Below are 46,922 nucleotides of genomic sequence, written 5' to 3' on the forward strand. Positions count from 1 at the left end.
CCCCCGGGGCGGGTCTCGACGGGCGCGGGGACCACGTCGTCCAGGTGGCGGGCCGGGGCGGTCGGCGCGGCGACGGCCGGGGCGCCGGGCAGGGTGAACGGCAGTCCGAGTGCGGCTATGACCAGCAGCCGCGTCATGGTGTGTCGGCGACGCACGGGTACCTCCAGGCCTTCGTTACGATCGGTGGTCATCGATCAGACCCGCACGCTACCCGCGCCGCCCCTGGACTGTAAACCTTCCTTATCGTCCAGGCCGGTCGCCGCGGTACCCGGCCCTGCCCTGTCGCTGTCCTCACCCGGCAGGTCGGCGGGGAATGCCGGGATGGCCTGGGCGGTTCTCCGATGGGAAGATCAGGTTCACTCGATCGGATGGAAGTGCCATGCACGTGCGCTCAGACGCGGTAGTGCTGTTCGGCGTCACGGGAGACCTCGTCTCGAAGAAGCTCTTCCCGGCGCTGTACGAGCTGACCCGGCGCGACCGCCTCGACGTCCCGGTGATCGGCGTGGCCCGATCCCCCTGGGATGATCAGCAACTCGTCACCACCGCCCGCAAGTCGGTCGCCGAGGCGAACGACCAGATCGACGACGAGATTTTCGACGAGCTGGCGCGCAACCTCTCGATGATCTCCGGCGACTACGCGGATCCCGTGACGTACCAGCGGCTGGCGGAACGCCTGCGGGGCACCGAGCGACCGATCTTCTACCTGGCGATCCCCCCGGCGGTGTTCGGCGCCGTGGTCGAGGGCTTGGCGGCGGCCGGTCTGGCCGAGCGGGGCCGGGTGATCGTGGAGAAGCCGTTCGGTCGTGACGTGGAGTCCTCGCACGAGTTGGACCGCACGCTGCGCGCGGCGTTCGACCCGGAGCGCGTGTTCCGCATCGACCACTACCTCGGCAAGGAGGCCGTCGAGGGCCTCTACGCCTTCCGGTTCGCCAACCGGCTGTTCGAGCCGCTGTGGAACAGCGAGCACATCGACAACATCCAGGTGACGCTCGCCGAGGGCTTCGGCACCCAGGGCCGCGCCGGCTTCTACGACACCGTGGGCGCGACCCGCGACGTGCTCCAGAACCACATCCTTCAGGTCGTCGCGCTGATCGGCATGGAGCCGCCGGTCGCCGACACCACCGACGCGTTCCGCGCGGCGGAGGTCGCCGTGCTGCGGCAGATCGAGCCGCTGTCACCGGAATCCACCGTGCGGGGGCAGTACGTCGGCTACCGCGACGAGCCGGGCGTGCGGCCGGACTCGCACACGGAGACGTTCGTGGCGACCCGGTTGACAATCGACTCCCCCCGCTGGGCCGGTGTGCCCTTCTACCTGCGGACCGGCAAGTCCCTGCCGGGGACGGCGACCGAGGTCGTGGTCGAGTTCAAGCAGCCGCAGCGCTCGCTCGTACGGGCCGAGGGCGGGGCCGCCGCCACCGCGAACCTGCTGCGGTTCCGGCTCGGTCGCGGCGACGGCATCACGATGTCGATCCAGGCGAAGAGCCCCGGCGCCGAGGTGGCGAGCCGTCCGGTGGACCTGTCCGTCGACTTCGGCGCGGCCCTCGGTCACCGCCAGGAGGCGTACGAGCGTCTGCTCGACGACGCGATGGACGGGCAGCACCTGCGCTTCGCCCGCGAGGAGACGATCCAGCAGGAGTGGCGCATCGTCGAACCGATCCTGGACCTGGCGGCGCCGGTGCAGCCGTACGACAAGGGCACCTGGGGTCCGGCTGACGCCGACGCCCTCGCCGGCGGCTGGCACACCCCGCACCTGCGGTAGCGGGCAACCCGCCGGCTCGCCGGTCCGACGCGGACCGGGATCGTCGTCGCGGCCCACGCGGGCCCACCATCGGGAGGGCCCGCGTGCGCCGCTACCTCTGCCGGCTGTTCACGCCCGACGCAGTGCCGCTCGGCCCGCGAAGCGCGCCGAGTCGCCCAGCTCCTCCTCGATCCGGATCAGTTGGTTGTACTTCGCCGTGCGGTCGGAGCGGGACAGCGAGCCGGTCTTGATCTGACCGCAGCCGGTCGCCACCGCCAGATCCGCGATGGTGGTGTCCTCCGTCTCGCCCGATCGGTGCGACATGACCGCCGTCCAGCCCGCCTGGTGGGCCGTGGCCACCGCGGACAGCGCCTCGGTCAGGGTCCCGATCTGATTGACCTTGACCAGGACCGAGTTGCCGACGCCGGTGCGGATGCCCTCGCGCAGCAGCGTCTCGTTGGTGCAGAACACGTCGTCGCCGGTGAGCTGGCAGCGGTCCCCGACGCGGGCGGTCAGCTCGCGCCAGCCGTCCAGGTCGTTCTCCGCCATCGGGTCCTCGATGGAGACGACCGGGTAGGCGTCGATGAGCTTGGCGAGGTAGTCGGCCTGCTCCGAGGGGGTGCGGCGGACCCCCTCGCCCGCGTAGTCGTACACGCCGTCGCGGAAGAACTCCGACGACGCCGGGTCCATGACCAGGCCGATGTCCGTGCCGGGGCGGTAGCCGGTGCGCTCGATGGCGGCCAGCACGAAGTCCAGCGCCTCCTCGGCGGTCCGCAGCGCCGGCGCGAAGCCGCCCTCGTCGCCGACGCCCGTGGAGTGCCCGGCGGCCAGCAGGTCGCGGCGCAGGGTGTGGAAGACCTCGCTGCCCATGCGGACGGCTTCGGCGAAGGTGTCCGCGCCCACGGGCGCGATCATGAACTCCTGGAAGTCCAGCGGATTGTCGGCGTGGGCGCCGCCGTTGACGATGTTCATCATCGGCAGCGGCAGGAGGTGGGCGTCGGCGCCGCCGAGGTAGCGGTAGAGGGGCTGCCGGTGGGCCGCCGCCGCGGCCTTCGCGGCGGCGAGGGAGACGCCGAGGATCGCGTTGGCGCCGAGCCGGGACTTCGTGGCGGTGCCGTCGAGGGCGACCAGCGCGGCGTCGAGACCGGGCTGGTCCGCCGCGTCCCGGCCGCGTACGCACGCCGCGATCTCCCCGTTGACGTTGGCTACCGCGCGGTCGACGCCCTTGCCGTGCCAGCGCGCGGCGTCTCCGTCGCGCAGTTCAACCGCCTCGCGGGCACCGGTGGAGGCGCCGGAGGGGACAGCCGCGCGGCCCAGGGACCCGTCGGCCAGGACGACGTCGACCTCGACCGTGGGGTTGCCCCGGCTGTCGATGATCCGGCGGGCGGTGACGGTCTCGATGGCGGCGGTGACGCTTCCACCGTGCTGTGCGGACATGGGAGTTCCTCCCCGTTGTCGTGTGCCGGGCCCGGCTGCGACAACGCTGGCGCTGAGTCCGACACGGAAAACCTACAGCAATGCTGTTCAGTGTTGCTGTACAGGCCAGGTGTACAGCTCTGCTGACCATCGGGTACGGTGTCCCATGCCCACCTCGGAAGCCGCTGCCATTGCCGCTGAACTGCGCACCGCGATGGGCAAACTCACCCGACGCGTCCGACACGAGGACCGCATCCCGCTGGGCCAGGTCGCCGTGCTCGGCGCGCTCGACCGCGACGGCGCCATGACCACCAGCGACCTCGCCGCCGACCAGCGCGTACGCCCCCAGTCGATGGCCCGGGCGGTGGGGCTGCTCGTCGAACAGGACCTGGTCACGCGCCGGGCGCACCCCACCGACCGCCGCAAGTCGCTGGTCGAGCTGTCGGACGCGGGCCGGGCCGCGCTCGAAGCCGAGCGTGGCCGCCGGGCCGGTTGGCTCGCGCAGGCCATCGAGGCCGAGCTCACCGATGAGGAGCGGGCGTTGCTGGCACGCAGCGCCGCCCTGCTGGAGCGGCTCGCCACCCGCTAGGGCGACGCTCGCCCGCCGGGAGCACGCCCCGGCGGCCCTCCATCCGGACGTCCACGGTGCTGACTGACCGCTCAGCTCACCGGAGCGACCGTCCGGCGACGGTGAGGTTTGCTCCAGCCCTGCGGTGTGGGGAAGTGATGGGCAGGTTTCTCGTCCGCTTCGGAGAGGAAGCAGCTCATGCTTTCCGCGCTCGATCGTCGGCACACCGTCGCGCCACCCGGGTACAGCCGCTGGCTCATACCCCCCGCGGCGCTGGCCATCCACCTCTGCATCGGCCAGGTCTACGCGACCAGCGTGTACAAGAACTCGCTGATCGCCCACTTCGACACCAGCCAGACCGCGATCGGGGTGATCTTCAGCATCGCGATCGTGATGCTGGGTCTGTCCGCCGCGGTCGCCGGGACCTGGGTGGAGGCGAACGGGCCGCGTAAGGCGATGTTCGTCTCGGCCTGTTTCTGGGCGGCGGGCTTCCTGGTGGGTTCACTGGGCATCGCCACCAAGCAGCTGTGGCTGCTCTACCTGGGGTACGGGTTGCTCGGCGGCATCGGTCTGGGGATCGGGTACATCTCCCCGGTCTCCACGTTGATCAAATGGTTCCCGGACCGCCCCGGCCTGGCCACCGGCCTGGCGATCATGGGGTTCGGTGGTGGGGCGATGGTGGCCTCTCCCCTGTCGCGGCAGTTGCTGTCGTTCTACGACCCGGGCTACGACCCGGCCAACGCCGGATCGACGGCGTCGGGCAACGCGCTGGTCTGGCTGTTCGTGACGCTCGGCCTGGGCTACTTCGTGATCATGATGTTCGGGGTCGCGAACGTGCGGGTGCCGGCGGCGGACTGGCGCCCGGCCGGCTTCGACCCGGCGACGGTGGCCGCGAAGCCGCTGGTCACCACGGAGAACGTGTCGGCGGCCAACGCGGTCAAGACGCGGTCGTTCTGGCTGCTGTGGGTGGCGCTGTTCTGCAACGTGACGGCCGGCATCGGGATCCTGGAACAGGCCAGCCCGATGATCCAGGACTTCTTCCGGGAGAACGGCACGTCGGCGGTGTCGGTGGCGGCAGCCGGCGGGTTCGTGGGCCTGCTGTCACTGTTCAACATGGCCGGCCGTTTCGCCTGGTCGTCCACCTCGGACGTGATCGGCCGCAAGCCGATCTACATGGTCTACCTGGGCGTCGGAATGGTGCTGTACGCGCTGCTGGCCCTGATCGGGCAGACGGCCACGGGGCTGTTCGTGCTGCTGGCCTGCGTGATCCTGTCGTTCTACGGCGGCGGGTTCGCCACGGTGCCGGCGTACCTGCGGGACCTGTTCGGCACGTTCCAGGTGGGCGCGATCCACGGTCGGCTGCTGACCGCCTGGTCGGCGGCGGGGATCGCGGGCCCGTTGATCGTCAACGGGTTCCTCGACGCGCAGGGCGAACCGGGCACGCTGACCGCGGCGGCGTACCGGCCGGCGCTGTTCACGATGGTGGGCGTGCTGGCGGTGGGCTTCGTGGCGAATCTGCTGATCCGGCCGGTGCCGGCGCGGTTCCACGAGCCGCCGACCGCCGACGAGGACACGACGCCGGTGACGGCGGAGAGGAGTGGCACCCGATGAGCGAGAACGGACGGCAGGGGCAGCAGGCCCGGCTGTGGATCTCCTGGTTGGTGGTGGCGGCGCTGCTGGGCTACGGGGTGGCGCAGACGGCGATCACGGCGGCGAAGCTGTTCACCCACTGACATCCGGGGTGGGTGCCGCGCGCACCGCGGCACCCACCAACCGGGTCGGTCACAGACCGCCGGAAACGCGCAGCACCGTGCCGGTGGTGTACGAGGCGTCCGGGCCGAGCAGCCAGGTGATGGCCGCGGCGATCTCGTCGGGTTCGCCGGCACGACCCAGCGGGATGCGGCCGACGGCGGTGTCGGGGCGGTCCGGCACACCGGAGTCGGCGTGGATGTCGGTGCGCACGATGCCGGGAGCGACCGCGTTGACCCGGATGCCGCGCCCGGCGAGCTCCTTGGCCAGGCCGATGGTCAGGGTGTCGGTGGCGGCCTTGACGGCGGCGTAGTGCACGTACTCCCCCGGGCTGCCCAGGGTGGCGGCTGCGGACGACACGTTGACGATCGCGCCGCCGTCGGTCAACCGGCGGGCGGCCTGCTGGGCGCAGAGCACGTAGCCGACGAGGTTGACGTCGACGACCCGCCGCAGGTCGTCGACGCGTAGCTCGGTGAAGGGCCCGATGGGGCTGGTGACCCCGGCGTTGTTGACCAGGCCGGTGAGCGGGCCGAGCTGCGCGGCGGCGTCGAACAGGGCGTCGACCTGGTCCGGGTCGGTGGTGTCGGCGCGTACCGCGACGGCCTGCACACCGGTGGCCCGCAGATCGGCCAGGACCGCGTCGGCGGCGGCGTCGTCGCGGCGGTAACACAGGGCGATGTGGTGACCGGCTGCGGCGAGCCGGCGGGCGGTGGCGGCGCCGATGCCACGGCCACCACCGGTGATGACGGTGACAGGTGTCATGGTGCCTCCCGCTGGGTTCCTGGGGCCGCGTACCGGTCGCGCCGACGCTACCGTGACCGGCGCGGGTCGGTCGTCGAGAGGAGAGTCACATGCAGGAGCGGGCGTTGGTGCTCGGCGGTGGCGGGGTCACGGGCGTGGCCTGGGAGCTGGGGCTGCTGGCGGGGCTCGCCGTACGGGGTGTGCCAGTGGCCGACGCGGATCTGGTGGTGGGCACGTCGGCGGGCTCGGTCGTCGGGGCGCAGGTGTGTTCGGGTGTGCCGCTGGAGCAGCTGTACGAGGCGCAGCTGGCCCCGCCGTCGGGCGAGTTGGCCGCGCGGCTGGGCGTGGCGGTGCTGGCGCGGATGGTGTGGGCCGGCGCCCGGACCCGCGACCCGGTGCGGGCACGGGCGCGGATCGGCGCGATGGCGCTGGCGGCGCGTACCCCGTCGGAGGCGTCCCGACGCGCCGTCATCGAGGCCCGACTGCCGACGGCCCGGTGGCCGGAACGGCGGCTGCTGGTGACCGCGGTCGACGCGTCCTCGGGCGAGTTCGTGGTGTTCGACGGCGGCGACAGCGCGGTGTCCCTGGTGGACGCCGTGGGTGCCAGTTGCGCCGTGCCCGGGGTGTGGCCGCCGGTGACGATCGGCGCGCGCCGCTTCGTCGACGGCGGGATGCGCTCGGCGGTGAACGCCGACCTGGCCGCCGGCGCGCGACGGGTGCTGGTGATCGCGCCGACGTCGGGGGCGTTCGGGCCGATGCCACGGCTGGCGGCGCAGGTGGCCGGGTTGCGGGCGGCCGGGTCGCGGGTGGCGGTGGTGACGCCGGACGCGGCGGCGCGCAAGGCGATCGGCCGCAACGTGCTGGACCCGGCGCGCCGGGCGGGATCCGCGCGGGCCGGGCGGGCGCAGGCCGCGGTCGTGGCGGACGAGGTGGCGGCCCTCTGGGTGTGATCGCTTACGCTCACCGCCTGTCTGGTCCGACAACGGAGGTGCGCGGTGGCGGGTGTGGGTGTCGGCGACGTGGTGGAGGACTTCGAGCTGCCCGATGAGACGGGCACGCCACGGCGGCTGTCGGAGTTCCTGGCCTCGGGGCCGGTGGTGCTGTTCTTCTACCCGGCGGCGATGACCCGGGGCTGCACGGCGGAGAGCTGCCACTTTCGGGACCTGGCTGCGGAGTTCGCGGCGGTCGGCGCGTCGCGGGTGGGCATCAGCCGCGACAGCGTGGCCAGGCAGGCGGAGTTCGCCACGCTGCACGGCTTCGACTATCCCCTGCTGTCGGATGAGGACGGGACGGTGGCGCAGCGGTTCGGGGTGCGCCGGCGGCTGCCGTTGGGTCCGTTGAGCACCAGGCGGATGACGTTCGTGATCGGCGCGGACCGGCGGGTCATCGAGGTGATCCACAGCGAGGTCAGCATGAACGACCATGCCGACCGGGCGCTGCGGGCGTTGGGCGGCTGAGCGGCGTGAGCCCCCTGCGGCGGGTGTCGCAGCCGGCTGGTATCAAGACAGCAATCAAACAGGTGTACGGAAGAGGGTTGTGATGGATGCCGGCCAGGGTTTGTCCACTGACGAGGTGCAGAGCCTGCGGGATGCGTTGGCGGCGGGCCGCCGGCCCAGGGTGGTGTTCACCGCATCGGCGGGGCAGATCGCCGGTCAGGTCGGCCAGGTGGTCGAGCTGACCGATCCCGAGGTGTCCGACGAGTTCGTGGTGGTGCGCTTCGGTCGCGACGAGTTGCCGTTCTCCCCCGCTGATCTGGCGGTGGCGCCGAAGGGCGCCGGTCGTCGGGTCGCCGAGCCGAAGCCGGAGCCGCCGACGCAGGAGCAGCCGCCCGCGGTGGCGGAGCCGGAGTTCGTGTTGGACACGCCGCGGGTGCCGACGCCGCGGCGGGAGGAGCCGAAGGTGGAGCAGGTGGAGAAGGCGCCGGCACGGCGGGCGGCCAAGGCCGTGAAGCCGAAGGGGCCCGCGGGCCTGACGGTGACGCTGGCGTACGCCGAGGGTGAGTGGACGGTCGCCGCGCAGCAGGGCAGCAAGGCCCTGGCCAAGCCGTACGTGGTGAAGCCGGCCGAGGCGTTGAAGATGGTGGCGCTGGTCGACGTGCCGGGGGTGCAGGAGGCGGTGGAGCAGATCCTCGGCACCGAGCGGGCGGAGGCGGAGCAGCAGGCGGAGAAGCTGCGCGCGGAGCTGGCCGAGATCGAGGCGCGGCTGGCGGAGCTGCGCGAGGCCCGCTGACCGGTCGGGTCAGGTCCGGCTGTGGTGTTCCAGCAGCCGGGTCAGCAGCCGGGTGAGCTGGTCACGTTCGGCGGCGGTCAGCGGGGCGAGCAGGTCCTGCTGGACCCGCTCGACGGTTTCGGCCATCCGGCGTCCCTCGTCGGCGCCGGCCTCGGTGAGGCTGATGACGTTGCGGCGGCGATCGGCCGGGTCGGGGGCTCGCACGACGAGCCCCCGACCGGCCAGGTCGTTGATGGCCGCCACGACGTCGCTGCGATCGATGCCGCAGCGTCGGCCCAGGTCGGCCTGGCTGGCGGGGCCGCTCTCGGCGAGCGCGGCCAGCAGCCGGTAGTGGTAGCCGCGCAGCTCGTGGGCGGCGAAGCCCTCGCTGATCAGGCGGGCGGCGTGGCTGGCGGTCTGGTTGAGCAGCCAGCTCGGGGTGGTGCGCAGGCCGGCGGGTGACTGCGGGCCGGTGAACTCCATGGGCCGCAGCCTAGCAGTAATCGTTGGCCCGACCCACAATCCGTGTTACGTTGGCCTCACCAACGTTGGCCGGGCCAACGTTAAGAAGGAGGCGTCATGTCCACCGTTCCCACCCTCAACGGCCAGATCATCGGCCAGGCCCACTACGCCACCCGGGCCCTGCTGGAGCGGGCCGTCACCCCGCTCGGGATCAGCTTCGGCCACGCGCTCACCCTCAACGCCCTCGCCGCCGGCACCATCGAACGGACCGGGCTCGTGCACCGGATCACCAGCACCCTCAAGATCGACGAGTCGGCCGCGCACACACTGATCACCCAGCTCGTCGACGCCGGTCTCGCCCGGCCCGACGACCAGACCGACGCGCCGCGGGTGCGGCTCACCGACGCCGGCCACGCCGTGCAGGGCCGCGTCGCCGACGCCGTCGCGGGCCTCACCACCCGGCTGTATGGCGACCTGCCGGCCGACGAGACGAACGCCGCCGCCCGGGTCCTCGCCCTGGTCACCCAGCGCGCGAACGCGGAGCTGGCGGCGATCGCCGCCGACGCGGTGGCCGGTCAGAAGTAGTCGAGCAACTGCGCCGGGCCCCCGGCGCCCAGCAGGTCCAGGGCGTCCGGGTCCGCGCCGGCGGCGTGCAGCAGACCCGCCTCGGCGACCGACCGGGCTCGGGCGGCGCCGGCGTAGAGCAGCGCGAACCCGCGTACGTCCAGCCGCAGGTCGGCCTCGCCACCGGTCCGGGTCAGCTCCCCGACGCCGTCGGCGACGCTCAACCGCCAGCAGCCGGTGTTCCAGTCCGCCAGCTCGTCGCTGAGAGTGAAGTCGACGCTGCCCCGGGCGTACGCGGGCCAGCCGCGCTCGGCGACGGCCCGCACGACGTCCACCGGCCGGTGCATCCACAGGTCCCGCTTGTGTTCGCGGGCCGCCTCCAGCGGCAGGTGGGTGCTGACGGCGTCGCCGTCGAGCGGGTACAGCCGCAGGGTCGGCGCGACGCTGGCCCAGCTGCCGAGCACGCCGACGAGTTCCCGGGCCGCGTCGGCGGTGGTCGCCAGGGCCTCGTCGACGGTCAGCACGGAGTCGGCGCCGTAGCCGCGGCCGCGTTCCCAGCTGGCGTAGCCCACCAGGTCGCCGCCGTCCTCGACGAGCGTCAGCGCGTCACCGGGCAGCGCACCGTCGGCGGCGAAGAAGTCGAACAGCTCACCCCGACGGGTGAGCGCGCCGTTGCGGTGTCGGGTGACCCGCTCGTACAGGGCGGCGACGGCCGGCAGGTCGGCGGGCGTGCCGGCGCGGACGGTCAACCGGGGGTCCGGCCGAAGTCGGGGCAGGACGGCGGTGGTCAGGTCGACGGCGCGCAGCACGCCGGCCGCCTCCCAGCCGCAGGCACGGTAGGGCGCGGCGACGGTCGGGTACAGGGCGCTGACCGCCGCGCCGCGCTCGCGGGCGCCGCGCAGCAGGGCGGTGAGCATGCCGCGGGCCACGCCCCGGCCACGGGCCTCGGGGGCGACCGCCACCCCGGCGACGTCGGCCGCGGGCACCGCGCGGCCGGACCACCACTGGTCGTGGTGCAGGTCGACGGCCTTGCCGACGAGCCGGCCGGTGGCGTCGAACGCGCCGTAGCGGGTCAGGCCGGGCACCGCGGCGGTGGCCTGCGATGGGCGCTGCGGATCGGACCCGAAGGCGAACCGACCCAGTTCCCAGGCGTCGACCAGGTCGTCGGCGGCGAGTTCGCGGACGTGCACGGTGGCGGGCATCGGCACACCCTAGCGGGACGGATCTTCAAGGGCCGCCGAATTACGGCCGGGTGCGGGGCCGGCGTCGGCCCCGCACCCGGGCGGTCAGTGTTGCGGGATGTTGGCCACGCCGATCCGCTTGCGGAACACCCAGTAGGTCCAGCCCTGGTAGGCCAGCACGACCGGAGTGAAGATGACCGCCACCCAGGTCATGATCTTCAGGGTGTACGGGGTGGAGGCGGCGTTGGTGGCCGTCAAGGTGCCGGCGGCGTCCAGGGTGGACGGCAGCACGTTCGGGAACAGCGCCGCGAACAGGGTCGCCACCGCCAGCCCGATCGCCACGGCGGTGCCGGTGAACGCCCAGCCCTCGCGGCGTACCCGGGCGGCGGCGAGGCCACCGAGCAGGGCGAGGGCCGCGCCGACGGCGAGCACGACGGCCGCCGCGCTGGAGCGGATGCTCAGCGTCCAGGTCAGGAACCCGACCGCGAGCACGGCGGCGCCGACGCCCAGGCGCACCGCGAGGGCGCCCGCCCGCTCACGGATGTCGCCGGTGGTCTTCAGGGCGATGAACACCGCGCCGTGGGTGACGAACAGCGCGAGGGTGGTCGCGCCACCGAGCAGGGCGTACGGGTGCAGCAGGTCGAACAGGCCACCGACGTACTCGTGCTCGGCGTCCAGCGGCACACCGCGCAGGATGTTGGCGAAGGCCACGCCCCACAGGAACGCCGGCAGCAGCGAGCCGACCACGATCGCCGCGTCCCAGCGGCGCTTCCAGGACGCCTCGGGGCGCTTGTGCCGGTACTCGAAGGCCACCCCACGGCCGATCAGGGCCAGCAGGATCAGCAGCAGCGGCAGGTAGAAGCCGGAGAAGAGGGTGGCGTACCACTCGGGGAAGGCGGCGAACATGGCGCCGCCGGCGGTGATCAGCCACACCTCGTTGCCGTCCCACACCGGGCCGATCGTGTTGATCAGGACCCGTCGTTCGCGGTCGTCGCGGCCGAGCACGGGCAGCAGCATGCCCACACCGAAGTCGAAGCCCTCCAGGATGAAGTACCCGGTGAAGAGCACGGCGATGAGGAGAAACCAGATGGTGGTGAGGTCCACGGCAGGCTCCGGTGATCAGTAGGCGAAGGCGAGCGGACGCTCGGCGTCGTCGGTGTCGTCGGACGGGGGCGCCTCGCTGACGTCGGGTACGCCGGCGCGGGCGTAGCGCAGCAGCAGCTTGACCTCGATCACCGCGAGGGTGGCGTAGATCAGCGTGAAGGCGGTGAACGAGGTGAGCACCTCGGCCAGCGACACGCTGCGGGACACGCCGTTGCGGGTGAGCATCTCGCCGAAGACGATCCACGGCTGGCGACCCATCTCGGTGAAGATCCAGCCGAAGGAGTTGGCCAGCAGCGGCAGCACCGGCATGACCAGCCCCGCGCGCAGCAGCCATTTGCTGCTCGGCGTACGGCCCTTGCGCTGGCTCCAGAGCACCAGCAGGGCGATCGCCGCGGCGGCCATCCCGAACGCGATCATGAAGCGGAAGCTCCAGTAGGTGACCGGGATGATCGGGGTGTAGCTGCCGGCGCCGTACTGGGTGGCGTACTGGGCCTGGAGGTCGTTGATGCCGTGCACCGTGCCGTTGGGGTCGCCGGTGCCGAGGTACGACAGCAGGTACGGGATCTTGAGGGCGAACACCTCACGGCTGCCGTCGAGGCTGCCGACGGTGAGCACGGAGAACGAGGCGGGGCTCTCGGTGGTGTAGAGACCCTCGGCGGCGGCCATCTTCATCGGCTGCACCTCGGTCATGATCTTGCCCTGGATGTCGCCGGTGAACAGCACGGCGGCGGAGGCGACCAGGACCACCCAGGAGCCGAACTTCGCGGCGAAGCGGTAGGCGCCGGTGTCGGTGGAGTCGCGGTTACGGATCACGTGCCACAGGCCCACGGCGGCGACCAGCGACCCGGCGACCAGGAACGAGCCGGCCAGGGTGTGCGGGAAGGTGATCAGGGCGACCTTGTTGGTCAGCACCGCCGGAAAGTCGGTCAGCTCGGCGCGCCCGCTGTCCGGGTTGATCCGGTAGCCGACCGGGTTCTGCATGAACGAGTTCGCGGCGAGGATGAAGTACGCGCTGAGGTTCGTGCCGATCGCCGCGGCCCAGATGCTGGCCAGGTGCGCCCGCTTGGGCAGCCGGTCCCAGCCGAAGATCCACAGGCCGATGAAGGTGGATTCGAGGAAGAACGCGACCAGCGCCTCGATGGCCAGGGGCGCGCCGAAGATGTCGCCCACGAAGCGCGAGTAGTCGCTCCAGTTCATGCCGAACTGGAACTCCTGCACGATGCCGGTGACCACGCCCATCGCGAAGTTGATCAGGAACAGCTTGCCGTAGAACTTGGTGAGCTTGAGGTAGCGCTCGTTGCCGGTGCGGTGCCACATCGTCTGCAGGATGGCCACCAGCACGGACAGGCCGATGGTCAGCGGCACGAAGAGAAAGTGGTAGACGGTGGTGACACCGAACTGCCAGCGGGCGACGTCCAACGCGTCCACCTGGAACCCCCAGCCATTGCGTACTACGAGACGTAGTAAATACTACTGCTCGTCGTAGACGGATGGGCAGGGCCGAGCGGCCCGAACCGGCCCGGGACCAATGACCTTGATCACCCAGGCCGGTGGGTAACCCGTCGACCCGCCCTCGCGGCCCCGCCGCCCCGTGCGACGATGGCGCGCTGATGGACACCGCGCACTCCCCCTGGCAACCGCCGCTGATCTGGCGCGCCGCCCAACTGCTGGCCCGAGCCCTGGTCGGCCTGCTGGCCCGCCTCGAGGTCACCGGCGAGGTCCCCGCGCACCTGCGCCGCGGACCGCTGGTGCTGGCCGCCAACCACATCAGCCCGTTCGACCCCGTGGTGATGGCCGCCGCCTGCCAGGCCCGCGGCATCGCCCCCCGGATCATGGCGACGGCCGGGCTGTTCCGCGCCCCGGTGCTCGGCTCCCTCATGCGCCACGCCGGGCACATCCGCGTCGACCGGGGCACCGACGCGGTGCACCGGGCTCTGGAGGCCGCCACCGCCGCCGTCGCGGGCGGATCGGTGATCCTCATCTACCCGGAGGGGCGCATCAGTCTGGACCCCGGTATATGGCCCGAACGCGGCAAGACCGGCGCCGCCCGGCTCGCCCTGGCCTGCGCCGCTCCGGTCATCCCGGTCGCCCAGTGGGGCGCCCATGAGGTACTGCCCTACCGGGCGCCCCGGGGAATGCTGCGCGGCGTCGCCCGCGCGCTGTGGCGCCGTCCGGTGATTCGGGTGCACTTCGGCGCACCCATCGACCTGCAGGAGGCGGCCGCCAGCGGCCCCGGCGCCGCGCGCCGGGCCACCGACCAGATCATCGACGCGCTCACCGACAGCCTCGCCCCGCTGCGCCCCGACGAACCCGGCCGGCCCCGACACATCGACCCCAGCCGACCGAGCGACCCCAGCAGGACCCACCGCCGCCGGCTCGGATGACCTGACGGGTTAGACAACTTTCGGAAATCTGTTTAAGCTGTCTAACGTGAGCAGCATGGAGATGGAGCACGAAGACCCGAAGCGCGCCGCCGTCCTCGCGGCGGCCGTCGGGGTGTTCGGGCGCTACGGGTTCCAGAAGACGTCGATGGAGGCGGTCGCCAAGGCGGCCGGCATCTCCCGGCCCGGCCTGTACCTGATGTTCCCCAACAAGGAGCAGCTGTACCGCGCCACCATGCAGGGCGTCATGGAACGCGCCCAGCAGGCCATGCAGGCGCGCTTCGGCGACCAGGCGCTGAGTTTCGACGAGCGGATCGTGGCGGGGCTGGATGCGCTGATGGGCCCGTACATCGACACCCAGGTGGCCCGCGACCTCAACGAGCTGCTCGAGAACAGCGGGCCCCAGTTGGGCTCGATGTTCCACGACTACCAGGAGCGGGCCCGGGCGGCACTGCGCGCCCACGTCGACGCTCTCGCCCCGCCGGGCCTGCTCGACGGTGACCTGACGGCGGACGACGTGATGGACCTGCTCTTCTCCGCAGCGTTGACCTGGAAATCGACCTCGGCCACCAGGGACGAGTTCCGCGACCGGATCCGCCGGGCCCTGCGGCTGATCTGCCGCGCCGCGGGCTGAACCCCCACCGCCTACCCCTTCGCAGCCGCAGGCTGCATCTCTGCGTCCAAGGAGTTCCGAAATGTCACGAATCATCACCCCTTACTCCGCCCGGTCGACCGCCGCTGAAGTGATCGCCGGCGTCGACCTCAGCGGCCGGCGGGCCGTGGTCACCGGCGGCGCGTCCGGCATCGGCCTGGAGACCGTCCGGGCGCTGGCCACCGCCGGCGCCGAGGTGACGCTGGCCGTCCGCGACACCGCCGCCGGCGAGCGCGTCGCAGCCGACATCACGGCGGGAGGGGCGCGCGGCGCGGTCCGGGTCGCCCGGCTCGACCTGGCCGACCGCCCCTCCATCGACGCCTTCGTCAACACCTGGGCGGGCCCGCTGCACATCCTGGTCAACAACGCCGGCGTCATGGCCCTGCCGGAGCTGAACAGGACCACCGAGGGCTGGGAGGCCCAGTTCGCGATCAACCACCTCGGTCACGCCGCGCTGACCCTGGGCCTGCACGACGCGCTCGCCGCCGCGCAGGGCGCCCGGATCGTCGTCGTCAGCTCCTCGGCCCACCAGCAGTCCCCGGTCCTGTTCGACGACATCCACTTCACCGACCGGCCCTACGAGGCCTGGTCGGCGTACGGCCAGTCGAAGACCGCGACCATCCTGTTCACCGTCGCCCTGGCCAGGAAGTGGGCCACCGACGGCATCACGGCCAACGCCCTGCACCCCGGCGGCATCATGACCAACCTGCAACGACACCTCGACGACGCGCAACTGCGCTACGTCGGCGCGGTCGACGGGCAGGGCAACCGCCTGGAAGTGCCGCCGGGCTGGAAGACCCCGCAGCAGGGCGCGGCCACCTCGGTCCTGCTGGCCGCCTCCCCCGAGGTCGACGGCGTGACCGGCCGCTACTTCGAGGACGGCAACGAGGCCCTGGTCATCGCCGAGCCGGCCGACGGCATGAGCGGCGTGCTCCCGTACGCCCTCGACGACAAGAACGCCGAACTCCTCTGGGACGAGACGATCCGGCTCCTACGGCGCTGACCGGGTCGGCGGTGCCGCCCGGGCACACAGACCCGTGCGGGCGACTGGCACAGTGATCACATGTCGCGTCGTCGTCTCGTCCTCGTGGCGTTGGTACTGCTCGTCGTCAGCGGGACCGGCTACGCCGGGCTACGGACCGCGTACCACCACGCCAGGGACCAGCGGGACCTCGCCGATCTGACCCGATCGTCGCCGTGGCCCCAGGAGCAGCTGCTGATCCCCGACGGCGTGCCCCGGGCCGGCACCGTCGGCTGGCTCGAACGCGGCGGCCTCGACATCGCCTATCCGCTGCGCACCGCCGACGGCCGGGCCGTGCCCGTGCTCTGGCGGCTTCGCGTGCCGCAACCGGCGACCGGGCTGCCCGACGGCGTCGACTGCGATACGCCCCGGCTGCGCACCTGCACCGACCTCGGCGGCCGGGGCACGCTGGTCGTGACCCACCAGACCGACAACAGCGACCCGTCCACTGCCCTCTACCGCACCGACGGGGGAAGGGTACGGGCAATCGAGGTGCAGGGGCCGGACGCGGTCGAGGTCGACGAGCTGATCGCCGCGCTCACCCGCGTGCACCCGCCCAGCGACGCCGAACTGCTGGACCTGCTGCGCCACGACGGCTACCAGACCGACTGGAGCTGATCCGCCCCGCACGCAACGGCCACCGGACCGGGCGCCGAGCTGAGCATCACCGGTGCGGTCCGCACGAGAGGCGAGGGCGTCCGCCGGTCGACGAATGTCGCCGGCAGGTCACCCACGCTCCACGGGCGGCAGGCATACTGCGTCGCGTGCTGACCCGATTCGGCTACCTGGACGCGCCCGGGCCGCTGGCGTTCGCCCACCGCGGCGGCGCCGCCGAGGGCGACGAGAACACCACCGAGGCGTTCGCCCGCGCCATCGGACTGGGCTACCGGTACGTGGAGACCGACGTGCACGCCACCGCCGACGGGGTGGCGGTGATCTTCCACGACCCGACGCTGCGCAGGATCACCGGCGAACCGGGGCGCATCGCCGACCTGCGCTGGGCCGACCTCGCCTCGGTACGCGTCGGCGGGGCCGCCGTCGTACCCCGGCTCGACGAGGTGCTGGGCGCGTGGCCGCAGGTGCGGTTCAACATCGACGTGAAGGCCGACGGCGGCGTCGAGCCGACGGTCGCCACCGTCACCCGCGTCGGCGCCGCAGACCGGGTGCTGCTCGCCTCGTTCAGCGACGCCCGGCTGACCCGGCTGCGGGCGCTCACCGACGGGCGGGTCGCGACCAGCCTCGGCATGCGCGGGGTGGCCCGGCTGCGGCTGGCCTCGCTGCACGGCCGCCCGCTGCGGCTGCCCCCGTCGGTGGTCGCCGCGCAGGTGCCGCCGCGCTACGGGCGGGTGCCGGTGGTGGACCGCCGGTTCCTCGACTACTGCCACCGACTCGGCCTGCAGGTGCACGTCTGGACGATCGACGAACCGGCCCAGATGCACGAGTTACTGGATCGTGGCGTGGATGGCATCATGACCGATCACGTCGGCGTGCTGCGCGACGTCTACCGCAGCCGCGGCCACTGGGCCGCCTGACCGGCGAAGGACCCCGATGGCCGAGACCGTGACCCCCACGGTGGACGACACCCCGCCCCCGGCGAGCACCCGCCGCGAGCGCCGCGGCTGGTACATCTACGACTGGGCCAACTCCGCCTTCCAGACCACCGTCATCACGGTGTTCCTGGGCCCGTTCCTCACCACCGTCGCCGAGCTGGCCGCCGGCTGCGAACTGGGCGCGGACAGCTGCGACGGCTACGTGCACCCGCTGGGCATCCGGGTCGCCGCCGGCTCGTACTACCCGTACCTGATCTCGCTGTCGGTGTTCCTCACCGTGTTCGTGCTGCCGGTCATCGGGGCGATCGCCGACCGGTCGGCGCACAAGAAGCGGCTGCTCGGCGGCGCGGCGTTCACCGGCGCGGGCGCGACCATGGCGATGGCCTTCGTCACCGGCGACCGTTACCTGCTCGGCGGAGCGCTGTTCCTGGTCGCCAACATCTCCTTCGGCGCGGCCATCGTCGTGTACAACTCGTTCCTGCCGCAGCTCGGCGGCCCGGACGAACGCGACGGCATCTCCAGCCGCGGCTGGGCGCTGGGCTACCTCGGCGGCGGCCTGCTGCTGGCGTTCAACCTGGTCGCGGTCACGCTGTTCAGTCAGGACGACAACCCGCAGCGCACCCTGGACCTGGCCCGCTGGTCGATCGTGTCCGCCGGGGTCTGGTGGGCGGCGTTCACCCTGGTGCCGCTGCGCTGGCTACGCGAACGACCCACCGCGGCGGCGCTGGCCCGTGGCGGCAACGTGCTCACCGACGGGTTCCGGCAGCTCGGCCGCACCCTGCGTGAGGTCAAGGCGTACCCGCTGACGCTGTTCTTCCTGCTCGCGTTCCTGGTCTACAACGACGGCATCCAGACCGTCATCACCCTCGCCAGCCAGTACGGCACCGAGGAGCTGCGGCTGGAGCAGAGCACCCTGATCGTCACCATCCTGCTGGTGCAGTTCCTCGCCTTCGGTGGCGCGCTGAGCCTCGGCGCGCTGGCCCGGCGCATCGGCGCCTGGAAGACGGTGCTGCTCAGCCTGGTGCTCTGGACCGGTGTGATCATCGGCGCGTTCCGGCTGCCCGCCGAGGCGCCCGTGCCGTTCATGGTCCTCGGCGCGGCCATCGGCCTGGTCCTCGGCGGCAGCCAGGCGTTGAGCCGGTCGCTGTTCAGCCAGCTCATCCCGGCCGGCAAGGAGGGCGAGTACTACGGCTTCTACGAGATCAGCGACAAGGGCACCAGCTGGCTCGGCCCCCTCGCCTTCGGCCTGGTGTTCCAGCTCACCGCCTCCTACCGGGTGGGCCTGGTCTCCCTGCTGATCTTCTTCGTGGTCGGGTTCCTGCTCCTTTTGGCCGTGCCGATCCGCCGGGCCATCGTCGCCGCCGGAAACACCCCGCCCCGGGTGCTCTGAGCAGGCCGCACCGGGCGGATCGGCCCTGGTCGATCAGATAGGCTGCCCGACCGTGACCGACGACGCCGCTGCCGCCCCGACCTGCCTGGCCCACCCGTTCCCCGGCCAGCCGCACGCTCCGGCCGGGTGCGCGGCGGCGCGCGGGCTCGACGGGCGTCCGGTGCACGCCGCGGCGTTGAAGTTCTTCTGGGGACCGATGGACTGCGGCAAGTCCACCATGGCCCTGCAGATGAACTACAACCACGCCCGCCAGGGCCGCCGGGGACTGGTCACCACCCGCATCGACCGGTCGTTGGGCCCACAGGTCACCACCCGCATCGGGCTGGCGCACGAGGCGATCGAGGTCACCGACGACCTGGACCTGCGGGCCCTGGTCCGGGGCCGGTGGGCCGAGGGGGAACGCGTCGACTACCTGATCTGCGACGAGGCGTGCTTCTACACCGTCGAGCACGTCGAGCAGATGGCCGAGCTGGTCGACAGCTACGACGTGGACGTGTTCGCGTTCGGCCTCGCCACCGACTTCCGGTCCTGCCTCTTCCCCGCCACCCAGCGGCTGTTCGAGCTGGCCGACGAGGTGGCCCGCATCCAGGTCGAGGTGCTCTGCTGGTGCGGCCGGGAAGGGCTGCTCAACGCCCGGGTCGTCGACGGCCGGGTGGTCCGCGAGGGCGCGCAGGTCGTCATCGGCGACACCGTCGACACCGCCGAGGTGCGCTACCAGGTGCTGTGCCGGCGGCACTACCGCAGCGGCGACCTCGGCCCCCGCGACTGACCGGCGGCGGTCAGGCCGGGAGCGGCGCGGCGGCCGGGACCCGGAACTGGTCGGCCACGATGACCGCGACGGTCACCGCCGTTGCCAGCGCCGCGCACGCCACGACGGGCAGTGGCAGCAGGACACCGACCGGCACCAACGCCAGCAGCACCACGACCGCCGCGATCCGGCTGGTCGGCCAGACCCGCCACAGCACCGCCTTGTAGGCGCCGTGCCCGGCGAGGAACAGCGCCGGGCCGCCCAGGACGAACAGCGCGGTGACCGTGGTCGTGTCGGCGCCGGGCTCGCGCAGCAGCCGCTCGTCGCCCGCGGCGGTGACGATGATCCCGGCGACCATCACCGGGTGCAGGTAGTTGAACGCCAGCCGGCTCAACCCACCGGTGCGCGTACCGGCGCGAGCGATGACCTCCGTGGCGGCCGGCGCCGAGCGGGTGAAGTACACCCACCACAACGCCACCGACCCGGCGAACGCCAGCACGAACGCCCCGGAGGTCACCATGCTCAGCTGCTGCGCCAGGGTGCTCCCGGTGACCAGGATCGACTCGCCCAGGGCGATCAGGATGAACGCCTGGCACCGTTCGGCCAGGTGCCCGCCCTCCACCGCCCACCGCTCGGGGCGCGTGCGCCCCAAACCGGGCACCGGATATCCGGTCGACAGGCCGACCACGTCGAGCACGATCGCCGTCGCCCACAGCGCCTCCCGGACACCCCCGCCACCCAGTCCTCCGAGCACCAGGAGCGTTGACGTCCCGACGAACCACGGCAGCGTCTTCTGGAACCCGTCGACCAGCACCGGATGGCCCCGCACCGCCCACAGCGCGAACAGGCTGCGGCCCACCTGCACCGTCACGTAGACCAGGGCGAAGAGCAGGCCGGTACCGGCGAACGCGCCGGGGATCGCCGCCGACAGCAGCAGGCTGCCCAGCATCAGCCCGATCAGCAGCGCCCGCACCGGCGCCCGGTCCGGGTGCAGCCAGTTGGTCACCCAGGCGGTGTAGACCCACACGAACCAGACCAGCGCCAGCAGCAACGCGGTCCGTGCGGCGCCCCGCCAGTCCGCGTGTGCGATCAGGTATTCCGCCAGCTGGGTGATGGTGAAGATGAAGACCAGGTCGAAGAACAGTTCCGTCGAGGTGGTCGGCTCCACCCCCCGACGCTCGCGTAGCAGCCAGGGGCGCACCGGCCTCGCGACCGGCGGCTCAGAAGGGGTCACCGCAGACCCGCCAGTCGCCGCCCTCGCGGACCACCGGCAGGCGACGTTCCTCGCTGAGCCCGCCGTCGCGGGTCAACTTCACCGTCACCGTGCCGTGTGGCCGCCCACCGCGGGTCGCCACCGACACGTCGGTGATCTCGTAGTCGGTCACCATCGGGGGCGTACGCACCCAGCTGGTGAAGCCGATCGGGCTCCACCGGGTGCGCGCGTCCGCACAGAGCCGCTCGTACGCCCCGTCGCTGTCGCCGAGGGTCACCTCGCTGAGGAAATCGTCGGCGGTCTCCCGGATCGGGCCGGCGGCCTGCCGTACGGTCTGCAGGTTCCAGGCGCCCAGCCCGGCCACCCCGACGCAGCACAGCGCCACGCCGATCCCGGCGAAGGCCAACCCGGTGCGCATCGGGCGGTGCCGCCGGGCCGGTCGGCTGTACGGCTGGCCGGCACCCACGACTACCGACCGTAGAGAACGCCGTCGCTGTGGGCCACGACAAGTCGGAAACTGGGTGCGACCGCTGGATGGTTGTGCCCTGTTCCGAGCGGCCACGGATCGTTTACCGTCGTCGCACACCCCTACCGCAGTGCCCGGGAGCCGATCGATGAGCCGCTTCGTACAGCCGGTACCACCACCCGCCGACCCGTACGCCGGTGACGCCCTGCTGCGGTCCTGGCTGGAGCGTCACCTCGGCCCGGCTGGGCACGCCGCCGCGAAGGGGCGCCTCGCCGACCTGGCCGCCGACGTCACCGGGCCGCTGCGCGCGGCGCACGCCGACGCCGAGGCGCACCCGCCGACGCTGGTCCGCTACGACGCGTGGGGCGCCCGCGTCGACCGGATCGGCACCTCCGCCGGTTGGCAGGCGCAGCGCGCCGCCGCCGCGCGGCACGCCGTGGTCGCGCTGCCCTACCTGCCGGACGCCCGCGGCACCTGGGGCGCCGCCGCGCGGGTCGTGCAGCACGCCCTGCTGCACCTGTACGGTCCGGAGTCGGCGACGTTCTCCTGCCCGGTGGCGATGGCCGACGGGGCGGCGGCGCTGCTCAGCCTGCCCGATGTCGACGCCGGGGTCCGCGACGCGTGGCTGCCCCGACTGATCTCCACCGATCCGGGGACGGCGATCACCAGCGGGCAGTGGATGACCGAGTCGCAGGGCGGCTCGGACCTGGGGCGCTCCAGCACCGTGGGCCGGCCCGCCGCGGACGGTTCGTGGCGGTTGACCGGGGAGAAGTGGTTCTGTTCGGCGGCCGACGCGGCGATGGCGGTGGCGCTGGCCCGGCCGGAGGGCGCCGGCCGTGGCAGCCGCGTGCTCGCCCCGTTCCTGGTTCCCCGGTACGCGGCCGACTCGCCCCTGGCCGACGGCGCCGCGGCGGACGCGCCGGCGCCGGGCGTCACCGTGCACCGGCTCAAGGACAAGCTCGGCACCCGGGCGCTGCCCACCGCCGAGATCGGCCTGCACGACGCGTACGCCGTGCCGTTGGGCGACCCGACGGTGCCCGGCCTGGTCCGGGCGATGACCCTGGTGGTGGTGACCCGGGTGCACAACGCCGCCGCGGCGGCGGGCGGGATGCGGCGCGGGTTGGCGTACGCCCGGGCGTACGCCGACGCGCGGCACGTCGCCGGCGGCGCGTTGGCGTCCTCGCCGCTACACCGGGCCACCCTGGGCACCCTCGCGGTCGACGCGGCGGGCGCGTTCGCCCTGGCCGGGCACGCGTTCGCGCTGCTCGGCCGGGTCGAGGTCGGCGGCGACCCGGAGGCTGCGGCGGAGCTGCGCATCGTGGCGCCGCTGGCGAAGCTGGCCACCGGCCGGCTCGCCGTCGGATCCGCCAGTGAGTACGTGGAGAGCTTCGGCGGGGCCGGCTACGTGGAGGACACCGGCGTGCCCCGGCTGCTGCGTGACGCGCAGGTCCTGCCGATCTGGGAGGGCACCACCAACGTGCTCGCCCTGGACGTGCTGCGCGCCTTGACCCGGGAGGACGCCGGTACGCCACTGCTCAGTCGCCTCGCCGTCGCGGTCGACCTGGCCCGGCCACTGTCGCCGGCACTGGCGGACACCCTGGCCACGGCCGCCGCGCAGCTCCGCGACACCATCACCGCGGTGACCGCCGACCCGGGCGCCGAGGCGGTGCTCGCCGGTGCCCGCGGCCTGGCGCTGCGCCTGGCGTACGCGCTGACCACCGCGCTGCTCGTCGAGCACGCCGCGTGGGGCGACGAGCAGGCGGAGTTGGCGGCCCGGCTGTGGGCGCGGCGCTGGCTGCGACACGAGGAGATCGCCGAGGACGCCCACCACCACCTGGACCTGCTCTGCTGACCGGCCGGCGCGAGCGGGTGGGTGGGGACCGGTGCCGGCCCTGATCGAGCTGGACGACGCTCGGGGAGCGCCGCTGGACGACCGCGGACCGCCGGTGGCGCTGTCGCGGCGGTGGCGCTCGGTCCTGCTGGTGGTGGCGTGCGCGCTGCTCGGCGGGGCCGCGGCACCTGTACACCTGTTGGCTCGGGCGGGGCCGGTGCTGCCCGGCCGGGCGACCCTGCTCAGCGCGGGCCCCCTGCTGCTGGTCGTCGACCCGGGTGGCGGCGCGCCGACGCTGAGCGCCTACGACGCCGCGACGCCGCACCGCCCGGCACGGTGGCGGGTCACCGTGCCGCCGGCCACCGGGTGGTCCGCCGAGGCGGCCGGTGACCTGCTGCTGGTCGTCGAACGCGACCAGCTTCGCCGGCCGACGGCCACCACCGCCCGGTCGGTGCGCACCGGCGAACCGCTGTGGCGGCGACCCGAGCGGGTGTACGCGGCCGGCGACGCGACGGTGGCGGTGAGCGAGGTCCGTAGCGCCTCCGGACCGGGGCGGCGGGTCGAGGGCACGGTGCTCGGCATCGACCCGGCCACCGGCGTTTCCCGCTGGTCGGTGCCCGTGCCCTCCACCGCCGTGCTGGAGGTGCTGCCCGGCACGCCCGGGCGGGTGCTGCTGGTGCAGGACGACGGGCTGACCCGGCTGCTCGACGCCCGCGACGGCACGGTCCACGGGCAGGGGCGACTGCCGCCGGCCGACTACGGCCCCGACAACCCGCAGGTCATCGGCACGCACCTGGTGCTGCGCCACCCGACCGGCACCGGCGCGGCGCTGACCGGGTACGACCTGCCCGGGTTGGCGTGGCGTTGGCAGGTGCCGGTCCAGCCCGGCGAGGTGACCCTGCAGGCCTGCCAGGACCTGGTCTGCGGGCGGGACGGGCGTGGCCGGTGGGCGCGCGACGCCGCATCCGGTGCGGTCGGCTGGACGTGGCCGGACGGCAGGCGGTGGCGCACCGTCGCGGGCGCGCGGGCCGGCTCCGAGCCGCTGGTGCTGCTCGGTGTGGCGGCGGACGGCCGACGCGTCCTGGTCGCGACGGTGGGCCGGGACGGACCTCGGGTGCGCGGAGTGCTCCCGGCCGGGGTGCGGGACTGCCGGCGCGCCGGTGCCGGGCTGGTCTGCCGTGGCGATGCCGACCGGGTCACGGTCTGGGCGATCGACTCGCACTGACCGGGCGAGAAACGCCGGTGTACCTGACAGCGGTTGGCAGGTACCCGGGGCAGACTGCCCGCATGACGACAACCGCCGACCTCGCCATGGTCAACCTGGACAGCTCCGACCCGGCCGGGCACGCCGCGTTCTACCACCGGGCCCTGGGCTGGGAGATCACCCACAGCCAAGCCGAGTACGCCATGATCAATGGCGGCGGCGTCTCGATCGGCTTCGGGCTGGTCGAGGGTTACCGGCCGCCGACCTGGCCCGACCCGGCCGGGGGCAAGCGCTACCACCTCGACCTCTACGTGGACGACCTGGCCGCGGCGGAGAAGGAGTTCGTCGAGGCTGGCGCGTCGAAGCCGGAGTTCCAGCCCGGCGGTGACCGGTGGGTGGTGCTCATCGATCCGATCGGGCAGCCCTTCTGCATCTGCCCCCGCCCGCAGGGCTGAGGCTCCACGGGCCGCGCGGCGGTCAGCGCAGCGGGCCACGGGCGACGGCGGCCCGCATCGTCGGCGGGTCGCCGACCGGCACGTACTCCAGCCACCAGGTGGCGCCGGCCTCGGCGAGCGCGCCCAGGTAGGCCCGCTCGGCGCGCTCGTCCGGTCGGCGCTGCCGGCCGCCGATCGCCACGTCGAACGGCTGGCCGTCGGCGCGGGTGGGTGGCAGGGCGCTCACCAGCTCGCGTACCTCCTCGGGGGTGAAGTCGGACCACCCGTCGGTGTCGGTGAGCTTGTAGGGCACGATGCCGTCGGCGCGGGCCGCCCGCCGCCGCACGGCCCCGGCCTGCATGCTGCCGCCGACCCAGATCGGCACCCGGGGCGACTGCACCGGCGGCGGTCGCAGCGCCACCCCGTCGGCGCGGTAGTGGGCGCCCCGGTGGCGGACCGGCTCGCCGGTGAGCAGCCCGGTCAGCAGGTCGAGACCCTCGTCGAGCATGGCGGCCCGGACGGCCACCTCGGTCGGCTCGCCGAACGCGGCCAGGCCCCGATCGCCCGGGTCGCCCACGCCGACCGCGACGGTGGCCCGCCCCGCGCTGAGGTGGTCGAGGGTGAGCACCTCACGGGCCAGCTTCGCCGGGCGGCGTCGGGGCAGCGCCGTGACCGTGGTGCCCAGCCGCACCCGACCGGTGCGGCCGGCGATCGCCGTGAGCACCAGCCACGGGTCGTAGGTGGACGGGTCGTTCCCGGAGTAGTGGATCAGGTAATCCTCCAGGAACACCCCGTCCCACCCGGCGTGCTCGGCGAGCTCACCCAGCTCGACCAGCGTGGACACCGGGACGGACGCGCCGCCGCAGGGCAGCTCCAGACCGTGTCTCATCCACCGACCGTAGGGCGGAGGTACGACGCTCAGCCGCGGCGGCGGGACCGGGCCGCCCACACCACGTACGCCGGGTCGCGGTCGAGGTTGTGCCGGTCGCGGTCGTAGCGTCGGGTGGTACGCGGGTCGGCGTGCCCCATCGCGTCCTGCACGTCCTCCAGCGGGACGCCCTCCGAGCGGGCGGTGGTGGCGAAGGCGTGCCGCAGCGAGTGCGGCGAGAGCTTCGCCCAGGCCGGGATACCGGCGGCCCGGGCCAGCCGGCGGACCATCCGGAACACCGAGTGCCGGTCCAGTCGGGCGCCGCTGGCGGTGACCAGCAGCGGGCCGGTCAGCTGCGGCACCGGCACCCCGGTGGCGGCGGCCCGCTGGGCCAGGTAGGCGTCCACCGCGTACCCCGTGCCGGGGGTGAGGGCGCGGCGGCGTTGCTTGCCGCCCTTGCCGACGAACCGCACGCTGCGGTGCCCGCGTTCGCTGCCCAGGTCGGTGAGATCCAGTGAGATCAGCTCGCCGACGCGCAGGCCCAGGTCGGCCAGGAGCGCGATCGCGGCCCGGTTCCGGGCGGCCGTCGGGCCGCTGTCCGCGTCGGCGGCGCTGAGCAGCGCGTCCACCTCCTCCGGGGTGAGACCGACGGTGGCGGAGTGGTCCCGGTCGACGCGTGGCCGGTCGGCTCCGGCGACCGGGTTGGCCGGCACCGCGCCGAGTTTGACGAGGAAGTCGTACCAGCTGGACAGCGCGGAGAGCCGGCGCGCCACGGTCGCCGGGGTCAGCGGCCGGCCGCTTCGCGCACCGATGGTGGACTCCAGGGCGCGGGCGTACTCGTTGACGTGCAGGAAGTTGGCCCGCAGCGGGTCCAGGTCGCGGTCGGCGCACCAGGTGAGCCAGCCGGTGACGTCGCGCCGGTAGGCGTCGCGGGTGTGCTCGGACAACCGGCGGTTGCGCAGCCACGCCTCGGTGACGTCGACCGGCCCGCCGGGCAGGGCCGGTCGGGCCGTCGGGCGGGCGAGCACCGGAGCGTCGGAGGACACCATGTGAAAAACACTCTCAGCTCCGGGTGGGTTCGCCGCGCAGGCGCGCCGAGACCGCCGGACCCGGCCGGTGTCGGGCCACGGCGTGCCGGCTACCGTCGGGCGGTGCGTGCCAGTCGGCTGGTCTCCCTGCTGCTGCTCCTGCAGACGCGGGGGCGGATGACCGCCGTGGAGCTGTCCGAGGCCCTGGAGGTGTCGGTCCGGACGGTGTACCGGGACGTGGAGTCGTTGGGCGCCGCCGGGGTGCCGGTGTACGCCGAGCGCGGCCCGGCCGGCGGGTACCGGCTGCTCGACGGCTACCGCACACGGCTGACGGGGCTGACCGCCGGCGAGGCCGAGGCGCTGTTCCTGGCCGGTGTGCCGGGCCCGGCCGCCGAGCTGGGCCTGGGGTCGGTGCTGGCCACCGCGGAGCTGAAGTTGCGCGCCGCGCTGCCGGGCGACCTCGCCGACCGGGGCGGGCGGATCCGGCAGCGGTTCCACCTGGACGCGCCGAGCTGGTTCCGCGAGCCCGAGCCCACACCGCACCTGGCCGCCCTGGCCGGCGCGGTGTGGGAGGACCGCCGGATCCGGGTGCGCTACCGGCGGTGGCAGCAACCCCGGGACGTGACCCGCACCCTCGACCCGCTCGGCGTGGTGCTCAAGGCCGGCCGGTGGTACCTGGTCGCCGCGGCGGCCGGGCAGGTGCGCACCTACCGGGTGGGCGCCATTCTGGACCTGACCGTGCTGGACGAGCCCGCCGACCGACCGGCCGGGTTCGACCTGGCGGCCAGCTGGCAGGAGCACACCGAGCGCTACGAGAGTGGCGTCTACCGCGCGGAGGCGCGGGTGCGGATGACCGTGGCGGCGCTGGCGCGCACGGTGCACCTCTTTCCGCCGGCGATGAGTCGGGCGGCGCAAGACGCCGCTGGTGCGCCGGACGCGGACGGCTGGCTGGTCACCACCGTGCCGATCGAGTCGATCCGGCACGGTCACGTCGAGATGCTCAAGCTCGGCGCGCAGGTGGAGGTGCTCGCACCGGCCGAGTTGCGGGAGCTTCTCGCGGGCACCGCCCACGCGCTCGCCGCGCTCTACCCACCGGCCACCACCGGGGAAGACCCCGCGGTGGACGGGACGGCCGGTGATGCTCGGGGCGGGCCGGGTACGACGGTTGGCCCGCCCCCCGCATCGGTCAGGCGTTGATCTGCCGGCGTCCGTCGCCGTTGGCGCTGATGGTCACCCGGCGGGGCTTGGCGCGCTCGGCGACCGGGATGCGCAGCGTCAGCACCCCGTTGTCGTAGCCCGCCTCGAGCTTGTCGGTGTCCAGGGTGTCGCCCAGGAACAGCCGCCGGGTGAAGGTGCCCATGGGGCGTTCGGCGGCGACCAGTTCGACACCGTCGCCGGTCGGCCGGCGACGCTCGGCCCGCACGGTGAGCACGTTGCGCTCGACGGTGCAGTCGATGGAGTCCGGGTCGACGCCGGGCAGGTCGAACGCGGCGTAGAAGTGGTCCCCGTCGCGGTAGGCGTCCAGGTGCATCATCGCGGGACGGGCCGCCGTACCGAAGAACTGCTCGGCGAGCCGGTCGATCTCGCGGAACGGGTCGGTACGCATCAACATCGTCGTGCCTCCTCGGTTCTCCTGGCCGAAGGTGATGACTTGAGTCGGGGTGACTCAAGTTCCTCTTTGTATTTAGCGCACCTGACGGCGGCCGTCAAGTCCTCAGCACAGCCGCTTCTCGAACCAGTGTTCGGCGTACGGGCCCTGCGAATACGCGGAGATCTCGACGTAGCCGTGCCGGGCGTACAGGGCGCGGGCCTCGACCAGGTCGTTGCGGGTGTCCAGGCGGATCCGGTCCACTCCGGCCGCCCGTGCCCGCTGCTCCAGGGCGGCCAGCAGCGCCGCGCCCCCGCCGGCGCCGCGATGTGCGGGGCGGATGAACACCCGGGTCATCTCGGCCCAGTCCGGCCACCAGCGCAGCCCGGCGCAGCCGGCCAGGTCCGCGCCGTGGTGGGCGAGCAGCAGCACACCGGTCGGGTGCGCCAGGTCGTCGCTGGGCATCTCGGCCAGCGCCGCGTCGACCTCTCCCGGACGGGCCGGGCGGCGGTGGTAGCGGACCACCATCTCCGTCATGTACTCGCGCAGCAGCAGTGCCGCGTCGGGCTGGTCGGGATGGACGGCGGTGGTCACCCAGGTGGATCGGAGTGTGCTGGTCACCCGTTGATTGTCCGGAGCGCGGTCAACGGATTTTCCGCCGTCCGGGTCGCCGGCGGCCCGGGGACACGCTACCGGCGGCCCGGCAGCAGGGCGATCAGAGAAGCTCGTAGATGCCGTGTTCGCGGGTGAGCAACTGCTCGTCGATCAGGTAGCGGCGCAACGTGACGTGGTCCGACCCGCCGGCGGCGCACCACGGTTTGAGCGCCTCGTCCACGGCCCGCTCGGGGTAGCGGGTCCCCGACTCGAACGACCGTTCCGCGATGTGCGCCAGCAGCACCCGTCGCCGACCGCGTTGCGCCGGCAGGCCGACCAGCACACCGGAGCGTAGGAACGTCCGTAGCACCGGGTCACCGGCCGGCTCGGCGTCGTCGGCCGGGCGGCGCTCGCGAGCGGCCGCCCGCAGCGACACCTCGTCGGCCACGAGCGCGCCGTCGGAACCGGTCACCAGGCCCGCGTCGGTGAGCCGGCGGATGCCGGTGAGCACCGTCCGCGCCGGCAGGGCGGCCCGCTCGGCGATCTGGGCCGTGCTGGCCGCGCCCAGCACGATGGCCGCGAAGACCCGCCGTCGTCCGTCGTCGGCCAGGGCCCCGGCCAGAGCGTCCGCAGTCATGCCGGTCACCCTCCCATCGACGGTACGCCGACCGCCAGGCGATTTCCCGGTACGGTCCGCTCCCCCGCCGCGCCGCGCGGACTCAGTCGGTCGACTGCTCGGCCACGAGCAGCACCCGGCGCAGCAGGTCCGAGAGCAGCCGGCGCTCCGCCGGGGTGAGCGCGCCGAGCAGCCGGTGCTCCTCGGCGCCCCGGACGTCCATCGCCCCGTGCCATGCGGCCCGGCCGGCATCGGTGAGCTCCACATCGACCCGTCGCCGGTCCACGGTGGACGGAGTGCGGCGCACGAAGCCCCGCTCGACCAGACTGTCGACCCGCGCGGTGATCGACGCGGGCGCCATCGCCAGGTCCGCGGCCAGTTCCGAGGGCGCGGCACGTCCCTGCCGGCCGGCGAGCGCGTGCAGCGTGTCGTACTCGTGTGCCGGCAGGTCGAAATCCACCAGCACCCGCTCCTTCACGGTGCGCAGGTGCCGGGTGAGGACACCCATCCTGGTCACCGCCCCTTCGACGTCGACGTCGAGGTCGGGCAGGACGGGCAGCCAGCGCTCGACGTGCCGGTCGACCGAGTCGTGGGGGTTCATCGCCAGAGCTTATCGCACCGAACTATTCGTTGACGAAATATTTGACGTCGAAGTATCGTGCGGTGGTGGCCACTCCTCTGCGCACCCGCTCCTTCCGGCTGTTGTTCCTGGGCCGGACCGTCTCCGGGGTCGGCGACGCCGTGGTCCCCGCCGCCCTGGCCCTGGCCGTCCTGCGGGCCACCGGTTCGACCGGCGCGCTCGCTGTCGTCCTCGCGGCGGCGATGGTTCCCCGGCTGCTCCTGCTGCCAATCGGCGGCGTGGTCGCCGACCGGTTCGACGCCCGCCGGGTCGCCCTGGCGGCCGACCTGGTCCGCTGCGCGACCCAGCTCGCGGTCGGCGTGGAGCTGCTCGGCGGCGACGCATCGCTGGCCACCATCGTGGTGGCCTCCGCGCTCGGCGGCACCGCCTCGGCGTTCGCCATGCCGACCGCCTCCCCGCTGGTCGCCGGCACCGTCGCACCGGCCGACCGGCAGCGGGCCAACGCCCTGATGGGGATCACCGCCAACACCAGCCGGCTCGCCGGGCCGGCGCTGGCCGGGGCACTGATCTGGGCCGCCGGCCCGGGCTGGGCGTTCATCATCGACAGCGCGTCGTTCGCGCTCAGCGCCACGCTGCTCGCGCTCGTCCGGGTCCGGCACGTGCCGGTGCCCCGCCGCTCCATCATCGGCGACCTGCGCCACGGTTTCGGCGAGGTGCGCGCCCGCGACTGGTTCTGGACCAGCCTGATCGGGCACGGCGTCTGGAACGGCGCCGCCGCCGTGCTGATGACCCTCGGCCCGGCCATCGCCATCGACCGCCTCGGCGGTGAGGCCACCTGGGTGGTGCTGTTGCAGGCCGGCGCGATCGGCATGCTCACCGGCTCGTTGCTGGCCGGGCGGGTCCGGCTCCACCGGCCGGTCCTGCTGGCCAACCTCGGGCTGGCCAGCTACGCCGCACCACTGCTGCTGCTCGCCGTCGCCGCGCCCGCCCCGGCGGTGATCGTCGCCTACGGCGTCGCGCTGACCGCCCTCGGCTACCTCAACCCGGTCTGGGAGACCGTCGTGCAGCACCAGTTCCCGCCCGAGGTCCTGGCCCGGGTCACCTCGTACGACTGGCTGGTCTCACTGGGCGCCGTGCCGCTGGGTTACGCCCTGGCGCCACTGGCCGCGGACGCCTTCGGGGCACCCGTACCGCTGGCCGTCGCCGGCCTGCTGGTCCTGGCCGCCTGCGCCGGCACCGCGCTGGTCCCCGGCGTACGCCGGCTCACCTGGCCGGCGACCACGCCACCGAGCCCGGTCGAACCCGCCACCGCCGACGCGCGGTGAGCGGGTCCGACCGGTCGCCTGGTCACTCCCCGGTCGGCCCGTCGGCGAGTTCGGTCACGATGTCGAGGTGGCCGAGGTGGCGGGCGTACTCCTGGAGCAGGTGGAACAGCACCCGCTCCAGCGAGGCGGGGTCGGCGCCGCTCCAGCGCGGGCCTGGCGCGCCGACCTCCGACAGGTCGTGCGCCGTCACCACCGCGCTGGTGTGCGCACCCTGCGCCCGCAGCGCCGCCACCAGATCCGAGCGGGTCTCCTCGGGCGCGACATACCAGCGATCCCCGCGGCGGTCACCCCACGGCTCGGGAACATCCCGGCCCTGAAAACCCCACTCGATCCAGCGCAGCTCGACGTACCGCAGGTGTTTGAGCAGTTCCAGCGGCGTCCAGCCCGACGGCAGGCCGCTGCGCCGCAGCTCCGACTCGGGCAGCGCCGACACCTTGGTCGTCACCGACTCCCGGAAGTAGTCCAGGTAGCGCAGGAAGACCTCGGTGCGGCTGCCGGCGGGGCTCGTGGGCTCGGGGAAGGGCATGGTCATCCGCCCATTGTGCGGGGCCGGTCAGCCCGCGGGCAGGTCGCGGCCGCGCTGCTGCACACCGGCCTGGCCGTACGGGTAGTCACCCACCGGCGGGGCGCTAGCCTCGTCCAGCAGCCGGGTCTGCTCCGCGTCGAGGACCAGGTCGGCGGCGGTCAGGTTGTCGTCGAGCTGCGCCGTCGTCCGTGCCCCGAGGATCACCGAGGTGACCGCCGGGCGGGCCGCCAACCAGGCGAGCGCCACCGCCGACATGGACACGCCCTGCTCCCCGGCCACCTGGCTGACCGCGTCGATCACCCGCCACGTGCGCTCCTCGGCGTTGCGACCCGCGTACGCCTCGACGCCGCGCTGCGGGTTCTCGCCGAGCCGGGTGGCGCCGGTGGGCGTGCTGTCCCGCTGGTACTTGCCGGTCAGCCAGCCGCCGCCCAACGGTGACCACGGCAGGATGCCGATGCCCTCGTTCTCGCAGACCGGCACCAGCTCGAACTCGATCTCCCGGGCCAGCAGGTTGTACTGCGGCTGGAGGGTCACGATCGGGGTGAGGTTGAGGTGCTGGGTGAGCAGGGCGGCCTTCTGCAACTGCCAACCGGTGAAGTTGCTGACCCCCGCATAGCGGATCTTGCCCGCGCGGACCGCGTCGTCGAAGAACCGCAGCGTCTCCGGCAGCGGGGTCAGCGGGTCCCAGGCGTGCGCCTGGTAGAGGTCGACGGCCTCGACACCGAGGCGCCGGAGGCTGGCGTCCAGGGCGCGGGTCAGGTGTACCCGGGACAGGCCGGCGTCGTTCGCCCCCGGGCCCATCGGGAACCGCCCCTTGGTGGCGATGACCAGCCGGTCGCGCAGGCCGGGCCGCGCGGCCAGCCAGCGGCCGACGATCTCCTCGGAGACGCCGGCGGAGTAGACGTCGGCGGTGTCGATGAACGTCCCGCCGGCCTCCACGAACCGGTCCAGCTGGGCGAAGCTGCCCTCCTCGTCGGTCTCCGCGCCGAAGGTCATCGTGCCCAGACACAGGGTCGACACCACCGTGCCGGTGGCGCCCAGAGTGCGATAGCGCATGTCGTCCTTCCGGTAGAGGAACAAAGCTGATCTTCGCACCGGGTCCCGGGACGGGCGGCACGGGCACCCGGACGGCGGTGTCAGGGGTGATGATGTGCGGGTGAGCGAGTCCGCCATCGAGACCGGCCGACCCCACCGGCCGGATCAGTCGTCGCCGTCGAAGCGGCCACCGACACCGGGTCCGCGCGCGCTCGGCCCGTGGCTGGTGGCCGCGGCGGTCAGCGTGACGCTGCTGCTGCTCGCGGGCCGCTACGGCTATCACCGGGACGAGCTGTACTTCCTGCTCTGCGGCCGGCACCTCGACTGGGGGTACGTCGACCAGGGCCCGCTGGTCCCGGCGCTGGCCCGACTGCTCGACACGATCGCGCCGGGCAACCTGGTCGTGCTGCGCACCCCGTCGGCGCTGCTGGCCGGTGTCGCGGTCCTGCTGGTCGCGGCCGTCGCCCGGGAGTTGGGCGCCGGCCGGGGCGGGCAGAGCTTCGCGGCGTTGCTCGCCGCGCTGTCCGGCATCGTGCTCGCCGGCGGGCACCTGCTCAGCACCACCACCGTCGACCTGCTGGTCTGGCTGGCCGCCGTGTGGTGCGCGGTGCGGCTGCTGCGCACCGGCGACAGCCGGTGGGCGGTCGGCATCGGGCTGGCGCTCGGCGTCGGCATGCTCAACAAGCTGCTGCCCGCGCTGCTGGCCGTGGGCCTGATCGCCGGGGTGGCCATCGCCGGGCCGCGTCGGCTGCTGCGCGACCGGTGGGTGCTCGCCGCCGTCGGGATCGCCGCGCTGCTGGCCGCGCCGACCCTGATCTGGCAGGCCACGCACGGCTTTCCGCAGCTGTCGGTGGCCGCCTCGATCTCCGGCGGTGACAGCTCCTACAGTGGCCGCCTCGACGCGCTCACCCTCCAGTTCGTCATCATCAGCCCGTACGCGGTGCCGATCTGGATCGCCGGGCTCGTCGCGTTGCTGCGCCGGCCGGCGTGGCGGGCGTACCGCCCTCTGGGCTGGGCCTGGCTGGTCGTCGTCGGCATCGTGCTGATCGCCGGCGGCAAGGGTTACTACGACGCGCCGCTGCTGCTGGTCCTGACAGCCGCCGGTGCGGTGGTCACCGCCGCCTGGGCGTCACGCGGTGCGGTCGGGCTGCGCCGGGGTCTGCTCACGGTGGCCGCGGTGCCGCTGTTGCTGCCCACCATCGTGCTGCTGCTGCCGGTGTTGCCGGCCGACCGGTTGCCCGCCTTCGTGGTGGACGTCAACTACGACGCCGGTGAGACCATCGGCTGGCCGGCGTTCGCCGACTCGGTCGCCACGGTCCACCGTGGCCTTCCGCCAGAGGAGCGCTCGCGCACGGTCATCCTGACCGGCAACTACGGCGAGGCGGGCGCGCTGGCCCGCTACGGCCCGACCCGTGATCTGCCCCGCGCGTACTCCGGGCACAACAGCATGGTCGACTTCGGCCGACCACCCGCCGACGCCGACGTGGCGATCGTCGTCGGCTGGGAACGCTCCGCCCCGCTGAACGCCTGGTTCACCGAGTGCGCACCCGCCGGACGGGTGGACCAGCGGGTCGACGTGGACAACGACGAGAACGGCGGCCCGATCTTCGTGTGCCGGGGGCTGCGGCGTCCGTGGGCGCAGATCTGGGACACCGAGGTACGCCACGCCGGCTGACCCCGCGACGTCAGTTGTCGTTGGCGCCGGTCAGCCAGGCGCGTACCGCGGGCAGTGCCTCGGGGCCCGAGTCGGTGCCGACGTCGCGGGCGAGATCGGCGATCGTGACCGCGGCGAGTGCCTGACGCCACGCCTCCTCGGCGGTCCACATGGCCCGGGCGACCGGGCACGCCCTGGTGCAGGCGTTGGCCGGGGTCGCCAGCGGGCCGCGTTGCCGGATCTCGGTGCAGACGAAGGCGGGCCCGGGACCGTCGACGGCCCGCACCACGTCGAGCAACGTGATGCTCTCCGGTGCGCGGGTCAGCGCGTAGCCACCGGCCTTGCCCTGCACGGAGTGGATGAGGCCGGCGCGGGCGAGCGACTGGAGCTGCTTGGCGAGGTAGCTGCCGGAGACGTCGTGCAGCTCCGCGAGCCGCGCCGCCGGGACGGGCCTGCTGCTGACCGTGAGGACGACGCAGCAGTGCAGCGCCCATTCGACCCCGCCGGACATCTTCATCGCATCACCCTAGCCACCCCGATACTCGGACCCCTCGTGTCCGAGTATAGTTCTCGGACATAAGAAGTCCGAGTATCGGCCGGGCTGCCAACGAGGGCCGGACAAACGGGCTGCAATCCCTCCAGGGAAGGTGGAACGAACATGAAGATCGCCGTGATGGGCGGGACCGGCCTCATCGGGTCCCAGGTCGTCGAGATCCTGCGGGCAGCCGGGCACGACGCGGTGCCGCACTCGCAGTCGACCGGGGTCGACCTCCTCACCGGGCAGGGTCTGCCCGAGGCGCTCAAGGGCGCCGAGGTCGTCGTCAACCTGACGAACTCGCCGACCTTCGACGAGGCCTCCCCCGCCTTCTTCCAGACGACCATGGACAACCTCCTGGCCGCCGCCGAGCAGGCCGGCGTCGGGCACGCGGTGGTGCTCTCGATCGTGGGCGTCGACCTGGTCCCCGACCTGGCCTACTACCGCGCCAAGGTCCTCCAGGAGGACATCCTCAAGGCCGGCCCCGTCCCCTACTCAATCGTCCGCGCCACCCAGTTCTTCGAGTTCATGGGCGCGGTGATGTCCTGGACCGCCGACGACAACACCGTCCGCCTGCCCAGCAACCCGCTGCAGCCGATCGCGGCGGCCGACGTCGCCCAGGCCGTCGCCGACGTCAGCATGGGCGCTCCCCTGCGGGGCGTCCGCAACATCGCCGGCCCCGACGTCTTCCCGCTCGACGAGCTGGGCCGGATCACCCTCGCCGCCCAGGGCGACAAGCGCACCGTCACCACCGACGACAGCGCCGGCATGTTCGCGGCAGCGCCCGCCGACGCGCTGATCGCCCCGGACGACGCCGTGCTCGCGCCCACCTCGTACCGGGACTGGCTCGCCCGCTGACCCTGGCGACCGGGGCGGTGTCCGGCGTCGCGGCGATCGATCGTCCCGACGCCGGACACCGCGCACGGGCCACGGCTGGTACCCACGCGGTTCTTCGGACGGACCGCGCCGTCAGCGGGGCCCGACCGCGATGAGCCGGCCTACACTCGGCCCATGGTCACGGCGGGACTGCTCCTCGCGGCCGGTGCCGGTCGCCGGATAGGCATGCCGAAGGCCCTCCTGTCGTACCGGGATCGGCCCCTGGTGGAGCACGCCGCGGCGATCCTCGCGGCGGCCGGCTGCCGGCCGGTCGTGGTGGTGCTCGGTGCGCAGGCCGACCGGGTCCGCGCCCTGGCTCGGCTGCCCGCCGCGGTGCTCAACGACGACTGGGCGACCGGCATGGGCTCGTCTCTGCGGGCCGGACTGTCCGCCCTGACGTCCGGCACCGCCGTGGCGGCCGTGGTCACGCTGGTCGACATGCCCGGCCTGACCCCTCAGGCGGTCCGCCGGGTGGCCCGGAACGCCACCGCCGACTGCCTCGCGGTGGCCACCTATCAGGACGGACGTCGCGGACATCCGGTGCTGCTCGGCCGGCACCACTGGGCCGGCGCCGCTGCGGCGGCGATCGGGGACCGGGGCGCGCGCGACTACCTGCGCGCGCAGGGCGCGGCCGTGCGGCTGGTGCCCTGCGCCGACGTCGCCGACGACACCGACGTGGACCTGCCCGAACAGGCCGTCGGCTACGGGCTGACCGGGGGTACGGCGGACGCCTGGCGCGCGAGCCCTCGGCTAGAGTGACGGCGTGCTCAGCAGGGTCAGCGGTCTGTCTCGGCATTTTACCGAGGACAGTCTTCGCCGATATCTCCTGGAGCGTGCGGTCCGAGAGGCCGGCGGCTGCCTGATCATCCGTGGCTACGGCACGCGGCGCGGTGTCTACCAGAAGGTCGCGGGCCGGGCCTGGGCACACATCGCCGCTTATGCGGCCTTCGTCGGCGGCTACGACCCCGACCTGGACGTCGACCACCTCTGCGACGTCCGGGACTGCGTGGAGCCCACCCATCTGCGGCAGGTCAGTCGCGCGGAGAGCTGCCGGACACGGGCGCAGCGGTCGACCTGTCGCAACGGGCACGACCGCGAGGTCGACGAATCGACGGGGCGATACCGGCGGACGTGTCGCGCCTGCAACCGGGACAGTCAGCGCCGGTGGCGCGAGCGCCAGGCCGCCGAGGTGGCGATGGCCCGCGCGGCGTACGTCCCGAGCCAGGAGCGGGCGGCGGCGTCGCCGGTGCCGGGCGGGGCCTGAAGAACGGACCCGTTCAGCGGCTGCGCCCACCCTGGTCTTGAAAACTCGCCAAAAATATCGCGGTGGGATGTCGAGAACCTCGGAGCGGCTCCGTCCCCGGAGCGAACACGGCCAGAATGGCCGTACCTGATCAAGGAGACATGATGGCCAAGTACCTGCTGCTCAAGCACTACCGCGGTGCCCCGGCTGCCGTCAACGACGTGCCAATGGACCAGTGGAGCCAGGAGGAGATCTCGGCCCACATGCAGTACATGAACGACTTCGCCGCTCGGCTCGAGGGCACCGGCGAGTTCGTCGACGGTCAGGCGCTCTCCCCGGAGGGGACGTTCGTCCGCTACGACGGCGAGGGGCGGCCGCCGGTCACCGATGGTCCGTTCGCGGAGACCAAGGACCTGATCGCCGGCTGGATGGTGATCGACGTGGAGACCTACGAGCGCGCGATCGAGCTGGCCGGCGAGCTGTCCGCCGCTCCGGGCGCGGGTGGTAAGCCGATCCACGAGTGGCTCGAGGTGCGCCCGTTCTACGGCGTGCAGCCGACGGCCACCGAGTGAACGAGTCGCTGCTGCGGGAGCTGGTGCCCGCGGTCATCGGCGTCCTCGTCCGCCGCGGAGCCGACTTCGCGGCGGCCGAGGACGCCGTGCAGGACGCCCTGGTCGAGGCCGTACGCGGGTGGCCGGACGACTCGCCGCGGGACCCCAAGGGCTGGTTGGTCACGGTGGCGTGGCGCAAGTTCCTCGACGCCGTGCGCGCCGACGCCTCCCGGCGGCGGCGAGAGGAACTGGTCGAGGCCGAGCCCACGCCCGACCTGGGTACGGCGGTGGACGACACCCTTCAGCTGTACTTTCTGTGCGCGCACCCGTCCCTGACCCCGGCCTCGGCCGTCGCGCTCACGTTGCGCGCGGTCGGCGGTCTGACCACACGGCAGATCGCACGGGCCTACCTCGTGCCCGAGGCGACCATGGCCCAACGGATCAGCAGGGCCAAGCGGACCGTCTCCACCGTCCGGTTCGACCAGCCCGGTGACGTCACCACCGTGCTGCGCGTGCTCTACCTGGTCTTCAACGAGGGCTACTCCGGCGACGTCGACCTCGCCGCCGAGGCGATCCGGCTCACTCGCCAGCTGGCGGCCAGGACCAACCAGGAGGAGGTCGCGGGCCTGCTGGCGCTCATGCTGCTCCACCACGCACGACGACCGGCACGGATCGGCGCCGACGGCAGGCTCGTGCCGCTCGCCGAGCAGGACCGCGGCCTGTGGAACACCCGACTGATCAGCGAGGGCGTCGACGTGCTCCAGGCCGCCCTGGCCCGCGACCGCCTGGGCGAGTTCCAGGCCCAGGCCGCCATCGCCGCGCTCCACGCCGACGCCCAGACGGTCGAGGAGACCGACTGGGTGCAGATCGTCGAGTGGTACGACGAACTGGTGCGCCTCACCGACAGCCCGGTGGCCCGCCTCAACCGGGCCGTCGCGGTCGGCGAGGCCGACGGCCCACGGGCCGGCCTGGCCGCCCTGGCGGGGCTCGAACCCTCGCTGCCGCGGCACGGCGCCGTCGCCGCGTACCTGCACGAGCGCGATGGTGATGCGGTCACCGCGGCGCGGCTCTACGCCCAGGCCGCCCGATCAGCGCCCAACATCCCCGAACGTGACCACCTCATGCGACAGGCCGCCCGGCTCAACGCGCAGCTGCGCGGGTGAGCGACGAACCCGGACCCACGGCGGGTGCTCGGGTCATGGGTCTGGCGCGGCGTTGGTGACCGTGTCCGCAGCGTCCCAGGGCGTCGAGGATGCCGCAGCACACCATTCTGACGCGTTACGCACAAGAACTGTCATTATGATGCATGCACGCTATGCCCCTTATGTGGCGATACATTATCGGATTATCGTTACTGGTAAACCGGTAATCGAGCTTCAGCCTCGAACAGCTGCGGCACGGACCGTCGGTTCGCGGCCGAGTCGGCCAGTCGGCTCCGGCGTGGTTGGCGGAAGGTCGGCGGTTTCTCAGAACATGACGAGCCGGGCCGAGCATCGTCGGGCGGGCGCGTGTCTCGGCATGAGATCCGCCTGGGTCTTGACGTCAGCTCAGGTCAGCAACAACCGGTTGGAGGCAACGACGTCTGGTCCACGCGCCCCGGTCAGGGCAGGAGCCAGCGATCAAACCAGGCGCGGGTCCGGCGCAGGACGTCGAGTTGGTGGTTGCGTTCCCGGATCGAGTGGCCCTCTCTCGGGTAGATCACGAACTCGTGTTCGACGTCGAAGTGGCGCAGCGCCCGGTGGAGGTACACGGCCTGTCCGAGGGGAACGTTGGTGTCCTCGGCCCCGTGCATGATGAGCACCGGAGTACGGATGTGGCTGGCGAAGGAGATCGGGCTGACCGCGTCATGCGGGTGTGGGCCGACGCCGGACCAGCCGGTGCTGCCACCGAGCGCGGCTTCGAACTGGCCGTTCTCCCCGGTCGCGGCGAGCATGCCCCAGTCGACGATGCCGGCGCCGACCAGCGCGGCGCGGAAGCGGTCGGTCTGGCCGATGGCCCAGGCGGACATGAAGCCACCGTGGCTCCAGCCGGCGATGCCCAGCCGGCTGGGGTCGGCGACGCCCTCGGCGATGAGCAGGTCGATGCCGGTCAGGATGTCGGTCCACTCCTGCTGCCCGACCCGGCCGGCGACGCTGGCGGCGAACCGGTGGCCATGGCCCTGGCCGCCGCGCGGGTTCGGCAGCAGGACCGCGTAGCCGGCGGCGGCCAGCCACTGCGCGCTGGGAAACCAGAACAACTGGCAACGATCGGCGTAGCGATCGTACGGGCCTCCGTGCACGATCGTGACCAGCGGGAACGGGCCATCCGACGCGGTTTTTCCCACCGGCAGTACGAGCAGGCCGTCCAGGTCGAGGCCGTCGGCGGCGCGGTAGGCCAGCGGTTGTTGCGTGCCGAGTGCGATGCCGTCCAGTTCCGGGCGGGTGTTGGTGATTCTTCGCAGCGGGCCGGTGGGCGGTCCGATGTGAACGTTCGGGCGCTGATAGCGGGTACCGGTAAGCACCGCGATCTCGTCGCCGGCAGGGGTGGTGGTGAGGTTGTCGAGGCGTCCGGGGTGATGCGACAGGGTCGTGAGGTCTTTGGCGTCGAGCCGGGCCAGGGTGGTGTTCAGGCCGTCGGCGAACACCACCAGCGGGGCGGCATCGGTCTGGCAGAGGGTGGTGGGGCACATCGAGAGACCAGCGGTGCGGTTGCGGAGGACGCGGCTGCCCACGGCCAGGTCGAACACGGCAGTGCCGGCCTGCAGAACCGGTGGGGTGAGCGCGAGGTAACCGACGTGCCAACCGTCCTCGCCCGGCCACCAGGCAAGAGATCGTGCGTCCACCTCGACCGGTCCGAGGTTCTCCGCGCTCCCGGTCGTGGGGTCGAACAGGTGCAGTTGGCCGGTGCGCGGGCCGTAGTCGTTGTCGGCGCTGGCCCCCGTCAGCACGGCAAGTGGGCCGCCGTCGGGACGTTGCCGCAGTTCCACGACGTGCCGGTCACCGAACACATCCGGGGTGGTGACCCGCCCGGTGCGCAGGTCGAGCAGGCGCAACCGGGCACGCGGTTCGCGCTCACCGACGACAATGGCGTCGTCGCGGTCCCGGGCGCGGCGCGCGTCCTGCTCGGTGGATTCGTCCTCGGCGAGCAGAGCGACCAGGTCGGGGTCGGCGAGCGGCAGGTGGTCGGTGACGCCGGCGCGCCAGCTGGTCAGCGTGGTCGTCGTCCCGGTGGCGAGGGTGAGCCCGTGCAGTTGCGGGGTACCGCGGTCGGCGCGGTCGGACAGGAAGAACAGCGTCTCCGAGTCGGCCGACCAGCGTGGCCGGGACTCGGTCGCGGTGTCGGCGGTCGCCCGACGCGACGCGGCCGCGTCATCGGTGTCGACGAGCCAGAGTTCGGTGTCGAGGTGGTCACCGGTCCGGCTGACGGGAGCGAGGACGTAGCAGAGCAGGCGCCCGTTCGGGGCGAGCGCCGGGGTCTGTGGGTCACGACCATCGACCGCGAGTTCGGCCGTCAGACCTGTCATGCAATCAGTCTGTCAGCACACGTTGACCCTCGACGAGGTTGAGCCTCGACCATCTGCGGCATGGACGACCACGACGACCAGCCCGCGCCCGACCCGACCATGACCCGCATCGTCAACGCCGTACAGCTCGGTCGATCAGGACAGCAGGCACTGGCCCGCGACACCCTCACCGCGCTCTGGGACGAGATCGGCGTCGACGGCGACGCCTTCCACCGCTGCACTCTCGCGCACTATCTGGCCGACCTTCAGGAGAGCACCGAAGCTGAACTCAGCTGGGACGAGCGAGCACTGGCCGCCGTCGCGGACCTCACCGACGAACGCGCCCAGCAGTACCACCACTCAATGCAGGTCCAGGGATTCCTGCCGTCGCTGCACCTCAACCTCGCCGACGACCACCGGCGCCTGGGCAACACCGCCCTGGCCCGGGAACACCTGGCACTGGCCGAGCGCTTCGTCGGGCGGTTGCCGGACGACCCCTACGGCGAGATGATCCGCGCCGGCATCCGCAACGCCACCGAAGCCCTGGAGCAGGACTAGAGGTGCCGCAGGGCTCGTGGTGCGCAGCATGCAGGCGCCCGTGGCGTACCTGCACGCTGCGCACCGAACCGCTGGACGAGGTGTTCGACTGGCTCGATCGGCAACGCACCGCGTCGAAACTTCTCAGCTCGGGTGGGAACGTTGTCGGTCAGAGCTACTGGAAGCGATGGCGTCCGTGCGCAAGCGGCAGGGGCGCCCCCGTGAGTGTGCGGTCACAGCCGGGGCTGGGATCAACGCTCCAACAGGCGCATGGCGGCTTCGTCGTGGGTCTCGCCCACAGCAGGAGGAAGGTTGTTGAGCTTCTCGATCTGCTCGGCGGTCAGTTCCACGGCGTCGGCGGCGCTGTTCTCCTCGACGCGTGCCACGCGCTTGGTGCCGGGGATGGGTGCAATGTCGTCGCCGCGGGTCAACAGCCAGGCCAGGGCGATCTGCGCCGGGGTGGTACCCGCTTCGGCGGCGATGGCTTGGACCTCGTCTGCGAGACGCAGGTTGCGCTGGAAGTTCTCGCCGGTGAAGCGCGGGTTGTTCTTTCGCAGGTCGGTCTCGTCGAAGCCGCTGGTCGAGCGGATCTGCCCGGTGAGGAAGCCGCGTCCCAAAGGCGAGTAGGGCACGAAGCCGATGTTCAGCTCGCGCAGCAGGGGCAGCACCTGCGCCTCCGGAACCCGGGTCCACAGGGAGTACTCCGACTGGACGGCAGCGATGGGATGCACGGCGTGGGCACGGCGGATCGTCTCCGGTCCGGCCTCGGACAGGCCGATGTGGCGGACCTTGCCCTCGGTGATCAGTTCGGCCAGCGCTCCGATGGTGTCCTCAATCGGTGTGTTCGGGTCGACTCGATGCTGGTAGTACAGGTCGATGTAGTCGGTGCCCAGCCGCTTGAGCGAGCCTTCGACGGCCGTGCGGATGTTGGCCGGGCTGCTGTCGAGTTGCCCTGCCCCGCCGTGCGCATGCGAGATCATGCCGAACTTCGTCGCCACCACGGCCTGATCCCGGCGGCCCTTGAGCGCTTTGCCGAGGAGTTCCTCGTTGATGTACGGGCCGTAGACCTCGGCGGTGTCCAGGAACGTGACGCCCAGCTCCAGGGCCCGGTGAATGGTGCGGATCGACTCGGCGTCGTCCGTGCCGGCTCCCGTGTAGGCGTAGGACATCGATACCAGGCCGAGACCGATACGGGAGACGTCCAGGTCCCCCAGCTTGATGTGCTTCATTGCAGTTCTCCTTATCTCTGGCAAATTGGTACGACAGGGGCCGTACCACCGGGTGGGACGGTCAGGCGACCGGAATCCAGGTGAACCGGCCGTCGGGGCGGCGCTCGGCGCGTCCGAAGACCACGTCGGCGAAGTGGTTGCCGAAGCCGATGGTGTCGGGGCGGCTCAGCTCTTCGACCAGGCGTCGGCGGTACTCGGCGGCGTCGGCGGGGTCGTGGTCGATCCCGCAGCCCCATTCGGGGTGGGTGACCTGGATCGGCGCGTGCATCGCGTCGCCGAACGCGATCAGCCGCCGGTCGCCGCCGGTGATGGTGTACGTGGCGTGGCCGACGGTGTGTCCGAGCGAGAACGAGACCCGTACGCCGGGGAAGATCTCCTCGCCGTCCTCGACCGTGCGAACGCGTGGTGCGAAGGCGGCCAGACGTTCCTCGGTCGCCCCGCCCGCGGCGGCCAGGTCGCGCCGCTCCCACTCGGGCGCCGCGATGAAGTGGGTGGCGTGCGCGAATGGCGGCGTGTCGGTGCCGGGCTCGTTGCTCCAGGCCCAGCCCAGGTGATCGAGGTGCAGGTGGGTGATGGCGACGGCCTCGATCTGGCTCGGCTCGCGGCCCAGCCGCCGCAGGCCGTCCAGCAGCTCACCGCCGTAGATGCTTCCCAGCATCGGGTTGGCCGGGTCGTCGGGGTGGGACTCGGGTCCGAACCCGGTGTCGATGAGCAACGCCCGGTCACCCCGCTCGACCAGCAGCCCGCCGACGGCTGCGGGCAGGAAGCCCCCGTCGTCGAGATGATCGTGATTGGCCGACCAGTCCGCGTCGGTGGCGGCGGGCAGCCAGCCGCGTGGCTTGCACAGGGCCAGCCCGTCCGGGACGTAGGTGATCTTCAGTTCACCCAGGCGGAGCGAACGGACGCGCGGTGCGCTCGTCAGCCGTACGCGGTCGAAATCGGTCGTCGTGGCCATATTGTCCTACCTCGCGCTCGAAGAGGTGCCGCCAGGCGACGGCACCGAGCGAAAGTTACAGCTAGAACAGTTTCAGCTGCAACTATTCGAGCTGCAGTAGACTCGTGCCGTGACCACCGAGCGCGAAACTCAACCCCAAGCCGACCGCCGGCTGTGCGGGCTGGTCAAAGAACTGGCCAGTCAGATCGAAGCCCACCTTCGAGCCCGCACGGCCACCCTCGGTCTCACACCCTCACAGGGCACCGCGCTACGCGAGCTGACCCACCCCATGACGCTGCGCGAACTCGCCGAACGGATGGGCTGCGAGCCCTCCAACATCACCTTCGTCGCCGATCGCCTCGAGGAGCAGGGCTACCTCGAACGCCATCCACACCCCGACGACCGCCGCGCCAAGCAGCTCATCCTGACCCCCAAGGGCACCGAGCTCCGCGACCGCCTCGTCGAGTTGCTATCGAAAGACTCCCCCCTGGCCCCTCTGGCCCCCGAAGAGCAGGACGTCCTGCAGCACCTCCTCACCCGCGCCCTCATCCGCTGACCGCTCTGACGGGGCTGCACGGAGGCGTCCACAGCGGGTGAGTCAGGTCAGCGCCCGGATCGGGCTGCCGTCGAGGAAGGCGCCGATGTCGTCCACGGCGTCACGAAAGAACGTCGCGTAGTTCAGCTCGCTGACATAGCCGAGGTGCGGCGTGGCCAGCACGTTCGGCAGCGTACGGAACTCATGGCCGGCGGGCAGCGGCTCCTCGTCGAAAACGTCCAGCCCGGCCCCCGCGATCCGCCCCTCGCGCAGCGCGCTCGCCAGGGCGGACTGGTCGACGATCGCCGCCCGCGAGGTGTTGACCAGGTAGGCGGTGGGCTTCATCAGCGCGAGTTCCCGCCCGCCGACGAGCCCGCGCGTCCGGTCGCCGAGCACGAGGTGAACGGAGACGATGTCGGAGCCGACGAGCAGGGCGTCCAGGCCGGGGGCCAGCCGCGCGCCGCGCTCCTCGGCCCGCTCGCGCGTCAGGTTGTGGCTCCAGGCCAGCACGTCCATGCCGAACGCCCGCCCGACCGCCGCCACCTGCGACCCGATCCTGCCCAGGCCGAGCAGCCCGAGGGTGCGTCCGTGCAGGTCGACGCCCAGGGTGTGCTGCCATGGACCGTTGGTGCGCAGCGCGGTCGCCTCAGGCACCAGGTGGCGGGCCAGGCCGAGGATCAGCGCCCACGTCAGCTCGACCGTCGAGGTCCAGCCGCCGCCCGTGCCGCACACCGTGACGCCGTGCGCCCGCGCCGCCTCCAGGTCGATGGCAGCGTTGCTCATGCCGGTGGTGACGAGCAGCCGCAGGTGGGGCAGTTTGTCGAACACCTCGGCGGGAAACGGCGTGCGCTCCCTCATGGCGACCACGATCTCGCAGTCTCGGATGGTCGCTACGAGCTCGTCAGTGCTCGTGAAGTGCTCGCGAAAGCTGGTGGCACGGACCCTGGACCAGTCCGCCAGCCCGAGTGCCACCCCCTGGTAGTCGTCCAGCAGGGCGCAGCGGAAATCAGTTGACATGCCGAACGACCGTACGCCTCCCGCTCCGGCTCATCGCTACTTTGGCGCTGGGGTCACGCTTGGGGAGCAGGACGCCACATCCCCTGCACCGAGGGCCTCAACGTCGTCGAGTCGTGGAACCGGACCAACAGCGTGGAACCGGCCCGATCTGGCCGGTCTGCGCTCTCGTCGACGGCATGCCATTGGGGAAAGTGCAGATCTGCCGACGCGCTGACGAGCTACTCGGCTCGCCAGCGCGGCATGCGGGCTGACGCCCGCTGGCATGGTGCCGACTGGTGTTACTTCTTGTCCGTGTCGGTGTTCGTGCGGATGGACTCCTGATAGACGTCCGCGTAGGTGCGCGAGTCCTTGATGAGGTCGTCGCAGAAGGTGGCGACGTCGGTGCCGGTGAGTTCCAGAACCCTCTTGCCAGCCGCGGCGCCCTCCTCGAAGAAGTCGACGATCCCGGAGAGCAGGCGCCCGTCGGCCAGGTCGACCGGTCCGACCTTGAACAGGTACTTCTGCATCTCCTTGTAGACGATCTGGTAATCCGGCGGGAGGGTCTTGACCCGAGCCACGTGCGCCCGCCACTGCTTCTTGCCCTCGATGATGTCCTGGACTCCCACGTCAGCCTCCCAGCCGGGCCAGTTTTCGTGCAACGGTCCTGTTCAACTGTTCGCGCCACCGGTCGCGATAGGTCCGGGCGCCCTCTCCGCCGGCCAACGCCGTGCAGAAGCCGTGGATGTCGTCACCGAGCACCTCGTGGACGCTCTGCCCGTCCGCCGATGCTTCTTCGAGCAGCCCCAGGGCGGCGTCGAGGATCGGCATCAGGTTGCGACCCGTGAAGTCCCCGTACGGGAAGAGATGGCCCTTGATCTGTTGCCACGCCGCCTGGTAGTCGGCCGGCAATGCCTCCGCCCGGGCTTCGAACACCTTCCATTCCCTGGTGAGATCGCTGCCCGTGATGGTCTCCCAGAAGCTCATCTCGCCCCCTCCCTGAGCTTGTCGATGCGTGCTGAGACGTACTGCCATTTCGCCCAGAACCGTGCGAGTTCCTCGCGCCCGGCGTCGTTGAGCGAGTAGAACTTGCGCGGGGGTCCCACCTCGGATGGTCGTTTCGTCACCTGGACAAGTCCGTTCCGCTCCAGTCGCAGCAGGATGGTGTACACCGTCCCCTCGATGACGTCGACGAAGCCGAGCTCGTTCAACCGACGCGTGACGGCGTACCCGTAGGTCTCCTCGCCGCCGATGATTTCGAGCACGCAGCCCTCCAGCGTGCCCTTCAACATCTCCGTCAGATCCTCCATGGCGACTCCTCTTCGGTCCCCCTGGTACCTCGTAGCACTGGGTACCGCTACAACGTAGCACCGACTACCGGTATTCGGTAGTACCAAGTAGCGCCTCGAATCTCAGCCTGTCCACGGAAACCACAGTTTGTAGGTAACCTTCTTGACTGGCGGTCGTGGCGTAGCTAAGTTTCAGTCACCCGGACTGAGAGGCGTCTATGCAGACCCGACTCGTTACCGCGACCGCCTGGGTGGCAACCCTGGCCGTCACCCTCGCCCCGCTC

General features: G+C 72.3%; 53 protein-coding genes. 28 read left to right on the plus strand and 25 right to left on the minus strand.

The annotated features are described in order from the left end of the window. On the minus strand, positions 1-191 hold a 191-nt coding region (locus EAD98_RS30650; protein WP_147457332.1), incomplete at its 3' end, for a hypothetical protein. Positions 192-379: 188 nt separating this feature from the next. Here EAD98_RS30650 and zwf point away from each other — a divergent pair. After that, on the plus strand, positions 380-1,759 hold the full coding sequence (zwf, locus tag EAD98_RS04880) for a glucose-6-phosphate dehydrogenase (protein WP_121652876.1): 1,380 nt from the start codon (positions 380-382) through the stop codon (positions 1,757-1,759). A gap of 108 nt (positions 1,760-1,867) precedes the next feature. Here the strand turns inward: zwf and eno are convergent, their stop codons facing one another. Then, positions 1,868-3,175: a phosphopyruvate hydratase gene (gene eno / locus EAD98_RS04885; RefSeq protein ID WP_121652877.1), complete on the minus strand. Its 1,308-nt coding sequence runs from the start codon at positions 3,173-3,175 to the stop codon at positions 1,868-1,870. Positions 3,176-3,320: 145 nt separating this feature from the next. On the opposite strand from eno, the gene EAD98_RS04890 reads away from it, so the two are divergent. The 3 genes from EAD98_RS04890 to EAD98_RS31745 all read left to right on the plus strand — a co-directional run bounded on the left by EAD98_RS04890 (position 3,321) and on the right by EAD98_RS31745 (position 5,455). Continuing rightward, on the plus strand, positions 3,321-3,743 hold the full coding sequence (locus EAD98_RS04890; protein WP_121652878.1) for a MarR family winged helix-turn-helix transcriptional regulator: 423 nt from the start codon (positions 3,321-3,323) through the stop codon (positions 3,741-3,743). A gap of 177 nt (positions 3,744-3,920) precedes the next feature. Beyond that, on the plus strand, positions 3,921-5,333 hold the full coding sequence (locus EAD98_RS04895; protein ID WP_121652879.1) for an OFA family MFS transporter: 1,413 nt from the start codon (positions 3,921-3,923) through the stop codon (positions 5,331-5,333). Continuing rightward, entirely contained in the window at positions 5,330-5,455 is a 126-nt protein-coding gene (locus EAD98_RS31745; RefSeq protein ID WP_255421213.1) for a hypothetical protein, read from the plus strand. Before EAD98_RS04895 ends, EAD98_RS31745 begins: the two co-directional genes overlap by 4 nt. Positions 5,456-5,504: 49 nt before the next feature. Here EAD98_RS31745 and EAD98_RS04900 read toward each other — a convergent pair whose 3' ends face one another. Next, the gene (locus EAD98_RS04900; protein WP_121652880.1) at positions 5,505-6,233 is read right to left on the minus strand and encodes an SDR family oxidoreductase; all 729 of its coding nucleotides are present in this window, start codon (positions 6,231-6,233) and stop codon (positions 5,505-5,507) included. Between the two features lie 89 nt (positions 6,234-6,322). Here EAD98_RS04900 and EAD98_RS04905 point away from each other — a divergent pair, with 89 nt between their 5' ends. From EAD98_RS04905 to EAD98_RS04915, 3 genes are all read left to right on the plus strand, one after another. Continuing rightward, on the plus strand, positions 6,323-7,162 hold the full coding sequence (locus tag EAD98_RS04905; RefSeq protein WP_121652881.1) for a patatin-like phospholipase family protein: 840 nt from the start codon (positions 6,323-6,325) through the stop codon (positions 7,160-7,162). A gap of 45 nt (positions 7,163-7,207) precedes the next feature. Beyond that, positions 7,208-7,669 (plus strand): peroxiredoxin, encoded by a 462-nt coding sequence (locus EAD98_RS04910; protein ID WP_305034189.1) that lies wholly within the window; start codon positions 7,208-7,210, stop codon positions 7,667-7,669. An 82-nt stretch (positions 7,670-7,751) separates the two neighbouring features. Then, complete coding sequence (locus EAD98_RS04915) at positions 7,752-8,441, plus strand: hypothetical protein (RefSeq protein ID WP_121652883.1); 690 nt, start codon at positions 7,752-7,754, stop codon at positions 8,439-8,441. A 9-nt stretch (positions 8,442-8,450) separates the two neighbouring features. Here the strand turns inward: EAD98_RS04915 and EAD98_RS04920 are convergent, their stop codons facing one another. Continuing rightward, on the minus strand, positions 8,451-8,903 hold the full coding sequence (locus EAD98_RS04920) for a MarR family winged helix-turn-helix transcriptional regulator (RefSeq protein ID WP_121652884.1): 453 nt from the start codon (positions 8,901-8,903) through the stop codon (positions 8,451-8,453). Between the two features lie 96 nt (positions 8,904-8,999). On the opposite strand from EAD98_RS04920, the gene EAD98_RS04925 reads away from it, so the two are divergent. Next, positions 9,000-9,467: a MarR family winged helix-turn-helix transcriptional regulator gene (locus tag EAD98_RS04925; RefSeq protein ID WP_121652885.1), complete on the plus strand. Its 468-nt coding sequence runs from the start codon at positions 9,000-9,002 to the stop codon at positions 9,465-9,467. Here EAD98_RS04925 and eis read toward each other — a convergent pair. The 3 genes from eis to EAD98_RS04940 all read right to left on the minus strand — a co-directional run bounded on the left by eis (position 9,458) and on the right by EAD98_RS04940 (position 13,159). Continuing rightward, on the minus strand, positions 9,458-10,648 hold the full coding sequence (gene eis, locus EAD98_RS04930; protein ID WP_199723291.1) for an enhanced intracellular survival protein Eis: 1,191 nt from the start codon (positions 10,646-10,648) through the stop codon (positions 9,458-9,460). The genes EAD98_RS04925 and eis overlap by 10 nt on opposite strands. Before the next feature lie 84 nt (positions 10,649-10,732). Further along, on the minus strand, positions 10,733-11,731 hold the full coding sequence (cydB, locus tag EAD98_RS04935) for a cytochrome d ubiquinol oxidase subunit II (protein ID WP_121652886.1): 999 nt from the start codon (positions 11,729-11,731) through the stop codon (positions 10,733-10,735). 15 nt (positions 11,732-11,746) lie between these two features. Beyond that, entirely contained in the window at positions 11,747-13,159 is a 1,413-nt protein-coding gene (locus EAD98_RS04940) for a cytochrome ubiquinol oxidase subunit I (RefSeq protein WP_121652887.1), read from the minus strand. Between the two features lie 182 nt (positions 13,160-13,341). Between EAD98_RS04940 and EAD98_RS04945 the strand changes: the two genes are divergently transcribed. The 7 genes from EAD98_RS04945 to EAD98_RS04975 all read left to right on the plus strand — a co-directional run bounded on the left by EAD98_RS04945 (position 13,342) and on the right by EAD98_RS04975 (position 19,494). Beyond that, on the plus strand, positions 13,342-14,115 hold the full coding sequence (locus EAD98_RS04945) for a 1-acyl-sn-glycerol-3-phosphate acyltransferase (protein WP_121652888.1): 774 nt from the start codon (positions 13,342-13,344) through the stop codon (positions 14,113-14,115). Between the two features lie 55 nt (positions 14,116-14,170). Beyond that, on the plus strand, positions 14,171-14,746 hold the full coding sequence (locus EAD98_RS04950) for a TetR/AcrR family transcriptional regulator (RefSeq protein WP_121652889.1): 576 nt from the start codon (positions 14,171-14,173) through the stop codon (positions 14,744-14,746). 61 nt (positions 14,747-14,807) lie between these two features. Then, a complete protein-coding gene (locus EAD98_RS04955; protein WP_121652890.1) occupies positions 14,808-15,767 on the plus strand; it encodes an SDR family NAD(P)-dependent oxidoreductase in 960 nt (319 codons plus the stop codon). A 60-nt stretch (positions 15,768-15,827) separates the two neighbouring features. Then, positions 15,828-16,403, plus strand: coding sequence for a hypothetical protein (locus EAD98_RS04960; protein WP_147457334.1), 576 nt, complete (start codon positions 15,828-15,830; stop codon positions 16,401-16,403). A 146-nt stretch (positions 16,404-16,549) separates the two neighbouring features. Continuing rightward, on the plus strand, positions 16,550-17,317 hold the full coding sequence (locus EAD98_RS04965) for a glycerophosphodiester phosphodiesterase (protein WP_121652892.1): 768 nt from the start codon (positions 16,550-16,552) through the stop codon (positions 17,315-17,317). A gap of 16 nt (positions 17,318-17,333) precedes the next feature. Continuing rightward, on the plus strand, positions 17,334-18,725 hold the full coding sequence (locus tag EAD98_RS04970) for an MFS transporter (RefSeq protein WP_121652893.1): 1,392 nt from the start codon (positions 17,334-17,336) through the stop codon (positions 18,723-18,725). A 160-nt stretch (positions 18,726-18,885) separates the two neighbouring features. Further along, on the plus strand, positions 18,886-19,494 hold the full coding sequence (locus EAD98_RS04975; protein ID WP_231931215.1) for a thymidine kinase: 609 nt from the start codon (positions 18,886-18,888) through the stop codon (positions 19,492-19,494). A gap of 10 nt (positions 19,495-19,504) precedes the next feature. On the opposite strand, the gene EAD98_RS04980 is transcribed toward EAD98_RS04975, so the two are convergent. Both EAD98_RS04980 and EAD98_RS04985 read right to left on the minus strand, forming a co-directional pair. Next, positions 19,505-20,641, minus strand: a complete 1,137-nt coding sequence (locus tag EAD98_RS04980; protein ID WP_158609769.1) for a low temperature requirement protein A — start codon at positions 20,639-20,641, stop codon at positions 19,505-19,507. Between the two features lie 52 nt (positions 20,642-20,693). Then, entirely contained in the window at positions 20,694-21,152 is a 459-nt protein-coding gene (locus EAD98_RS04985) for a hypothetical protein (RefSeq protein WP_121652896.1), read from the minus strand. Positions 21,153-21,300: 148 nt separating this feature from the next. Between EAD98_RS04985 and EAD98_RS04990 the strand changes: the two genes are divergently transcribed. From EAD98_RS04990 to EAD98_RS05000, 3 genes are all read left to right on the plus strand, one after another. Further along, entirely contained in the window at positions 21,301-23,004 is a 1,704-nt protein-coding gene (locus EAD98_RS04990; protein WP_121652897.1) for an acyl-CoA dehydrogenase family protein, read from the plus strand. 31 nt (positions 23,005-23,035) lie between these two features. Then, positions 23,036-24,208: a PQQ-binding-like beta-propeller repeat protein gene (locus tag EAD98_RS04995; RefSeq protein ID WP_121652898.1), complete on the plus strand. Its 1,173-nt coding sequence runs from the start codon at positions 23,036-23,038 to the stop codon at positions 24,206-24,208. 62 nt (positions 24,209-24,270) lie between these two features. Further along, the gene (locus EAD98_RS05000; RefSeq protein WP_121652899.1) at positions 24,271-24,642 is read left to right on the plus strand and encodes a VOC family protein; all 372 of its coding nucleotides are present in this window, start codon (positions 24,271-24,273) and stop codon (positions 24,640-24,642) included. A gap of 22 nt (positions 24,643-24,664) precedes the next feature. Here the strand turns inward: EAD98_RS05000 and EAD98_RS05005 are convergent, their stop codons facing one another. Continuing rightward, positions 24,665-25,510 carry an LLM class flavin-dependent oxidoreductase gene (locus EAD98_RS05005; RefSeq protein ID WP_121652921.1) on the minus strand — a complete coding sequence of 282 codons (846 nt, stop codon included), beginning with the start codon at positions 25,508-25,510 and terminating at the stop codon, positions 24,665-24,667. 29 nt (positions 25,511-25,539) lie between these two features. Beyond that, on the minus strand, positions 25,540-26,538 hold the full coding sequence (locus EAD98_RS05010) for a tyrosine-type recombinase/integrase (protein WP_121652900.1): 999 nt from the start codon (positions 26,536-26,538) through the stop codon (positions 25,540-25,542). Between the two features lie 102 nt (positions 26,539-26,640). On the opposite strand from EAD98_RS05010, the gene EAD98_RS05015 reads away from it, so the two are divergent. Next, entirely contained in the window at positions 26,641-27,714 is a 1,074-nt protein-coding gene (locus tag EAD98_RS05015; RefSeq protein ID WP_121652901.1) for a YafY family protein, read from the plus strand. On the opposite strand, the gene EAD98_RS05020 is transcribed toward EAD98_RS05015, so the two are convergent. The 4 genes from EAD98_RS05020 to EAD98_RS05035 all read right to left on the minus strand — a co-directional run bounded on the left by EAD98_RS05020 (position 27,704) and on the right by EAD98_RS05035 (position 29,916). Beyond that, a complete protein-coding gene (locus EAD98_RS05020; protein WP_121652902.1) occupies positions 27,704-28,129 on the minus strand; it encodes an Hsp20/alpha crystallin family protein in 426 nt (141 codons plus the stop codon). The two genes, EAD98_RS05015 and EAD98_RS05020, sit on opposite strands and share 11 nt — an antisense overlap. A 102-nt stretch (positions 28,130-28,231) precedes the next feature. Then, on the minus strand, positions 28,232-28,726 hold the full coding sequence (locus tag EAD98_RS05025; RefSeq protein ID WP_233583720.1) for a GNAT family N-acetyltransferase: 495 nt from the start codon (positions 28,724-28,726) through the stop codon (positions 28,232-28,234). Between the two features lie 94 nt (positions 28,727-28,820). Further along, on the minus strand, positions 28,821-29,336 hold the full coding sequence (locus EAD98_RS05030; RefSeq protein ID WP_121652923.1) for a DUF2087 domain-containing protein: 516 nt from the start codon (positions 29,334-29,336) through the stop codon (positions 28,821-28,823). A gap of 82 nt (positions 29,337-29,418) precedes the next feature. Next, positions 29,419-29,916, minus strand: a complete 498-nt coding sequence (locus EAD98_RS05035; RefSeq protein ID WP_121652903.1) for a MarR family winged helix-turn-helix transcriptional regulator — start codon at positions 29,914-29,916, stop codon at positions 29,419-29,421. 65 nt (positions 29,917-29,981) lie between these two features. Between EAD98_RS05035 and EAD98_RS05040 the strand changes: the two genes are divergently transcribed. Continuing rightward, a complete protein-coding gene (locus tag EAD98_RS05040; RefSeq protein WP_121652924.1) occupies positions 29,982-31,220 on the plus strand; it encodes an MFS transporter in 1,239 nt (412 codons plus the stop codon). A 22-nt stretch (positions 31,221-31,242) separates the two neighbouring features. Here EAD98_RS05040 and EAD98_RS05045 read toward each other — a convergent pair whose 3' ends face one another. Together EAD98_RS05045 and EAD98_RS05050 are read right to left on the minus strand one after the other, a co-directional pair. After that, positions 31,243-31,752 (minus strand): DinB family protein, encoded by a 510-nt coding sequence (locus EAD98_RS05045; RefSeq protein ID WP_121652904.1) that lies wholly within the window; start codon positions 31,750-31,752, stop codon positions 31,243-31,245. 21 nt (positions 31,753-31,773) lie between these two features. Then, positions 31,774-32,802, minus strand: coding sequence for an aldo/keto reductase (locus EAD98_RS05050; protein WP_121652905.1), 1,029 nt, complete (start codon positions 32,800-32,802; stop codon positions 31,774-31,776). Positions 32,803-32,902: 100 nt separating this feature from the next. On the opposite strand from EAD98_RS05050, the gene EAD98_RS05055 reads away from it, so the two are divergent. Continuing rightward, entirely contained in the window at positions 32,903-34,456 is a 1,554-nt protein-coding gene (locus EAD98_RS05055) for a glycosyltransferase family 39 protein (protein WP_199723292.1), read from the plus strand. A gap of 10 nt (positions 34,457-34,466) precedes the next feature. Here EAD98_RS05055 and EAD98_RS05060 read toward each other — a convergent pair whose 3' ends face one another. Beyond that, positions 34,467-34,952 (minus strand): Rrf2 family transcriptional regulator, encoded by a 486-nt coding sequence (locus EAD98_RS05060; protein WP_121652906.1) that lies wholly within the window; start codon positions 34,950-34,952, stop codon positions 34,467-34,469. A gap of 141 nt (positions 34,953-35,093) precedes the next feature. Between EAD98_RS05060 and EAD98_RS05065 the strand changes: the two genes are divergently transcribed. The 5 genes from EAD98_RS05065 to EAD98_RS05085 all read left to right on the plus strand — a co-directional run bounded on the left by EAD98_RS05065 (position 35,094) and on the right by EAD98_RS05085 (position 38,803). Continuing rightward, on the plus strand, positions 35,094-35,828 hold the full coding sequence (locus EAD98_RS05065; protein ID WP_121652907.1) for an SDR family oxidoreductase: 735 nt from the start codon (positions 35,094-35,096) through the stop codon (positions 35,826-35,828). Positions 35,829-35,981: 153 nt separating this feature from the next. After that, positions 35,982-36,605 carry an NTP transferase domain-containing protein gene (locus tag EAD98_RS05070; protein ID WP_121652908.1) on the plus strand — a complete coding sequence of 208 codons (624 nt, stop codon included), beginning with the start codon at positions 35,982-35,984 and terminating at the stop codon, positions 36,603-36,605. Between the two features lie 4 nt (positions 36,606-36,609). Continuing rightward, positions 36,610-37,110, plus strand: a complete 501-nt coding sequence (locus tag EAD98_RS05075) for an HNH endonuclease (RefSeq protein WP_121652909.1) — start codon at positions 36,610-36,612, stop codon at positions 37,108-37,110. A 143-nt stretch (positions 37,111-37,253) separates the two neighbouring features. After that, positions 37,254-37,661, plus strand: a complete 408-nt coding sequence (locus tag EAD98_RS05080) for a YciI family protein (RefSeq protein WP_121652926.1) — start codon at positions 37,254-37,256, stop codon at positions 37,659-37,661. Then, complete coding sequence (locus tag EAD98_RS05085) at positions 37,658-38,803, plus strand: RNA polymerase sigma factor (RefSeq protein WP_121652910.1); 1,146 nt, start codon at positions 37,658-37,660, stop codon at positions 38,801-38,803. The genes EAD98_RS05080 and EAD98_RS05085 overlap by 4 nt, the downstream gene beginning before the upstream one ends. A gap of 437 nt (positions 38,804-39,240) precedes the next feature. Here the strand turns inward: EAD98_RS05085 and EAD98_RS05090 are convergent, their stop codons facing one another. Next, positions 39,241-41,142: a prolyl oligopeptidase family serine peptidase gene (locus EAD98_RS05090; RefSeq protein ID WP_121652911.1), complete on the minus strand. Its 1,902-nt coding sequence runs from the start codon at positions 41,140-41,142 to the stop codon at positions 39,241-39,243. A 60-nt stretch (positions 41,143-41,202) separates the two neighbouring features. On the opposite strand from EAD98_RS05090, the gene EAD98_RS05095 reads away from it, so the two are divergent. Continuing rightward, entirely contained in the window at positions 41,203-41,679 is a 477-nt protein-coding gene (locus tag EAD98_RS05095) for a hypothetical protein (protein WP_121652912.1), read from the plus strand. A gap of 230 nt (positions 41,680-41,909) precedes the next feature. On the opposite strand, the gene EAD98_RS05100 is transcribed toward EAD98_RS05095, so the two are convergent. Together EAD98_RS05100 and EAD98_RS05105 are read right to left on the minus strand one after the other, a co-directional pair. Beyond that, positions 41,910-42,887: an aldo/keto reductase gene (locus EAD98_RS05100; RefSeq protein ID WP_121652913.1), complete on the minus strand. Its 978-nt coding sequence runs from the start codon at positions 42,885-42,887 to the stop codon at positions 41,910-41,912. A gap of 61 nt (positions 42,888-42,948) precedes the next feature. Next, on the minus strand, positions 42,949-43,842 hold the full coding sequence (locus EAD98_RS05105; protein WP_121652914.1) for an MBL fold metallo-hydrolase: 894 nt from the start codon (positions 43,840-43,842) through the stop codon (positions 42,949-42,951). Between the two features lie 109 nt (positions 43,843-43,951). Here EAD98_RS05105 and EAD98_RS05110 point away from each other — a divergent pair, with 109 nt between their 5' ends. Further along, positions 43,952-44,377: a MarR family winged helix-turn-helix transcriptional regulator gene (locus EAD98_RS05110; RefSeq protein ID WP_121652915.1), complete on the plus strand. Its 426-nt coding sequence runs from the start codon at positions 43,952-43,954 to the stop codon at positions 44,375-44,377. Positions 44,378-44,419: 42 nt separating this feature from the next. Here EAD98_RS05110 and EAD98_RS05115 read toward each other — a convergent pair whose 3' ends face one another. From EAD98_RS05115 to EAD98_RS05130, 4 genes are all read right to left on the minus strand, one after another. Continuing rightward, on the minus strand, positions 44,420-45,373 hold the full coding sequence (locus EAD98_RS05115) for a D-2-hydroxyacid dehydrogenase family protein (protein ID WP_121652916.1): 954 nt from the start codon (positions 45,371-45,373) through the stop codon (positions 44,420-44,422). Positions 45,374-45,651: 278 nt separating this feature from the next. Then, positions 45,652-45,978: a DUF1048 domain-containing protein gene (locus EAD98_RS05120; protein WP_121652917.1), complete on the minus strand. Its 327-nt coding sequence runs from the start codon at positions 45,976-45,978 to the stop codon at positions 45,652-45,654. A gap of 1 nt (position 45,979) precedes the next feature. Next, positions 45,980-46,336 (minus strand): DUF1048 domain-containing protein, encoded by a 357-nt coding sequence (locus EAD98_RS05125; protein WP_121652918.1) that lies wholly within the window; start codon positions 46,334-46,336, stop codon positions 45,980-45,982. Continuing rightward, positions 46,333-46,659 carry a PadR family transcriptional regulator gene (locus EAD98_RS05130; RefSeq protein WP_121652919.1) on the minus strand — a complete coding sequence of 109 codons (327 nt, stop codon included), beginning with the start codon at positions 46,657-46,659 and terminating at the stop codon, positions 46,333-46,335. Before EAD98_RS05130 ends, EAD98_RS05125 begins: the two co-directional genes overlap by 4 nt. Positions 46,660-46,922 lie beyond the last annotated feature (263 nt).

The sequence above is a fragment of the Micromonospora sp. CV4 genome (assembly GCF_003667455.1).
In the GTDB taxonomy this organism is placed as follows: Bacteria; Actinomycetota; Actinomycetes; order Mycobacteriales; family Micromonosporaceae; genus Micromonospora.

What these genes read in the sequence shown, in the direction of transcription:
- EAD98_RS05050 (WP_121652905.1), bottom strand. Translation starts at nt 32,802, where the DNA reads ATGCGCTATCGCACTCTGGGCGCCACCGGCACGGTGGTGTCGACCCTG.
- EAD98_RS05000 (WP_121652899.1), top strand. Translation starts at nt 24,271, where the DNA reads ATGACGACAACCGCCGACCTCGCCATGGTCAACCTGGACAGCTCCGAC.
- EAD98_RS05020 (WP_121652902.1), bottom strand. Translation starts at nt 28,129, where the DNA reads ATGTTGATGCGTACCGACCCGTTCCGCGAGATCGACCGGCTCGCCGAG.
- EAD98_RS05035 (WP_121652903.1), bottom strand. Translation starts at nt 29,916, where the DNA reads ATGAACCCCCACGACTCGGTCGACCGGCACGTCGAGCGCTGGCTGCCC.
- EAD98_RS04990 (WP_121652897.1), top strand. Translation starts at nt 21,301, where the DNA reads ATGAGCCGCTTCGTACAGCCGGTACCACCACCCGCCGACCCGTACGCC.
- EAD98_RS05045 (WP_121652904.1), bottom strand. Translation starts at nt 31,752, where the DNA reads ATGACCATGCCCTTCCCCGAGCCCACGAGCCCCGCCGGCAGCCGCACC.
- EAD98_RS04915 (WP_121652883.1), top strand. Translation starts at nt 7,752, where the DNA reads ATGGATGCCGGCCAGGGTTTGTCCACTGACGAGGTGCAGAGCCTGCGG.
- EAD98_RS05100 (WP_121652913.1), bottom strand. Translation starts at nt 42,887, where the DNA reads ATGAAGCACATCAAGCTGGGGGACCTGGACGTCTCCCGTATCGGTCTC.
- EAD98_RS05130 (WP_121652919.1), bottom strand. Translation starts at nt 46,659, where the DNA reads ATGGAGGATCTGACGGAGATGTTGAAGGGCACGCTGGAGGGCTGCGTG.
- eno (WP_121652877.1), bottom strand. Translation starts at nt 3,175, where the DNA reads ATGTCCGCACAGCACGGTGGAAGCGTCACCGCCGCCATCGAGACCGTC.
- EAD98_RS31745 (WP_255421213.1), top strand. Translation starts at nt 5,330, where the DNA reads ATGAGCGAGAACGGACGGCAGGGGCAGCAGGCCCGGCTGTGGATCTCC.
- EAD98_RS05030 (WP_121652923.1), bottom strand. Translation starts at nt 29,336, where the DNA reads ATGACTGCGGACGCTCTGGCCGGGGCCCTGGCCGACGACGGACGACGG.
- EAD98_RS04945 (WP_121652888.1), top strand. Translation starts at nt 13,342, where the DNA reads ATGGACACCGCGCACTCCCCCTGGCAACCGCCGCTGATCTGGCGCGCC.
- EAD98_RS05065 (WP_121652907.1), top strand. Translation starts at nt 35,094, where the DNA reads ATGAAGATCGCCGTGATGGGCGGGACCGGCCTCATCGGGTCCCAGGTC.
- EAD98_RS05010 (WP_121652900.1), bottom strand. Translation starts at nt 26,538, where the DNA reads ATGGTGTCCTCCGACGCTCCGGTGCTCGCCCGCCCGACGGCCCGACCG.
- EAD98_RS05125 (WP_121652918.1), bottom strand. Translation starts at nt 46,336, where the DNA reads ATGAGCTTCTGGGAGACCATCACGGGCAGCGATCTCACCAGGGAATGG.
- zwf (WP_121652876.1), top strand. Translation starts at nt 380, where the DNA reads ATGCACGTGCGCTCAGACGCGGTAGTGCTGTTCGGCGTCACGGGAGAC.
- EAD98_RS05080 (WP_121652926.1), top strand. Translation starts at nt 37,254, where the DNA reads ATGGCCAAGTACCTGCTGCTCAAGCACTACCGCGGTGCCCCGGCTGCC.
- EAD98_RS04900 (WP_121652880.1), bottom strand. Translation starts at nt 6,233, where the DNA reads ATGACACCTGTCACCGTCATCACCGGTGGTGGCCGTGGCATCGGCGCC.
- EAD98_RS04950 (WP_121652889.1), top strand. Translation starts at nt 14,171, where the DNA reads ATGGAGATGGAGCACGAAGACCCGAAGCGCGCCGCCGTCCTCGCGGCG.
- EAD98_RS05060 (WP_121652906.1), bottom strand. Translation starts at nt 34,952, where the DNA reads ATGAAGATGTCCGGCGGGGTCGAATGGGCGCTGCACTGCTGCGTCGTC.
- EAD98_RS05115 (WP_121652916.1), bottom strand. Translation starts at nt 45,373, where the DNA reads ATGTCAACTGATTTCCGCTGCGCCCTGCTGGACGACTACCAGGGGGTG.
- eis (WP_199723291.1), bottom strand. Translation starts at nt 10,648, where the DNA reads ATGCCCGCCACCGTGCACGTCCGCGAACTCGCCGCCGACGACCTGGTC.
- EAD98_RS05090 (WP_121652911.1), bottom strand. Translation starts at nt 41,142, where the DNA reads ATGACAGGTCTGACGGCCGAACTCGCGGTCGATGGTCGTGACCCACAG.
- EAD98_RS04955 (WP_121652890.1), top strand. Translation starts at nt 14,808, where the DNA reads ATGTCACGAATCATCACCCCTTACTCCGCCCGGTCGACCGCCGCTGAA.
- EAD98_RS04925 (WP_121652885.1), top strand. Translation starts at nt 9,000, where the DNA reads ATGTCCACCGTTCCCACCCTCAACGGCCAGATCATCGGCCAGGCCCAC.
- EAD98_RS04960 (WP_147457334.1), top strand. Translation starts at nt 15,828, where the DNA reads ATGTCGCGTCGTCGTCTCGTCCTCGTGGCGTTGGTACTGCTCGTCGTC.
- EAD98_RS05095 (WP_121652912.1), top strand. Translation starts at nt 41,203, where the DNA reads ATGGACGACCACGACGACCAGCCCGCGCCCGACCCGACCATGACCCGC.
- EAD98_RS04895 (WP_121652879.1), top strand. Translation starts at nt 3,921, where the DNA reads ATGCTTTCCGCGCTCGATCGTCGGCACACCGTCGCGCCACCCGGGTAC.
- EAD98_RS04905 (WP_121652881.1), top strand. Translation starts at nt 6,323, where the DNA reads ATGCAGGAGCGGGCGTTGGTGCTCGGCGGTGGCGGGGTCACGGGCGTG.
- EAD98_RS04890 (WP_121652878.1), top strand. Translation starts at nt 3,321, where the DNA reads ATGCCCACCTCGGAAGCCGCTGCCATTGCCGCTGAACTGCGCACCGCG.
- EAD98_RS05070 (WP_121652908.1), top strand. Translation starts at nt 35,982, where the DNA reads ATGGTCACGGCGGGACTGCTCCTCGCGGCCGGTGCCGGTCGCCGGATA.
- EAD98_RS04970 (WP_121652893.1), top strand. Translation starts at nt 17,334, where the DNA reads ATGGCCGAGACCGTGACCCCCACGGTGGACGACACCCCGCCCCCGGCG.
- EAD98_RS05005 (WP_121652921.1), bottom strand. Translation starts at nt 25,510, where the DNA reads ATGAGACACGGTCTGGAGCTGCCCTGCGGCGGCGCGTCCGTCCCGGTG.
- EAD98_RS04920 (WP_121652884.1), bottom strand. Translation starts at nt 8,903, where the DNA reads ATGGAGTTCACCGGCCCGCAGTCACCCGCCGGCCTGCGCACCACCCCG.
- EAD98_RS05105 (WP_121652914.1), bottom strand. Translation starts at nt 43,842, where the DNA reads ATGGCCACGACGACCGATTTCGACCGCGTACGGCTGACGAGCGCACCG.